Genomic DNA, 57,671 nt, shown 5'->3' with positions numbered 1-57,671 from the left:
TTTCTATTATCTCGGCTCCAGCATCGTGGGCTGGCTGTGCGGCGTGCTGTGGGAACACGGCGGCTGGGGCGGCGTCGTGGCGCTGCTGGGCGTGCTGCTGGGCGCCGCCGTGCTGATCGCGCTGCGCCTGCGCCGGCTGGAACCGGTCGGGCAGGCGCTGGCGCCGGCGTGACGATCCGCCCCTGCCCCGGCCGGGCGGATGGCGCCGGGCTGGTACGATGGCGAACCGTCACCCTGGAACGCTACCGTCATGTTCACCCGCATCCACCACGCCGCGATCATCTGCGCGGACTACGCACGATCCCGCCACTTCTACGTGGAGGTGCTGGGCTTGCGCATCGTCGCCGAAAACTACCGCGCGCAACGCGACTCCTGGAAGCTGGACCTGGCGCTGCCGGACGGCTCGCAGGTCGAGTTGTTCTCGTTCCCGAACGCGCCCGCACGCCCGTCGTATCCGGAAGCGTGCGGCCTGCGGCACCTCGCGTTCGCGGTCGACGACCTGGAGGCCTGCAAGCAGCATCTCGAAGCGCACGACGTCGCCGTGGAACCGGTACGCACGGACGAATTCACGGGCAGGCGCTATACCTTCTTCGCCGACCCGGACGGCCTGCCGCTGGAGCTGTACGAGACCTGATCCCGGCCCGCGCAGCTACAGGTAATGCGCCCCGCCCTGCCAGACCAGCTGGAGTCCGGTCACGAGCAGGCAGGCCTGCGAAATCCGGTAGAACCACACGAGGTTGATCCGGCCCTGCAGCCAGATGCCCAGCTTCACGCCCAGCGGCACGAGCGGCGCCAGGACGAAGCTGGTGCCGAGGTTGTCGAGCGACAGCTGGCCCAGCCATGCGTACGGGACCAGCTTGACCGCGTTGACGACCGCGAAGAACACGCTGATGGTGGCGACGTAGCGCACCTTGTCCATCCGCTGCGGCAGCAGGTAGACCATGGCGGGCGGTCCGCCGGCATGGGCGAGGAAGCTGGTCAGGCCCGAGACCGCGGACCAGAAGGTGCCTTTCGCCACCGAGGGTCCGGCCTGGCGCTGGTGCGCGGCCAGGCCCAGCACGTTGTTGACGGTGAAGGCCACCGCGATGGCCCCGATCAGGATGCGGATGACGTCCTCGCCCAGCATGCCGAACGTGAGGAAGCCCGCGACGATACCGAACAAGGCGCCGGGCAGCATGATGCGCAGCGTCGGCTTGTCCCACTTGCCGAAATAGGCCCCCAGGCCGACGAGATCCATCAGGCACAGCACCGGCAGCAGGATCGCGGCCGCCTGGACGGGCGAGATCGCCAGCGCCATCAGCGGCACGCCCACGCCGCCCAACACGCCGCCGAAGCCTCCTTTCGAGATGCCGGTCAGCAGGACGGCCGGCACGGCGACGGCATAGAACAAGGGGTCGGCGATCAGCATGGCGACGTTCGTGTGGTTGCGGGACGTGCACGATACCACCTCGGCCGGCTGGACTGTGGACGTGGCGATATGTCAAGCCTCATTTTGTTAGCTATGTATTAACTGCCCGACACTCCGACCAAAAGCTTGAGATTGATCATATTCTTTTGTTAATTCGAATTGATCGCCATCGGAGGCAAACCCATGACCAGGCTGTTTCGCATCGCGTGCGCTGTCGCTGTCCTCGCCGGCGCGTCAGGATGTTCGGGCGTTCGTGTGTACGATGGCCCACAGGAGAACAATGCCATCACGGGCATTCCGTTCTACATCAAGAAGCCCGTGCAGGTGCAGGAGACGACGCGCGTGGAAACGGACTGGAAGATCCGGTTCTCCATTGCACTCAACGACAACCCCAAATCGACGCTCGACTATCCGCCCGATGGCGACGTTCTCGTTCACTGCGTCGACCGCGATCGCCTGAAAAAGGCCGTACGGGAGATCGTCGACGAGGTGCAGAAGGAAACGACACTGGAAGGAACGCGCCTGGCCATCGCGAGCAGGACCAGCCGGCTCGAGAAGCTCGACCCCGTCATCCCGTGCGACAAAGTGGTCGCCAATACGGTAAAAACCGAGATGCGCGTGGACAGAAAAGCGCACTACATCAAGAACGTCATTCCACTGTTAGGTTCCGGCAGTGCCACCTTCAAGTTCAACGCGGATGGCACGCTCACCGAGGCGACGAACTCGATCACCGACAACACGGGATCGACGCTGCTCGGACTGCTTCCAATAAAAGAGAAACTCATCTCGCAATGGAAGGTCAATACCACGCCTGCCGACGCTGCATTCGTCAAGGAATTGCGGAACAAGAAGAAGGCGGAAGTCCTAATAAGCGTGATCGTCACGCTCACACCCAGCCAGACGGTTTATGTGCTGCACTCCGACACCGCGGCCCCCGACGCGCTTCCGACATCATTCGCTCCGCTGTCGCTCGCCGATGCGAGAGCGGGCCTCAATGGCGTCCAACTGATATCGTCTGGAGAGCCGACCGACAAGCCGGCCGAAAAAGCCGATACGAAATCGTTCAAGATCCAGGGTTCGATTACGCCGCCCGACACCACGGCAGAATAGGTTGATGGTCATGCCGGCAGCGCCGCCACCAGCTGCCGGATCAGGTTCTTCACGGCGGGCGCCCCTTCGCTGCGGCGGAAGATGGCGGCCAGTTCCGACGTGACGGGTTCGCCGGCCAGCGGCTTGTAGACCACGTCCGGCAGCACCAGCGTCGTGGCCACCACGTCGGGGACGACCGCGACACCCTTGCGCAACGATACCTCGGTCAGCACCGTCAGCAGATTGCCCGGCGCCGAGACGATGCGCGGCTCGAAGCGTCCGCGCCGTCCCACTTCGCGCGTACCGAGGTCCTGTTCGGGCACGACGAAATCGTCGTCCTCCAGCGCCTGCGCGTCGACCGCGGCGGCGCCGGCCAGGCGGTGGCTGGCCGGCAGCGCGATGCAGAAGCGGTTGCGCTGCAGGACGTGCACGCGCAATTCGTCCGGGAGCGCCATCGGCAGGCGCACGAATCCGATATCGACATGGCCCTCCGCGACGAGGCCCGGCAGCCGCCCCATCGGCTGTTCGTTCGCCTGCAGCTGGACATCGGGCCACTCGGTGCGAAAGCGCCGCATTTGCCGTTGCAGGATGCCGGCCAGGGCGGCGGAGCCCACATAGCCGATCACGATCCTGCCGAGCTCGCCGCGACCGGCGCGGCGGCCGACACCGACGGCCTGGTCGAACCGCAGCAGGCTGGCGCGCGCCTGCTCGAGGAACAGCTCGCCGGCCGCGGTCAGGCCCACGCTGCGCTTGGTCCGCTGCAGCAGCCGCGCCTGGAGCGCCCGCTCGATTTCCTGGATCTGCACGGTCAGCGTGGACGGGGCGATGCCCAGCCGTTCGGCGGCGCGCGCGAAATGCAATTCTTCGGCCACCGCCACGAAATAGCGGAAATGTCGCAGCTCCATCCGTCTCCAGGCATGAGTATTCGATGAAAGCGAATTATTTCACGTTTTGCCGTTAATGAACGAAATTACCGGCTGCGGTGTAATGCAGTTTTCACCGACCTCAGGAGCCCCAGCGATGCCCGCCGATTCCCCGCCACGCCCCTCGTCGATGCCCCTGCTGCTGACGGCCTCGCTGGGCTGCGCCGTCACGGTCCTCGACACGAACGTGGTCGGGATCGTCCTGCCGACCATCGCGCGCGAGCTCGCCGCGACGTTCGCCGACATCGAATGGGTCGTCAGCGCCTACCTGCTGTGCTTCGCGGCCCTGCTCCTGCCCGCTGGCGCCATCGCCGACCGGGCCGGGCGCAAGCGCGTGCTGCTGCTGGGCCTCGCCATCTTCGCCGCGGCCTCCCTCGCGTGCGGCGCCGCCCCCGGCGCGCGGACGCTCTACCTCGCCCGCGCCGCCCAGGGCGTCGGCGCGGCCTTCCTGCTGGCGCCGTCGCTGGCCGTGATCGGCCATGCGTTCCACGGCGAGCGGGAGCGCGCCCGCGTGTGGGCATTCTGGGGCACGATCATGGGCCTGACGATGGTGTGTTCGCCGCTGATCGGCGGCGTCATCAGCCGCTGGCTCGGCTGGCGCTGGGCGTTTTTCGTCAACCTGCCCGTGTGTGCCGGGCTGGCGCTCGCCGTCCTGCGCCACGTGCCGGAGTCGCGCGGCGCGGCGCAGCGGACGCTCGACGTGCCGGGCATCGTCCTGTTCGCGGCGGCCATGTTCGCCTTCACGTGGACCCTGATCTCCGGCCCCGCCGAGGGCTGGACCAGCCTGGCCGTGCTGGCGCGCGCCGCGGCCGCGCTGGCCCTGTTCGCGCTGTTCGTCGCCACCGAGCGCCGGGGACGCGCGCCGATGCTCGACCTGTCCCTGTTCGCGCAGCGGCGGTTCGTCGGCGCCGTCGCGGCCATGCTGGCCTACGCGTCCTGCGCCCAGGTGATGGCCTCCCTGCTGCCGCTCTACCTGCAGAATGCGCGCGGCGCCACGGCGCTGGAAGCCGGCGTCGGCATGCTCCCCTTCGCCCTCGCGATGCTGCTGCTGCCGATGGCCGGACGGCGCCTGGCCGCATTCATGCCGGGCTACCGGATCCTCACGCTCGGCCTGATGGTCGTCGCGGCCGGAAACCTCGTCATGATGTGGGCGGCGCAGATGCCGGGCAACCGGCTGCTGGACGGTATCGGCATGGCGATCCTCGGCGCGGGCGGGGGCCTGCTGAACGGCGAGACGCAGAAGGCGATCATGGGCACCGTCCCGCCGGAACGGGCCGGCATGGCCTCCGGCATCAGCACCACGTCACGCTTCTGCGGCATCCTGCTGGGCTTCGCCGGCATCGGCGCCGTGCTGGCGAGCGGCACGCGCGCGGCCCTGCTGGCCGGCGTGTCGCAAGCCGGCGCGACGATCGCACCGGACCTGGTCGAACGGGTGATCGCGGGCGACGCGGGGGCCCTGCCGGCCGGGCTGGCCGGGCTGCTGCGGCGCAGTGTCGAATCCGGGTTTGCGCATGGCTTCCTGGCGGCCGGGGCCGCGGCGGCGCTGGCGAGCGCGGTCGTCGTGCGCTGCATGCGCGCGCCGACGCCGCGCTGACGTCAGTCCCGGCGCCCGCTTGCGGCCGCGTAGGGACCGACCACGACGCCCACGAAGCCGCCCGCCTTCTGCGTCGACAGGAAGCGGATATCGAGCTTGTCGGCGAGGGTCGTCGTCGTATCCCCGTCGCGGTAGCGGTAGCTGGCCTCGCCGCCGTTCATGTCCATGACGAGTCCGACCCGCTTGGACGCGACCGGCTTGCTGGCGACCAGCGTCTCCTTGCCGCCCTCCGTCTTGTACAGGGCCACCACGTTCTTGCCGGCGCTGCGCGTCAGGCCGAGGAACACGTGGTTGTCGTCGTTCTGCATGGCGACGAGGCCGGCACGGTCGCCATCGTGTTGCGGCACGAAGTCGACGACGGTCGATACGGTGGCGACGTGGTGCTGCTGGCGCCGGCCGACAAAGGCGGGCACGCCGCGCAGGTCGCCCAGCGGCGCGCCGGCACGCAGCGCCAGTGCGCCGCGTTCGACGGTGTACAGCGGCGCACGCGGAATGCGGATGCCGATCCAGGCGGACGACAGCGGGCCGTCGAATTCGTCCACGTACGCGAAGTTGCCGCTGGTGGGCACCGGCGCGGGCGGTTGCGCCGGCAAGGCGGGCTTCGCAACGGCATACGGTACCGTCTTGCCCTGCTCCAGGATCAGCGGCCAGCCATCCTTCCAGTCGACCGGCAGCATGAAGGTTTCGCGCCCGATGTTAAAGAAATTGCCCGGATAAGGCCGCGTCGCCAGGAAGACGGCCCACCACTGCCCGTTCTGCGTCTGGACGAAATCGGCGTGGCCGGCCGTGGTGACGGGATGCGGACGCTTCGGATCCAGGTCGCGCTGCGTCAGGATCGGATTGACGGGCCCCGGCGCATAGGGCCCCGTGACGGCGTCGGACCGGAGCACGACTTCGGAGTGGTTGTCGGCCGTTCCGCCTTCGGCGCAGATGAGGTAGTAGTGGCCGTCCTTCTTGAAGATGTGCGGGCCCTCGATCCAGATCGGCCGTTTGTCGGGCGCCACGCCGCCGTCGACGAGGACCTTCGGCTTGCCGGCGAATTGCAGCGTGCGCGGGTCCAGCTCCGCGAGCCAGATCGCCCGATGGCCGTCGTAGCGCGGCTGGCCTTCCGGGGCATTGTTGTACACGACATAGAGCTTGCCGTCATCCCAGACGAGGGATGGATCGATGCCTTGCAAGCCCCGGATCGTGACCGGCTGCGACCACGGACCGGCCGGATCCTTCGCCGTGATGACGAAGTTCCCCGTGCCGCCCGGGCAGCTCGAACACGTGGTGACGATATAGAACGTGCCGTCGTGGTAAGAGATGTCCGGAGCATAAATGCCCTGCGACGCGCGCACGCCGGTGAAATCGACCTGACCGGGGCGGTCGAGCGCGTTGCCGACCTGCGTCCAGTTGACGAGATCCTTGGAGCGGAAGACGGGGAGTCCCGGGAAATTCGTGAACGAGGAATTCACCAGGTAATAATCGTCGCCCACGCGCGTGATCGACGGGTCGGGGTAATAGCCGCTCAAGATCGGGTTGACGAACTCGCCGGCACGCGGTTGGACGTTTTCCTGGGCCCGGCCCTGGTAGGAAAAACGCTCGAAGCGCGCGACGGGCGCGTCTGCTGCAACTGCCGGCGCCATGGAAGAGGCGGCACCCAGGGCCAGTGCGCCCAGGAGGAACATGGCCCGTGCGGAATATTTTTTCATGTGGATCGAGCTCCCGATGGTGGACCAGCCTGGTGCGCTGTTCCGGTTCTTGCGTGGGGGCCACTCTATGTCAACTAATTATCCAAAACCAATGCTTTGTTTGGATCGATTAATACATAAACGGTATTGATCCGACAGCCTGACGGCCTACGGCGTCCGCTGGCCGCTCTGCCGAGCCGATGTCATGATGGCGCTCGCGCTGCGTGTGGCACGGGGACTACGCATCGGCTTGCTCGGTCGGACCGGAGGCAGGCCGGAGACCGCATAACATGTATGCGTTATACTTGTCTGGATCATGCGCCTGACATCCTTCACCGACTATACGTTGCGTACGCTGCTTCATCTCGGTGGCCACCGGGACCGACTCGTCACCATCCAGGAAATCGCCGACCTGCACGGCATATCGCGGAACCACCTGATGAAAGTCGTGTTCGAACTGGGCCGCAGCGGCGTCATCGAGACCGTCCGTGGGCGCCACGGTGGTTTTCGCCTGGCGCATGCGCCGCAGGACATCAACCTCGGCGACGTCATCCGCAATAGCGAAACCGACTTCTACATGGCCGAATGTTTCGATCCGGTCGGCGTGCCCTGCGGACTGACCGGCGCCTGCCGCCTGAAGGGCGTCCTGCAGGATGCGACGGCCGCGTATCTCGCCACGCTCGACCGCCATACGCTGGCCGACCTCCTGCCGGAACCGCCGCCGCGCGAGACCCCGATCAAGGTGCACCGTAAAAAGACCGTCCGCTGACGGCGCGCCGGTATCGACGCCGCGACGAAGATACCAGACGGCGTAGAGCCCGACATTCATCGCCGGGTCAGCATGCAGGATCTGGAGGCCGTATTTGCCGGGCTTACGCAGGCGGATGGGCGGCCTCGATCGCCGGATAGAACTCGGTGTCTTCGCGCTTCATGCGTTCGAACAGCGCGCGCAGGACGCGGTTCGCGTCGGCACGGAAGCCTTCGGGATTGGCTTCGACACGGTCCGCGAGATTCCACCGGTTAGCGAACTCGAAATAGGCGCCGGCGATGCCGTCCATCTCGCGCTGGTAGCGTTCCCCCAGTCTGGCGAGCCTGGGATTCGCGTCGCTCGCGAGCCCCGGATAGAGCACACTGTCTTCGACCTTGAGGTGGAGCTTCACAGTGCCGCTCAGCTTGATGATGTGCGCGGCGATGTGCGCGGCGTTCTCCACGATCCCGCCTTGCGTCGCCTCGCGCAGGCGAGCGATGCCGTCAAGGATGGCGATGTGCTGGGCTTTGAATTTGTCGATGTTCATGACCGGTCGAGGTAGTCGGAATAGCTCAAGTTTAAGGCGTTTCCTCTAAACATGCAAATGATATACATCTTTAACACCAACGTCGATCCGGCGATTGTTTCTTCATGACTCCATTCTCTCAACAATAGAGCCTCTACAAAAAACCGGGGCGTTCATTCGCCGATGTTCGTCATCCCGAAGATCGATCGCATCTTCATCGATGGGATTTCCGAAGACAGGAAACTCGCCGGAACGCTGGAGGCCATTGTGCAGTTAGCCAGAAAAATGCACTTGAGCACTGTGCCGAAGAGATTGAAACGAAAGCGCAGCTGGATTTTGTTCAGAGCCTCGGTTGTAACGTCGGTCAGGGATTTTATTTTAGCGCCGCAATGAGAAATATCGATGCCGCACAAGAAGCGTCGAGCGCACAAAGGTGAGTAACGAGGCGCTGCTTGTCGCAGCCTGAAGGCCTTTTTCCTGTCCACCCATTCATCCCGGTTACGCTTATTAGTTTGCCAGGCGCTTCGAGTGCCTGATTGCACCCTCATGTTCTTTCGGAGGCATGCGCGTTCAATCGTCGAAACCGCGAATCCACAGAGTCACCTTGCAGACAATTGGACCAACATATTTTTGGAAACAATAATTAAAAAGAAATTCATTGGGAGGGCCTTGTCCGGTTTGTGCGCTGCGCACGCGTTTGCGGAATCGTCGACTACATTTTTCGGCGCGATCGATATGGCGATTCGCCATATTCAATATTCCCAGCGGGGCGGCTCAGCCACGTCTGGCGGCAGCAGCACCGGCGAGGAAATCGGCATTCGTCATAACTTTTTTGTTGAGATTGGCCGTCCATTCAAAACCCCGGGCCGAGGCGAGGATATCGCCTCCAATCGGTTTATACCGGCGGCTCCAATCTCAAACACTCTATAACATTTCCCCCGCAAGCTAACAATCATCCCGGATCAAAACGCACAGTTCAATCTACGATTGGTATCCATGCGATTCAATATATGTATTGATTCGAGATCATCTCCTGTAAGAGTGTGGGAATTCGCTGACACATCGCAATGACGAGTGTTGCATGTTAGCGCACAACATTTTTTGATAGCGAGCACCCTTCTCGCGTCCTTACAGGGCGTTACGCCTGCGGATTCAAATATTGTATTGACTGAATCAAAATTGGGATTGGCATTTTATTAAGGCGAAAAGATACCGTTATATGGCGCCGGCGCGAACACGCTCTATTCCGCCGGAACAAAAAATATTCAATAAACGGAGATAAACTTGAAAAACCATAAGACACCATGCCATTCCCGCCGTCGAGCCGGATCCAGCGTTTTTACGCTCACGATGCTGGCGGCACTCATTTCAAACGCCTACGCACAATCCGCGTACGAATCGGATAAAACCGCCGGCAAGGAGAATGTCGAGAAAGTCACCGTGACGGGTTATCGCAGTTCGCTGGCCCTGTCCGCGAACGAAAAGCGCGAAAACATCGGCCTGAGCGATACCGTGTTTTCGGAAGACATGGGCAAGTTCCCCGATCCGAACATCGCAGACGCGTTGTCGCGCGTACCCGGTGTGACGGTCACGCGGGCGTCGATCGATGGCGAGGGCATGAACGTCTCGATCCGCGGCATGGGCCCGGCCTTTACCCGGGTGCTGCTGAACGGTGCGCCGATGGCGTCCGCGTCGGCGGGCAGCTGGGGCGGCAATATCAGCGCCAACCGCGAAGTCGACATGGACTTTCTTCCGTCGGAGCTGTTCCGCAGCGCGACGGTGTACAAGAGCCAGCAAGCCAGCGTCATCGAGGGCGGCATCGCCGGCACCGTGGACATGCGCAGCGTCCGGCCATTCGATAAAGCCGGCTTCCGGTCGGCCTTTACGCTCAGCGGCAACTACCGCGACAGGGACAAGAAACCGGGTACGACGGGTTCGGCCCTGATCAGCAATACGTGGAACACCAGCAGGTTCGGCAAATTCGGGATCCTGGGCGGCGTGGCCTGGGGCATGACGAAGTACCGTACCGACGCATTTGACACGGTCGACATGCGGAATCTCCAGTTGAAATCGTTCCAGGCCAATGCCTCGGACAATCCGAACAGCACGGGGGGCGGATCGCAATCGACACCGGACAAGGTGCCGGCAGGCCTGCCTTTGAACCTGTTGCCGAATTACGCCCGTTCAGTCCTCGTCCCTGGCGCGACGATCGACCGGGCGATGTTATTGGCACTCAACCCGGGTGCGACCATCCAGCAGATCGACAATGGACTGATGGGCCGCCTGGGCCGGCACCAGGTATTCGAAGGCCAACGCCGCCGCGCGGGCGAAGTGATCAGCGTTCAATGGCAGCCGAACGAAGACTGGAACCTTTACTTCGACACGGTATTCGCGCAGAAGCGGAATGAGATGGAATGGCAGGCAATGAACGTAGGTACCCGCGCAAACACGCCTATTCCCATCGGCATGGAATTCGACCGCAGCGATTGCACGATCGGTTGCGTCATTACGAAAGCGACCCTGGCCAACACGTTCTGGGGACTGGAATACCGTCCGGATATCGACAAGACCAAGTTCCGTAGCCTTAACCCCGGCTTCGAATGGCGCCCGAGCGACAAGTGGACGATCGACGGCGCATTCAACTACACGCTGAGCAAGTTTTCCCGTGACATGCCGCAGGTTAAGGTTGCGACGATGGCCGCACCGTCCGTCATTACCTACGACAACACGACACCGGGTCAGCCGCCTACGTTCACGGGCAACCTGAATCCCAACGACCCAAGCAACTTCGGCTGGTACCAGGCCGGCCAGGGCATGTCGGGCCTGGTCATGGATTTGTACGAACGCAGCAATTCGACCCGCGGCACGCGCCTGAACGTCAAATGGGGCGACGACGACTTCAGTATCAAGGTCGGCGGCACGTATGACGATATCGAGCGGCGTTACCGCAGCTATACGGTCGCCGATGCGTGGGCCAACGTTACTTGCGGCAACAACCTCAACTATACGTTCTTCGGTCCCAACACCCAGATTCAGAACCCCGGTTGCGACGGACGGTATGCCCCTGGGCCGATGACGAATGCCGCCACCGCGTATCCGGGCTACGGTACGGGTTCTTCAGCCGGCCAGACCACGCCGCTGGCGTACCTCGGCTCCCTCGTCCCGAATGGTGCACTTGCAAATTACCTGCAGCCGACGGACCATGGTTTCATCACCCTGGACTGGAACAAGTTCGCCAAAGACACCAATTACCAATATTTCCGCGACAATATTTACAAGGGTTTCTTTAGCGGCAGTGGCGGCTACATCCGTGAAGCGGTGGGTGGCGCCTATGCCGAAACGAATGGCCGACTGAACGTGTATGGTCGTACCCTGCGCTTCAACGCCGGCGTCCGCTATGCCCGAACGAGACAAACGATCGGCGACCTCGCGGCCACTGCCGATCCTCGCAACGCGACGCTGCAAAACGGCGGCCTCTATCCATCCGTTGCAACCTGGTCGTACGAAACCGTGACTTACCACAACCTGCTGCCGTCGGCGACGCTCGCCTATAACATCACGCCGAAGATGATTGCCCGGATCGCGGCGTCGAAATCGATGACGCGGGCGAATCCCGCCGACCTGCGCCAGACCAGGCTCTCCATCGGCGACCAGGGGGCGCGCCAGGGCAGCATCACCAACCCGGATCTCAAACCGTTCCAGGCCAACAACCTGGATCTGGGTCTGGAATACTATATGTCGCGCGACTCCTATGTTGCCTTGGGCGCGTTTGCGAAGGACATCGTCGACCGTCCCGGTACGCATATCGTGCAGTACTCGCTCGCCCAGCTGAACCAGATCTATGGCACGGTCGGCCTGACGGCAGCGCAACAGCAATCCGTCGATGCGAGCGGTGGTCCGGACAAGCATCTGGTCGAGATCACCGAGCCCTACAACATCGCGACGAAGCTGAAGATTCGGGGTCTCGAACTCACCTGGCAGCAGGCACTGGATATGTTGCCGGTGAAAGGCTTCGGCTTCACCGGTAACTTTACCTACACCAAGCAGAAAGACGAGACCCCGAATGCGCCGCCCGTCTCTGGTGTGCCGCCACGCACCAACAACCTGACCGTGTATTACGAACGTAACGGTGTGAACATGCGCGTGACGCGCCAGTACCAGGCATCGACGGTCGTCAACGTCAACACCGGCCTGACGGTACCGGGAGGCGCCTATGCCTACAGTACGGGGCGCCAACAAGTGGACTTGTCTGCGGGCATGAACCTGCAGAAGGTATTTGGTTTCGGTTACAACACCGACGTGACGTTGAGTGTATGGAACGTGAACAACGCGATCAGCCAGACCTACACGCAATTCAACGGCGCCGTGTTCAACCAGAATATCCCTGGCCGCAGCTATACGCTGTCACTGCGTAGTACCTTCTAACATGTTCTACCGCCCCGCAGTCGCGGGGCGGCGTCCGACTGTCTCCGCACGATGTCAAGGCTCATACTGGATCGCTCTACACCCGGAGCCCGTCCCTCGCGCACCGCCCGCACGTGCCGAAGAAGCGCATGTATCGCCAGGCCCGCCATGTCGGCAATTGGATATGCTAGCGTCGTCAGTTCGGGCCAGTTCGATGTGGCGATCGTGGTGTTACCAAAACCCGTAACAGTCAGATCGCTGGGGACATTCAAGCCGCGACGAAACGCGAGCGCGACTGCCGCAGCAGCCATGTTGTCGCTGCTCGCGAAAATCGCCGTTGGACGTTCCGATAAATCGAGTAATCGTTGTGCCGCATCCAGGCCTGATCGGTAAGTGAAGTCACCGGACACAACCAGATGATCCGACACATCCGCCCCGTTTTCGCTGATGGCACGACGATATCCTTCCAGGCGACGTATGCCGACAATATTATCCCTGGGTCCGGATATGAAGCCGATACGATGATGGCCGAGACGAATCAGGTGGCTTGTCATTTTGTATGCCGCCTCGCGATCGTCGCCATAAAAGGCGCTGACATGCTCGTCGGTCAATGCGGAGCCAACCACTACGGAAGGAATATCCAATTCGCGGAAGGCACTTGTTACCATATCTTCCGTGTAGGGTGATGGCAAGAAGATCATTCCGTCGACCCGTATGTCTTTGGTGACGACCAGATTCACATTATTGACGACAGATTGATCAAGGAGATTCAGCAGAAATTCGCTCAGGAAACGGGAATCCTGGTTGTGAACGATACAGATCCGGACAGTTCTGGAACCGGCCAGAATGCGCGCCTGATCATTCGGCGCGTAGTGCAGTGCCTCGATCGCAGCGACGACCTTGCGCCGCGTACGCTCACTCACTGCCGACTCCCCGTTCATGGTTCTCCATACGCTCATGACAGAGACGCCAGCGAATCTCGCGACGTCGGCAAGCGTGGGAATTCCGCCGCGTTCAAAACTTCGGCACGTATCGTCGATCCGATATTTCTTCATGGTTTCGAACCCAGGGACGTTTCGTGGGGATCTGCGCGCTACCACAAGCAACGATATGTCAAAAAAATGCCCTGTCTGCCTTTCAGCGAACAGGGCATTCATACCCGATTCCGGGCGAGAGGAGACGAGAAACTGAGTTACCAAACCATATTACAGCAACGCACCGAATAACCTGATTCAAATCGTATTCTTGTCGATACAACGAATGAATGGAGTGAAATCCCGTATTGGACTGTTCAATGGACACGTCGGGGGCGGCGCAGTACCTTGCAGAAAATCTGCACAAAAAATACCATTATTGTATTTCACAATACAATAAATGCATGGATTAGTATTGATAACTGCACTACCCTAATTATGATCGGACCAAACGCCCCCCCTGGCCCGATCTGTTTTTTTAATACGCCAACCGGTACACCGTGCTCGCGTACGGCAGGCCTTTCTTGGAGGAACCAAAATAGACAAGCTTGCCAATCTTCATGTCGGCTGACTCATGATTTAAGGAATAAATCGATGTTCGAATTAAGTCAGCTCCGTTGCTTCGTTGCCGTGGCCGAGGAATTACATTTCAGCCGTGCCGCGGAAAGGTTGAATATGACTCAACCTCCCCTCAGTCGCCAAATCAGGCTTTTGGAACACCACGTTGGCGCGCAACTTCTCGAACGAAATAGCAGAGTAGTACGCCTTACCGCCGCCGGAAAAGCGTTTTTACCCGAGGCAACGCAGATTTTGCGCTTCTCGGAGCAGGCCTCTCTTAAAGCGCGTCGTGTCGCAAAGGGCGAGCAAGGGGCGCTGACGATCGGATTCACGTCCGCTTCCGGATATAGCCTGCTTCCTGAAGTGGTACGCCGATTACGGAGTTTCCGTCCCGGCATTGCACTTTCGCTCAAAGAACTGGTCAGTACAAGCCAGGTCGAAGCGTTGAATGCCAGACAATTGGACATTGGCCTGATGCGCCCTCACCTTTTGAATAACGAGCTTGAAAGCAAGGTGCTACTCAGCGAACGTCTCATGCTGGCCGTGCCTGCGGAAACCATTGATGAATGGCCAAAAGAGCCGACCCTCGATTGCATTCACGGAAAACCTTTCGTCATGTATTCACCACAGGAAGCCAGGCCGTTTTATCACATGCTCAACGCCCGCTTTCAAAAAGCAGGCGTGATTCCGGACATCGTCGAGCATGTCGGCCAGGTCCACACGATGCTGGCGCTCGTGCGAGCCGGACTTGGCGCCGCATTGATTGCCGAAAGTGCAACGAGCCTGCAATTCAATAACGTTGCTTTTCTTCCGATACAAACGGAGCCTGTCGAAACGATCGGCGTCTGGCGGCGGGACAACGACAATCCCGCGCTTAGTCTTTTCCTGGAAGAAGTCTTGCCATCGTTTGGCTCGAACGAATAGCCGAGGCCAACATTCAATTAGTGGATCAATCGAGTCATTGATTGATTTGGACAGAATAAGCTAGAAGGATAAGATCGTTTCAGTTTGTCAATGCCATCGATCACTTCCAGCTTACTCATGAATAGTGCCGTCAAGAATGCTCCCGTCGTAACCGATCTGCGCGTCGTACCTGTTGCCGGCCAGGACAGTATGTTGCTGAACCTGAGCGGCGCCCATGGCCCCTGGTTCACACGCAACGTCATTATCCTGACCGACAGCAGCGGCAACACGGGCCTCGGCGAGGTACCTGGCGGCGAGAGCATCCGCCGCACGATCGACGATGCGCGCGCGCTCGTCGTCGGTAAATCGCTTGGCGAGTACAACAGCGTGCTGGGCGCCATGCGGACAGCGTTCGCGGACCGCGACGCCGGCGGCCGGGGCACGCAGACCTATGATCTGCGTACGGCCATCCACGCGGTAACCGGCGTCGAATCGGCGTTATTGGACTTGCTGGGCCAGTTTCTGGGCGTTCCGGTAGCGGCCCTGCTGGGAGACGGCATTCAACGCGACGCCGTCGACATGCTCGGCTACCTGTTTTATATCGGCGACCGTGACCGGACAACGCTGGGTTACCGCTCGGAGCCCGCGGGCGAGGATGCCTGGCTGCGTCTCCGTAACCAGCCGGCCCTGACCCCCGACGCGGTCGTGAAGCTTGCGGAGGCGGCCCATGCGCGCTATGGCTTCAACGATTTCAAGCTCAAGGGCGGTGTGTTTTCCGCCAACGAAGAGATGGACGCCGCGATCGCCTTGCATGAGCGGTTTCCCGATGCCCGCGTCACGCTCGATCCAAACGGGGCATGGTCGCTGAGCGAGGCCATTCGGGTCTGCCGCGACCGGGGCAACGTGCTCGCGTATGCCGAGGATCCTTGCGGCGCCGAGAACGGCTTTTCGGGACGCGAAGTCATGGCGGAGTTCCGGCGCGCGACGGGTCTGCCGACCGCCACCAACATGATCGCGACCGATTTCCGCCAGATGGCGCATTCGATCCAGCTGCAGTCCGTCGATATCCCGCTGGCGGATCCCCATTTCTGGACGATGCAGGGATCCGTTCGTGTCGCGCAGCTGTGCGAGATGTTCGGCCTGACCTGGGGATCGCACTCGAACAATCATTTCGATATTTCGCTCGCCATGTTCACCCATGTGGGAGCGGCCGCGCCTGGCCGGGTCACCGCGATCGACACGCACTGGATCTGGCAGGACGGCCAACGCCTGACGAAGGAACCCCTGAAGATCGAGGGAGGCGCGGTACGGCTGCCGCAAAAACCGGGGCTCGGCATCGACATCGATATGGTCGAGCTCGAAAAAGCCCATCAGGATTACAAGAACCTGGGGACGGGGGTCCGCGACGACGCGGCCGCAATGCAATTCCTGATCCCCGGCTGGCAATTCGATAACAAGCGCCCCTGCATGTTGCGTTGATTCAGCAAGCGCCGGCGCAATGCATTGAACCCTTCCGGCCTTTTCCGCATGCCGCGAATCGAACGGTTGCGTTATCACGCGTCGCCGCCAGCATTTGTATTTTTTATTCGTTCATAAAAATAAACTTTGGAGACTCTATGAACAGCAGCAAGAATCGTTCACGACACAACGCCCGTACGGGCACCCGCATCCTGCAACTCACCATCCTGGCAAGCATGGTGTCCACCGCCTATGCCCAGGAAGCGGCGCCGATGGCCCCGCAGACGGTGACCGTGACGGGTTACCGCGCCTCGCTGGCCTCCTCCGCGCGCGACAAGCGCGAAGCCACCGGCTTCCAGGACTCGATCTTCGCCGAAGACATCGGCAAGTTCCCGGATACGAATATCGCCGAATCGCTGAATCGCATCCCGGGCGTCCAGGTATCGCGTGAAATCACGGGCGAAGGCGTCAACGTCCAGATCCGCGGTCTCGGTACGAGCTTCACGAAAGTGCTGTTGAACGGCGCGCCCGTCGCCGTGGCGTCGACCGGCACGACCGACGCCCAGAGTTCGAACCGCGAGGTCGACCTCGACCTGCTGCCGACTGACCTGTTCACGAAACTGACGGTCAGCAAGAGCCCGACGGCGTCGATGCTGGAAGGCGGCGCTGCCGGCGTCGTCGACATGCGCAGCGCGCGCCCATTCGACCACAAGGGCGACTTCAATTCGTTCAACGTCGTCGGCACGCGCAGCCAGGTGGCGGGTAAATGGGGTAACCGGGGCTCGCTGGTATCGAGCCGCACCTGGAACAATACCTGGGGCCTGCTGGGCGGCATTGCGTGGGGCAGCACCAAGGTCCATACGACCGGCTACGAGACGATCGGCTACACGAACCCGAATCTCTCGGCCGCACAAAACAACAGCCCGACGCGCAACAATACCGGCGGCGGCAACTTCACGATTCCGGCCACCGTCCCGTCCAATGCGGGCAACGGACTGACGCCGGGCGCCCCCATCGACCAGGCGTTCCTGCTCGCCCATAACCCGGGCCTGACCATCCAGCAAATCGATAACGCCCTGATTCCGCGCCTGGGACGCAGCATGGCCGAGTACGGCGACAAGGGCAAGATCACCGCCGTCCTGTCCGGAGAGTATCGCCCGAGCGACAGCCTGCACTTCTATGTCGACTCGATGTTCAGCGAAAAACACAATACGCTGGAGCGCACGGACACCTCCTGGGTCGGCCGCAACGGTGCCGTCATTCCGCTCAACATGAAAGTATCGGGTGGCGACTGCGCCAATGGCTGCGTGGTGGAAAGCGGCACGTTCGCCAATGCCCAGTACTTCCTCGAGTATCGTCCCTATAACGAACGTGTACGCCTGATCGGCGTGAACCCCGGCTTCGAATGGAAACTGTCCGACAAACTGAAGATGGACGGCCAGGTCAACTACACGCGCTCGACCTTCACGCGCCAGTCGCCCACTGTCGGTCCCGTCACGGCACAGAATTCGGGCACGACCATCGATTATCAGAACGGCGCGCTCCCGAGCATCACGAGCAACGTCGACACCTATGATCCTGCCAGCTGGGTCCTCAATACCTCGCAAGGCGGTCGCGTCAGCATCAATGCCGAAGAGCGCATGACCAAGACGCAAGGCGTGCGGTCGTCCCTGACGTGGGGCGACAAGGCGTTGAGCATCAAGGGCGGCTTCGCGTATGACGACATCATGCGCCGCATTACCGCACGCGACAACACGACGGCATGGCAGAACCTGGTCTGCGCCAACTCGGCCAATTGCCAGGGCCCCGGCTCGCTCGGCCTGGGCATTGCCAACTACCTGGTCCAGGGTCCGGACAACCTGCTGTCGGTCGACTTCAACCGCTTTGCGGCCGCCACCGGTTACGATGCCCTGCTGCAGTCCGCGCCGGTCGCGGGCTCCTCCAACACGGGTGCCAGCACGGGCTATATCGACGAAAAGACCACCGGCCTGTTCCTCCAGGTCGACGGTACGGTGCCGGTATTCGACCGTTCGCTGCGTTACGACGCGGGTGTACGCTACGTGCGTACCAAGCAGAATGTCGGCGCCTACAACTCCACGGTGGATCCGCGCAACGCGACCCTGCCCGCGGGCAGCACGCCGTTCCCGAACATCAGCCAATGGGTCTATATCGACAAGACCTACAACAATACGCTGCCCTCGGCCAGCCTGGCCTACGACCTCGCCAAGAACCTGGTGTTGCGCGCGTCGGTATCGCGCAGCATGACCCGTGCGAACCCGGATGCGCTGCGCCCCGGCATCAACTTCTCCTCGCCGTCGGCCGATACCGCGACGCTGGGCAGCCCGGATCTGAAACCGTACATCTCGGATAACTTCGATGTCGGCGTCGAGTATTACATGGGGCGCGAGGGCTATCTGTCGGCCACGGTCTTCCAGAAGAACCTGAACGGGTTCACGTTGAACCAGAACGTGACGGTGCCGTTCAGTGCCCTGGCCGCCTACGGCATCACCTACAACAACCTGACGCCGACCCAGCAGGGCTCGCTCGATGCGCGTGGGGGCGAGAACGCCGCGACGATCGTCACGACGTCGCAGCGTAACGCCTCGGGCCTGTTGAAGGTGCAGGGGCTCGAGCTGGGCTGGGTCCAGCCGCTCGACAAGCTGCTGCCGTGGCGCGGTTTCGGCTTCTCGGAAACGCTCACCATGATCAACCAGAAGGCGAGCGGCGAAGGCTCCGCGGGCTTCGTCGCACTGGGTGTGCCGAAGAAGAGCAACAACTTCCAGGTCTACTACGAAAACCACGGTTTGCTGGCCCGCCTGTCGCACACGTATTCGCAGGGCAGCCAGAATTCCGGCCCGAACCAGAACGGCATCACGAATGCCGCATTGTTCGGCGATGATTTCAAACAGCTCGACTTCTCGTCGCAGGTCGACCTGGCGGAAATCATGGACCGCGACAACTATCCCACGCTGACGCTCGACGTCGTGAACCTGACGAACACGACGCGCCGTGCCTACTTCCAGTACCCGAACGCGACGTACACCAGCTACAAGCCGGGACGTACGCTGGCCGTCGGATTGCGCATGAAGTTCTGATGACCATGCCGTCGCGGTGGCCTGGCAGTACCACCGCGACAAGACCGTGCATTGCTCCCTCCTGGCTCTCGGGAGTTTGATCGCTCTGCTCACGCGGAGCGATTTTTTTCAATGTGCGAACGCGATGCATCAGTGTTTTTGATAGAGGGAATCATGCAACACATGTTCGTATTGAAGCGGCGGTTTGCCACGTTCTGGCAAATCGCCTTCGTTCTTGTCATGTCGCTGGGGACGCCATGGGCCTTCGCGGCGCCGAGTCTCGGTCTCGGCGTCCAGCTCGTTTCTGCAACCCCGAGCACAAACAGTATCCCGCTCGTGAGTGACGGCAATGCCGCCCCGCTGTATGTGGACAAGGCGGACCACTGGGGCGTCATGCGCGCGGCAACCGACCTGCAAGGCGACATCGACAAGGTCACGGGCACGAAGCCGGCGCTGCAGACCTCGGCCGCCAATACACGCACCGCCGTCATCATCGGGACACTGGGCCACAGCGCGCTCGTCGATGCATTGGTCAGTGCCGGCAAACTCGACGTGAAAGCGATACGCGGCAAGTGGGAATCCTTCGTGATTGCCAACGTCGCGAATCCGATGCCCGGCGTCGAGCGTGCGCTCGTCATTGCGGGCAGCGACAAACGGGGGACGATCTACGGCATTTACGAGATCTCGGAACAAATCGGTGTGTCACCGTGGTACTGGTGGGCCGACGTCCCCGCGAAGAAGGCCAGCGCGCTGTTCGTACGCGCGGGTGCATGGGTCCAGGGGCCGCCGGCCGTGAAATACCGCGGCATCTTCATCAATGACGAGGAGCCTGCGCTGGGCAAGTGGTCGCGCGAAAAATTTGGCGGCGGGAATTCGAAGATGTACACGCACATGTTCGAACTGCTGCTGCGCCTGCGCGCCAATTACCTGTGGCCCGCCATGTGGACGAATGCCTTCAACGAGGACGATCCGGACAATCCCCGCCTTGCCGACGCCTACGGTATCGTGATGGGCACGAGCCACCACGAACCGATGGTGCGCTCCCACCACGAATGGCTCGCGCACCGCCGTGACTATGGCAATGGCGAATGGAACTATGCGACGAACGAAGACGGCCTCAAACGCTTCTTCCGCGACGGCATCCGGCGCAACAAGGCCTACGAAAGCATCGTGACCGTGGGCATGCGCGGCGATGGCGATACGGCGATGCCGGATGCGGGCGGTCTCGAGGCCAACAAGAAGCTCATCGAGAAAATCATCCACGACCAGCAGCAGATCCTCAGCGCGGAAATGGGCGTCGACCAGCGCCAGGTGCCTCAGCTGTGGGCGCTGTTCACCGAGGTCCAGAAGTATTACGACGCGGGGCTCAAGGTCCCCGACAACGTCACCCTGCTGTTCACGGACGACAACGTGGGCAACCTGCGCCGACTGCCGACGCCGGCGGAGCGCAAGCGCAGCGGCGGTTCGGGCATTTACTTTCACATGGACATGAACGGCGGCCCGTTCTCGTACAAGTGGATCAACAGCAATCCGCTGCCCAAGATCTGGGAGCAAATGAATCTCGCCCAAGAATACGGCGCGAACCGGATCTGGATCGCCAATGTCGGCGACCTCAAGCCGCTGGAGGTGCCGATCGAGTTCTTCCTCCGGCTTGCGTGGAGTCCCAAAGGCATGGGCAAGGACGACATCGCCGGGTGGACGCAACGCTGGGCCGAACGCGAATTCGGGCCGCAGCACGCCGCGGAAATCGCCGACCTGGTCGCGAAATACGCGAAATACAATGCCTGGCGCAAACCGGAACTGGTGCGGCCCGATACGTTCAGCCTGGTCAATTACCGCGAGGCCGAACGGGTGTCCGAAGCGTGGAACGCGCTGGCGAAACGCGCCACGCTGCTGAAAACCTCGATTCCCGCGGACCAGCAGGACGCATATTACGAACTCGTGCTGCACCCTATCCTGGCGCTCTCGAATTACATCGATCTCCAGATCGCTGCAGGCCGCAACCATCTGTACGCCAAACAGGGACGCTACGCCGCGAACACGCAGGCCGAGCGCGTCCGCGCTCTGTTCAAGCGCGACCAGGACCTGTCCGATTTTTATAACACGCAAGTGGCGGGCGGCAAATGGAATCACATGATGGACCAGACCCACATCGGCTACCGCGACTGGCGTTCTCCACCCGAAAACATCATGCCGGCGACCTCCTCCGTCCCTGCCGGCGCCGCGGGCGAATTCGGCGTCGCCGTCGACGGTTCGGACCAGGCCTGGCCGGGCGGCGAGAACACGCCGACCCTGCCCTCTTTCGATTCCATCAACAAGCAGCGCTCGTACATCGACGTGTTCTCGAAAGACGGGCGCCCGCCCCGCTTCACCGCCCTCGCCGACAAACCATGGGTCAAGCTGTCCCAGGCGCCCGCGCCCGACGGGAGCAACGACCAGCGCATCTGGGTCGATATCGACTGGAGCCGCGTTCCGGTCGGTTCCGCACAACTGGGACAGATCACGATCAGCGAAGGCAACCAGCGCGTCGTCGTGCGGTCGTATGCGACCATCGCCGTCGGCGACGAAACCAAGGCCGCGGCCGGCGCGTTCGGCGGCCAGACGGGCACCATCGCGTTCGACGCCCAGGATGCCGTGCGCAACATCCCCGGCAAATATGCCCGCTGGGAATGGTTGCCCGACTATGGACGGGGCCCGGGCGCGATGACCGTGTTTCCGGTCACGGCGCGCAGCGCACCGTTTGCCGACTCGCCGCGTCTCGAATACCCCGTCTATTTTGCGTCGGCAGGCACCTGGCAGGTCGATCTGGTGACGGCGCCCACGCTGGACAATTATCCGGGACGCGAGCTGGCCGTCGCCGTCGCCCTCGACGACGCCACGCCGCAGGTCGTTCGGGTATTTCCACCGGCAACGCGAGCCGACCAGACGTTCCTTGGAAAATATCACTTCAAGAATACGTCCGAGAATGCACGCACCATGCGCTTCACGGTGAAGGTGCACGGTCCCGGCAAATACGACCTGAAGATCATCATGGTCGACCCGACGATCGTCGTACAGAAAATCGTCCTGTCCGACAGTCCTTTGCCCGACAGTTATTTCGGGCCGCCGTCGACCCCGCGCAATCCGCCTGCGCGCTGAGAGATTCGCACCGAGCGATTCATCCCCCACCGATGAGGAACTGACATGAACCTGCGTTGCATTGCCGTCGCCGTCGCCGTCGCCGTTAGCTGGGGAGCCTGCCTCCCGGCGTTGGCCGAGAATCCGATTATCCAGACCAATTTCACGGCAGACCCCGCACCGCTGGTGCACGGGGACACGGTGTATCTCTACACCTCGCACGACCAAGACGATGCGCAAGGGTTCAAGATGCGCGACTGGAAGTTGTACACGTCGAAAGACATGGTCAACTGGACCGATCGCGGGACGGTCGCCGATCTCTCGATCTTCGCCTGGGCCAACCAGGACAACGATGCCTGGGCGCCGCAAGTCGTCGAACGCAACGGCAAGTTCTACCTGTACGCGCCGGTCACGGTCGGCGGCTCGCCCCGCAACGTGATCGGCGTGGCCGTCGCCGACAGCCCGCTGGGCCCGTTCAAGGACCCGTTGGGGCGTCCGCTGATCGATCGCGGTGAAGGCTATTTCGATCCGACCGTGCTGATCGACGACGACGGGCAAGCCTACCTGTACTGGGGAAATCCGAACCTCTGGTACGTCAGGCTCGACAGGGACATGATCTCCTATTCGGGCAAGATCGAACGGATCGATGCGAAGCCCAAAAACTACCAGGAAGGCCCGTGGGTCTACAAACGGAACGGCAAGTACTACCTGGCCTATGCATCCACGTGCTGTTCGGAAGGCATCGGCTACGCGATGAGCGACACGCCGACCGGACCATGGGAATACAAGGGCCAGATCATGGACCCGACCACCGAGTCGACGGGCAACCATCCCGGCATCGTCGATTTCAAGGGCAAGTCCTACGTCTTCGGCTTCAGCTACCGGCTGAATTTCGCGGAGACGCCGTTGCACCGGGAGCGACGCTCCGTCTCGGTCACCGATTTCAGCTATCGGCCGGACGGTACGATTCCGACGCAGCCGTTCTGGAACACGGCGGGCGTCAAGCAGGTCCGGCCCCTGTCTCCGTATGAGCGGGTCGAAGCCGAGACCATCGCATGGGAATCGCGGGTGAAGCGCGACTGGGACCGTCCTTTCGACTGGGTGGCCGGGGTCAGGACCGCGAAGAATCCGCGTGGCGGGATGGTCGTGTATCCGGTCGGCCCGCGTGCTTACGTGAAAGTGGCCGGGGTCGATTTCGGCGCACGCGGGCCGCGCACGTTCAAGGCGAGCGTGGCGAGTGCCGGCCCGGGTGGCCACATCGACGTCCGGGCCGGTTCCCCGCAGGGCACGCTGGTCGCAAGCGTGGACGTCCCCGCCACCGGCGGCCCGGACGCATGGAAGGAACTGGCCGTGCCGGCATCCGGCGTCACCGGCGTGCAGGATCTGTACGTCGTCTTCAATGCCAACGGACGGCACGTCGTCTTCAACGTCGATTACTGGCAGTTCGAATAAGCACCGTGCCCGGGCAACCTTCCATTGCCCGGGCACCTGTCACGCTTACTTGCCCTGATAATACGGGCTTTCCCGCGGACCGAGATAACTCTGCCGCATCCCGCCCGCGTCGAGCACCAGCCTTTGCAGGACGAGTCCCGGATCGAGCGCCCAGAACTTCACGGTATGCCGTCCGGGGGACGCGATGCGGTGCGTGGTCACGAAGTCCACGGCGTTGTTCGAGACCGCGCGGCTCCAGAACCCCTCGGACTGGTCGGCATGCACGTTGACCTCTTGCGGCGCTTCGTCATCGATCGACACCGCGTAACGGAAGCCGCTTCCTGGCTGGAACTTCAGCGTCGGTCCGAGGACCGCATGCAGTTTCACTTCGCCGGCCGAGAACACGTTCACCGTGTAGTCCAGATGCATGCCATCCTTGACGGCGAGTGCCGGTGCCGCGCCGGGTGTCGTGGTCATGCCGGACAGCGTGCGGCCATAGCCGGGAATCTTCAGCCACTGCCGTCCCGGCGGTGCGTAGGAGGCCGTATAGTGTTCGGCCTCGATGGCGACGACGCCCTGGCTCTCGACGTGGCCTTGGGCCGAGGCTGGCGTCAGGTCCGCAGGCTTGTGCACGGGCACCCTGACCAGGACCTCCGCGGTGTCGGGCCCCTTGATCGTCAATGTCGCCTGCGTGGTACCGGTGGGAACCGCATTCCAGTCGACGTCCACCATGATGCGCTGGTCCTTCGCGACCCGTCCGCCCGTGTGGCTGAGACGTAGCCACGGATGGCTCGCCGTGATCGAGTAGTCGAACGGCGCACTGCTGCGGTTGAACACCTCGACGTAGCGCGGCAGCTTCTCGAACACGCTGAGCGCCGGCAGCACCAGCGGCTTGGGCGGGAAGACGGGCCATGCCGTCGGCTCGCCCTGGATCGCCACGCCCATGTGGTCCGACCTGTGGATGCCGTTCGGCGCCGCCAGCTGGCCGGGCTCGGGCACGCGCAATTCCGACACGGCCGGCATCACGTCGCGATAGGGCTGGTCCCAGGTCGTATAGCCGAAGTGGGTCTGCGACATCATGTGGTTCCACTTGCCGCCGCTGATGCCCTGCTGGTACTGCTTGACGAGATCGGCATCGCGCTGGAACAGCCGGCGCACCCGCGCGGCCATGTCGTTGGTGGTCACCCTGCCCTGGCGGGCGTACAGGCGGTTCCTGCCGGCCGAGACGAGCATGTCGACGGCATTGGCGGAGGCGAGGACCGGATATTCGACGAGCTGGAAATAGGCGTCGCGCATGGTCTTCGGCAGCGACTGCCCGACGCGTTTCGCCTCGTCCGCCAGCTGGTTGTAGTCCGCCACGACACGCTCCGCCTCGTCGTAGGCGGTCAGGCTGTACGTGTCGGGATCGATCTGCTCCGGATGGCGGCGCGCGTTGTAGCGTGTGTATTTGTCGACGATGGACGCGATCTCGTTCGCGTGCTGCGCGCCGAATTCACGCGCAGCCCATTCGCGCAGGAATTCGGGCAGGCGCTCGGCCGGCCATGCCTGCGGGTTCCACCCGTAGGCGAGGAAGAACTCGGTCGGGATTTCCATCGGCTTCAGGTCGCCCACGTTGACGATCCACAGCCGGTTCGCGCCATACTCGTTGGCCAGGTTCATCTGCTCCCACACCTTCGGGATCTGCGTGACGTTCAGCCACTTATAGGAGCGGGGAACGCCGACATAGTCGAAGTGGTAGTAGATGCCGGCACCGCCGCTGCGCTTGCGTTCTTCGGCGGTGGGCAGGCGCCGGATATTGCCCCAGTTGTCGTCGCACCAGAGCAGCAGCATGTCGTCGGGAACGCGCATGCCCTTCTCGTAGTAGTCCTGCACTTCCTTGTACAGCGCCCACAGCTGCGGCACCTGTTCCGGCGGCTTGCCCAGTTCCTTGCGGATGATGGCGCGCTGGTCGCGGACGATGTTCTGCAGCAGTTCGACATTGGCGTCCTGCGACATCGGCTCGTCGCCGTCGCCGCGCATGGCCATCGTGATCACCTTGTCGTAGTTGCCGGCATTGCGCAGGCCCTGCGCCCAGAATTCGCGCAGCACCTCGCCGTTGCGGTGATAGTCCCACGGTCCCTTGCCGTAGCGGTGCCACTCCTTCTGCGCCCGCATCATCGGCTCGTGGTGCGACGTGCCCATGACGATGCCCATCCGGTCGGCCAGCGGCCAGTTTTCCTTGTCGTCGTCGAAGAACGACGAATTCCACATGGCCGGCCACAGGTAGTTGGCGCGCATCCTCAGCATCAGTTCGAACAGCTTTTCATAGAACTTGTGATTGAAGCCGCCAAACCGTTCCTTCGCCCAGTTCGACAGGGCGGGCGCCTCGTCGTTCAGGAAGATGCCGCGGTACTGGACCGCCGGCTTTTCCGCGATGCGCGTTCCCGCCGGGACGGTGAGCGCCTTGTGACGGACCACCGGGACGTCCGCCCACCAGTACCAGGGCGACACGCCGATCTGCTCGGAGACGGCATAGGTGCCGAATATCGTGCCGCGCTTGTCGCTGCCCACGACGACCAGCGCGCGCTGCACGCCGGGCATGGGGTTGTCGACGGCCTGGATGACGAAGCCTTCCCACTGCCCCGCGAGCTCGCGGACATCGAGCTTGCCTTGCTGCGCCAGGCGGTCGATCAGCGGATTCCTGCCGAGCGTCCCGATGATGATCGCGTCGCGCGCGGTGCCCGGATCGCCCTCGATCCACTGCGGCGTCTTGCCGGTGATGCTGCCGATGTCGCGCTGCAGGTCGCGCGCCGCGCGCACCACGCCCGGGAAATCGTCCTTGGCGACGAGGATGGGCGCCACGCGCCCGCTCCCGGCCAGCACGACGCCGGCGCCGGCCTTGTCGTCGAGATCGACGAACTGTTTGATACCGAGCGCCTGCGCCTGCGGCGGGACCGTTCCCAGGACGGCCGCGATGGCGAGGGCAAGCGCGCTCACGACCCGCCTGTTCAACTTGTGCTTCATGTTTCTTGACTCCTTTGTTAACAAGAGGCGGGCACCACGAGGGAACGTGGTGCCCGCCCATGGACCGCTCACGCGATCCGGCCAGCCTTAGAACGACGTGCGCGCGGACAGCGTATAGCTGCGGCCGGGCTTGTACTGGTCATAGATGGCGTTCGGGAACTGGACATAACTCTGGCTGACGGCGTTATTCAGGTTCCAGGCACTCAATGTCACGTCCAGGTTGTTCTTCATGTCGAACAGTTGTTTCAGGTTGGCACCCAGCGACAGATCGATCGACTGGCGACCGGACTGGTACGCATATGCCGTCGCGCCATCCGGTGGGCTGATACCCGTGTTCGTCTGCGTGACCATGGAGGACTGATATTGGCGCGAGACGCGGACGTTGAAGCCCCTGCCCTCGTAATAGAGGGTCAGGTTGTTCGTGCGCTCGGGGACGCCTGCCACGGGCGGTGCCCCCGCCGTGGAGTCCTTTTGGTGAACGAACGTCATATTGCCCGTGAAGCCGAAGCCCTTGATCGGCAGCATGTCGAGCGGCTGCTGCCAGGTCAGCTCCAGGCCCCGTACCTTCAGCTTGGTGGCAATGTTCACCGGCTCGGACACCGTGACGATATGGTTGTCCGGACCGCCGTCGTTGTCCACCACCGTCTGCTGCGTCGTCGTCAGGGCGACCGCGTAGCCATACTTCTGCTGGTATTGCGACAGCGACATCACGTTGCTCATCGTAACCGGACGATCGATCAGGTCCTTGGCAAAGCCCGCCACCGCGACATAGGCTTCCTTCGTGTAGTACCACTCGAGACCGACATCCAGGTTGTTTGACTTGAACGGCTTCAGGTTCGGATTCGTCACCGTGATCTTGGCTAGGCTGATGTCCGACGTATCGTAGCGGGTCTGCTTCAGCGAATTCGGATCGGGCCGGGTCATCGACCGCGACGCCGCGATGCGCAGGAGCAGGTCGTTGCGCAGGTTGTACACGAGGGCGCCGGCCGGCAGGACGTTGTTGTAGTACCTCGTCTCGTACTCGAACGCGATCTTGTTCGGATACAGGCCGCCGTTCGCCAGCGTCGCATTCCGTGGATCCGTCACGACGTTCGATGCGCCGATCGTCTGCCTCGTCCGCACATAGCGCACGCCGGCGTCGTAGCGCAGGGCATGGCCGAACAGATTCACGCGACCGTCGAACTGCACATAGGCCGCTCCCACGGTCTCGCGGAGATAGCCGCCGACATTGCTGGCGGTGCTGCCGGCGGCTGCGCTGTTGACGACCTGGTTCGCCATGTTCTCGAAGTACTGGTAATTCGTGTCCTTGGCGAACTTCGCCCAGTCCAGCGTGACGAAGCCGTGGTTGGTCGCTCGCAGATAATTGGCCACGGCGGCATTCGGCACGACCGAACCCTGGTAGGCCAGCGGCTGCGCACCATTGGCCGACGACCCCGTGCCATAGCCGGGATAGGCCGTGGCCGCAACGGGGCCGGGCGCGACGCGCCCGTCGCACGTGCCCTGCATCCCGGTATTCGGCGGCAGGAACGTGGCGTTCATGTTGTTCCCGCACGTGAGGTTCTGCCAGCCGTTCGCCGGCTGCTGGTCGTAGCTGAACGACCGGCGCGCAATGTCGTCGTAGCTGACGCCGGTCTTGACGGTAAAGTCGCTGTCGCCCCAGGCGACGTTGAACCGCGAACCGCGCGTGGTGTTATACCGCTGGTACAGGTTCAGGCGCAGGCCGGACGTGCTGTTGCCGGCCTGGTACCAGCCGAAGCCGGCATTCGGGTCGTTGACGTCGATATTGCCCGTGTAGGTCGGCGGCTGGTCCGGCGTCGTGTTGTCGTAGCTGATGACCGATGGTGCGGACTGCGTCGCCACCAGCACGCCCGGCGTGATCCGGTAGAAGGAGCTGCGCGTGTAGTTGACGTTGCCGTCGATCGTCAGCTTGTCGGTGGGACGCCATTCGAAGCCCGGGTTGGCGCTCTGGAAGTGCGTGTTTTCCTTGATGGGGTGGTATTCCAGGCCCCAGAACGTGTTGGCGAAGATGCCCTTCGTAATCGTGCAGCCGGTGGTGCAGTCGCTCCGGTCGAACTCCAGCCCGATCGGAATCGGCGTCGAAGCGCGCGTACCCACGTTCATCTCCTGCTGGACGACGTTGCTGCCCTTCTGGGCAAACATGGTGTCCAGGTAGAGCATCCAGTCCTGGTTCGGCTGCCATTGCGCGCTGAGCACCTCGCCCTTGCGATGGCGATCGCCGGAGTTCAGCATATGGCGCCCCAGGCGTCCCATCAGGCCGTTGTCGATCTGCTGGATCGTCGCACCGGGGTTCAGGGCGAGCAACATGGCCCGGTCGATCGGCTTGCCGGGAACAAGTACGGCGCGGGCATAATCGGGCAGCAAATTCAGCGGCAGGCCGGCGGGCACGGTGGCCGGCGTCGATTGCGAGCCACCGCTGGTGGGATTCGCCTTTTCGCCCGGGCCGACCTGGCTGGACGTCAGCTGGAAATTGCGCATGTCGACCGACTGGAACGCGTCCGTCGAAAACTTGGTATTCCCGAAGGCGAATCCGCCCAGCAGGCCGACCTTGCCGAAGCGCGTCTTCCAGGTATTGCTGATCACGCCGGACCCCGTGTTGCCGGGCTTTTTGTCGCGGTCGCGATAATTGCCGCTGAGTGTGAATGCCGACCGGAAGCCGCTCTTGTCGAACGGACGCACGCTGCGCATGTCGACGACGCCGGCAATGCCGCCCTCGATCATGCTCGCCGTCGAACTCTTGTACACCGTGGCGCGGCGGAACAGTTCGGACGGCAGGAAATCCATGTCGACTTCACGATTGGCGCTCGGCGTGTTCCCGTAACCGCCACCGGAGGCCGACGCCATCGGTGCACCGTTGAGGATCACCCGGGTGAACGACGCCCCCATGCCGCGGATCGAGATGTTCGTTCCCTCGCCGTCGAGCGTACTGCGGGTGACCGTCACGCCCGGGACGCGTGCGAGCGCGTCGGCAATGTTCGGGTCGGGGAATTTACCCAGATCTTCGGAAAATACCGAGTCGCTCAATCCGATATTGTCGCGCTTTTCCAGCGCCGACATGGCCAGCGACGAGCGAATGCCCTTCACCTCGACCTTGTTCGCGACGGGCACCACGTCGCCCTGTACCGGTGCCTGATCGCTCTGTGCCGGCGCCGTCTGCGCATAAGCGCTCGAGATCAGCCCCGCCAGGACAGTCATGGCAAACAGGTCGCGGCCTCCGGAAAGACAGCGCCGCGTATAAAATTTCGAATAGTTATTCATTGGTTTTTCAAGTCTCCACTATTTCCTTTCCATGTTTAAAACGTGCAAACATGGAAGACTATTTATTAGCATTTCTGCTCTGCTAATTTACGTTAGCCAATATATAAGAACCAATCTTTTGTTTATATCGACCAATACAACTTCCGCATCTACGGGAAGTTTTTGAAATAGGAAATCGTGTGAGCTCGAAGGATCGCGGAGAAGCCAACCGGACGAATATTCAAACAGTGGAAAATCACGCCGGTATCGCGGGAAGCGACGATCCGGCGTGCGTATTGCTAGACCAGCTTGTAATACTGTTCCCACTCCTTGCGTGGCGGCATACCGGCCAGCAGGGCGTTTGCCAGCTTGTGGTTGGTGATCTGTTTCGTCGCGGGGTCGAAGGCGAGCCTGGCGTTGACCCGCTGGGCGATCACGCCGAGCCCCATCGTCTGGCACAGGGGTCCCGCGACGGCAAAGCGCGAGCGGCAGGTTTCCTCGCCCATGCAGGCCTTGAGGAAGTTGGCGAAGTGGTTCGACGGACTCCTCGGCACGGCGGGCAGCGCGATATCCCGCGCGGCGTCGCCGAGGACCTGGAGCTCCGAGCCATGCGAACCGCCCTTGAAGGTCAGGCCGTCGCCGTAGATGACCTTCCCGGGCGGAAGCACGGCGCCGGTGGCGCTGCCTTTCGATGGCGGCGGCACGCTCGGATCGACGACGCCGGCCCCGAAGTTCTTCGGCAGCGGCGGCAGATTGTTCACGCCGTCGTACCAGGTCAGTTCCAGCGGCGGCAGCGCACCGCGTTGCGGGAACCGGAACGCCAGCGTCGAGGCCTGCGGGAAGATGAAGGGGCTGTGCCCTTCCAGCCGCACGGCTTCGACTTCGGTCGGCAGGCCAAGCTGCAGGAACTCGTGCGCGGTATCGAAGATATGCGCGCCCCAGTCGCCCAGCGCGCCGTTGCCGTAGTCGAACCAGGAACGCCAGTCGCCGTTGACGTATCCGCGATTGAAATCATGGTAAGGGCCGGTCGCGGTCCAGACGTCCCAGTCCAGCGTTTCCGGTACCGGTTGCCGCGGCAGATATCCGGACACCGCCATGCCGTGCCAGCGGCGCGGATTGTTCATGAACGCCGTGATGGCGCGCACGTTCTTGATGATGCCGGCGTCGACCCACGACTTGAACTGGAAATAATTGGCCTCCGAATGGCCCTGGTTGCCCATCTGGGCGGCCACCTTGTACTTGCGCTCGGCCGCCATCATCATGTCGATTTCGCGGAAGCTTTGCCCCATCGGTTTCTCGCAATAGACATGTTTTCCCTGCGACATGGCGAGCATCGCGATCGGGAAATGCGAGAAATCGGGCGTGCCGACGCTGACCGCCTCGAATTCCTTGCCCATCCTGTCGAACATGCGGCGAAAATCCTGGAAGCGCGGCACGTTGGGGAACATATTGATGATCTCGACGGTATGCGGCGCGCCCATGTCGACGTCGCACAAGGCCACGACGTTCGCGAGCCCCGTTGCGTGCAGCGCCTTGATGACCTGGGCTGCGCGATTGCCGATGCCGACGCAGGCCAGGTTGACTTTGCCATTGGATGCCTTCGCCTGTGCCAGCATCGGCGTGGCCATCGCGGCCAGGGCGCCCTTGACGATCGTACGGCGACGGGTAGAGAAAAGCGGCTGCGACATGGTGTCTCCTTGTAGTAGTCGGTTGTCGTTATTGATAGCTGCCGGGCCAGGCGATCTCGCGGCCCTCGTCCATTGCCGCCTGTCCCATCAGCGCGGCGATCCCGGAACGGTAGGCGTGCTCGATCATGTGCGGCATCCGCTGGCCCAGGCGGATCGCGTTGGCGAAGGCGGCCATCGACAGCTCGGTGCCATCGCCGCCGCCCAGTTCTTGCCGCAGTTGTTGTCCGACCTCGCCGGACTTCGCTTCCGGCTTCCAGCTCGGCGCACCGATAGCGACCGTTTCGGCCCTGCCCTGCCCGATTTGCCTGACGAGTGCCGCGACGGCGGGCGCCGGGGGCGGCTCCTCCGTGTAAAACCTGCCGCTCTCGCCTTCGATCGTTCCCCTGGGCCCCATGATCTGGATTTCCAGCCCGTGGTGACGGTTGCTGGTGAGCGAGTCGTAGACGAGGGTCACGCCGTCGCGATAGCGGAACAGCACATTGACGTTGTCGTACACGTCGCGCCCGTCCTTCCAGTGATTGACGCTGCCGTAGCCGACACAGGACAGCGGCGCCGCGTCGAGATACCAGTTGGCGACCTGCAGGTGATGCGACGCCAGCTCCGTCAGCAGGCCGCCCGAGCTGGCGCGGTACAGCCGCCAGTTCAGCTTGCGCTCCAGGCGCGGGTCCGAGACCGGACGGCGCCAGTCGTTGTTGCGGTGCCAGCTGGCGCGGATCTGCGTGATCGGCCCGATGCGCCCGGCGCGCACCAGCTCGTGCGCGTGCAGGAAGGTGGCGCTGAACAGCCGCTGGTGACCGACCTGGAACACCCGCGGGCTGGCGTTCGCCGCCCGCGCGATCGCCTTGCATTCGTCGACCGTGAGCGCCAGGCTCTTTTCGCAAAACACGTGCTTGTCGGCCGCGAACGCGGCGAGGCAGATCGGCGCGTGCTGATGCAGCGGCGTGGCAATCACCACGCCGTCGATCCCCGGCATCGCCAGCAGCTTACGGTAATCGCTGAACGCCTTCGGCTTGCCGCCTGCCGCCGCCATGGCGTCGGCCAGGTGCGGCGGGTAATCGTCGCACAGTGCCGCGACTTCGACGCCTGGGGTCCGCAGCAGGTACTGCAGCAGCAGGCTGCCACGCGATCCGGTGCCGATCACGCCGATGCGCACCCGGTCCGAGGGCGCGTCGCCTGCCGGCTGGGCGCGGAGCGGCGCCATCCACGGCAGCCCGCTCAGCAACGACGAGCCTGCCACCACGCCCGCCACGCGCGCCAGGAAACGTCGCCGTTCCCGCGCCTCATGGCGCATGTCGTCCAAAGATTTACTGCGCATATCGCCACTCCTTTTCTACGCGCCAGGTCCCGCCCTCCAGGCCATAGTCGAACGCCACGGCCTGCGCGCCCCGATAGCGACGCAACACCTCCGCACGGCGCCGTGCCGGCAGCACGAACAGGGCAGTCGACAACGCCTCGGCGTCCGCGGCGCCGGCACAGGCGACGGACACGGTCCTGCAGCCGGTCACCGCCTGGCCATTCGCCGGATCGATGATGTGGGTCTCGCCGGGACGATTGCCCGACGTGGACATCGCGCCGTCGCGCAGGTCGAAGCGGTGCAACGACGTCCCGGGTTCGAACATGTGCTCGACGCCGACCTGCCAGCAGACGCCCGCGGGATGGCTGCCGATCACGGCCACCGAACTTTCCCCGAAACTGAGAAAGGCCTGCCCGACGTGTCGCTCGAGCAGGATCTGCCTGATGAGGTCGAGTGCGATTCCCTTGCCGATACCGCCCAGGTCGAGTTGCACCCCCGGCTCGGTGAAGCGCACGGTCTGCGCACCGGGATCGAGGTCCAGCAGGTGCATGCCATGGCCGGGGCGGCCCGCGCCCTGGGCGACGTCGAATGCGCCCCCGGTCAGGCGGTGATGCCGCATGCAGGCGTCCAGGACCGTCCACAAGGCATCGTTCACCGGGACGGCCCCGCGGGCGGCGTGCCGGTTGAGCACCGCCAGGTCGCCATCGGGCGAGAAGCGGCTCATGATCGATTCCTGTTCGCGCAGCAGTCGCTGCACCTCGTCCGCAAGCCGCGCGCCGGCCTGGTCTGCCGTGGACGGCAAGACCATGCTCAGCCGCGTGTTCATCGACGCGAAGGTCCGGTGAAACATCGGGTCGCTTATTTCCCGTGGAGGTCGCGGATCAGGATATTGCGGAACACAACCTCGTCGCCGTGATCCTGCAGGAGGATGTGCCCGTCGGCCCATTCGCCGAACCCGGGGATGTCGCGAAACTTGCTGGCCGCGACGGCTTCGCGAAAGGCGGCCGAGCCGCGCTCGAATTCCACGGTCTTCCTGCCGTTCAGCCAGAACGTGACGGTCTTCCCTTGCGACAGTATCCGCACGTGATTCCATTGGCCGATCGGCGCAGGGACCTTGTCCTTTGCGGCCGGAATGAGGTCGTACAGCGAACCGATGGTCCGGTTGCCGTTGCGTCCCAATTTGGCGTCGGGATGACGCTCATCGTCCAGCAACTGGAACTCGAGGCCGATCGCCGAACCCACCGCGGCCGGCTTGCCCGTCACTTTGTCGATCGGTGCCAGATTCGGCTGGGTGAAGATCTTGACCCCGCTGTTCGCGCCGGGCGTGAGCCGCGCATCCAGCGTGAGCTCGAAATCGGCATAGCGCTTGCGGGTGATGATGTCGCCGCCGCCGCGCGATTCCTCGCCACCTTTCCCCGCCATCGTCAGCAGGCCGTCGCAGGTCCGCCATCCATGTTCCGGGAACCTGTCCGATTTCACGCTGCGCCAGGCGTCGGTGGAGGTGCCGTCCCATAACACGGTCCAGCCTTCCGCTTTTTGCTGGGGCGTCAGCGCCATGGCCGCCTTGGTGGCAGCACATGGCCCGGGTTGCGCCCGAGCGAAAGGCGAGGCGGAAAACATCGTGGCGGCGAGAATGGCCGCGAACATTCGGTAGCGAGGCATTACAGTCTCCATGTGTACGAAACGCTGAACAGCAGGCCGCAAGCACAACATGTGGAAACCCGCAATCGATTCCCTACCCGGATAACGGAATAAATGACAAGACGCTATCCACGGGCGCATTTGTCAATACCAAGGATTCGATGTAATCCCGAGTTAATGCACCACGATGCTGACCGGCACTCATTCATTCACTCTATTTCAATAAAATAGTTAGAACCAATGTTTTGTGTATATCGATTGGTTCAAAAAAGGTATTGGTGATGACCTTTTAATGACAAATGAGTCGAATTCGGCTGCCGCGAATTACGGCGTCCGGAAACAGCGGCAGCGGCCCTGCTGATCAATCACTTGGCAGGCATGATCGGCCTGGTCGCCTTCCCGTCTGCTGGACCTCGAGCAGGCCGGGCTGACCGTGACAAATATCACGCTGACATGCACTTGCTCGACTTGATACAAGAAAAAGTGTGCGCAGGATCAGGCTGCGCGGCCGGAACGCTCCGGCCGAACTGCGTGCTCGGGAGGGAGCGGTTCAGACGGGTGTTTCTGCCCCGGCGTTGTCGGCAGGCTGTTCCTGCTCCGGCTGCTGGGCGGCGAGCATCCGGAATGACTTCGGCGTACAGCCGAATTCTTCCTTGAACAGCTTGTTGAAATATGGAACATTCGAGTAGCCAACCAAATACGCGATTTCCGACACGGCGGCGCTGCTTTTCTGAGTCAGCAGCCTGGATGCCTCAGTCAGCCGCAGTTTATTCACGTAAGCGGTGAAGGTCATGCCAAGTTCGGATTTCAGCACTTCATTGATTTTGTAGCGGTTCGCGCCGGTCCCTGCCGCCACGGCTTCGAGATCCAGTTTGGGGTCGGTATAAGTGCTGGCGATATACCGCAAGACCGATGCTTTTTCCTTGTCCTTGTACGGTTCCAGGGTTAGCTGGCGATAGGCGACCAGGGGCAGATTGGTCTTCATTTTCGTATCCACGCTGGCCAGCAGCGCGCGCGAATGGGCCAGGAAAAACCACACGCCGAATGCCACCCAGCCACCCAGGACAATGACCGCCAGCGCGGCCAGGTAGCGGTAATCCCGGCCATGCAATACCAGTTCGCTGATCTCGAGATACCCGTCGACATTGCGTGGCGTGGCCATGCTGGTGCCGAACAGGATTTTCGGGACCTTGTCCAGTTTATAGCCCTGGCGCGCCAGGTCCAGCTTCATCGCAGGAAACCACCATTCGGGAATCAGCAGCCGGGCCAGGTCGAGCGTCACCGGCATGCCCTGTTCATTGCATGAAAAATACGTTCTGGGTGGACGGTAGGTTGCGAACTGGCCCGGCTTGGAGATTTTTTCATCGAAGGTGGACACCTCGAACGTCATCGACGTGGCCGGCGCACATTTGGCAACGAAGGTAATGGTGCGGAACCTCGACCAATCCTTGTGAATCGGCCGTCCTTTGTCGTCGTTGAAGGTCAGGTCGGCGGCAACAAAAGGAAATGGGGCAACATCCTTGAGCTTGAAGTCAAAGCGCAGCCGGTCGCGCGAGGCGTCGTGCAGCCGTACTGACGACGCTCCGCCCGTTGCCACATCGGAATACGTTCCGTAATGCCAGCGGGAGCTACCATTTTGCGCCGGTAACAGCGTCTGAGTCGGATACGTCCGGTAAACAAAAACCACCGCCACCAGCGCGTCCACGAGAAGCAGGACAATCAGCGCCAGCAGCGCGTTCTTATAGAACTCTTGCATATAGTAGGGACCTAAGCTTTCTCGGCGCCACACGTATTGACGGCTACGGTCCCGGCATCATAACAGGCGGCATATCGATGGTCCCAGCAATTTTTGCGGCACCGGCTCGGCCTTCATGTCCTCGACCCACTCAAGAAATCGATCGTCCCCGGCGCTACCTCACGGCGCGGACGGCACGAACGTGACGATGACGCGTCCGTAACGGGTCAGCGCCGGACTGCCCTTGTCGATCACCTTGACGATGAAGTGGGCGGTCTCCGTCTTGCTGACCACTGGCGCCTGCCCCCAGACGGTATGATGGTTTTCCGCATACCCCAGCTTGATCTCGGCCCGGTAGCTGCCCGCTTCGGGATACTGGAACCACAGGTAGCTCAAGCTGTCTCCATCGGGGTCGGTGCTGCCGGCGGCGCTCAGCATGAAGCCTTCGCCGGATTTGACGGTCAGCCGAGCCCCAGGGCTGAGCTTGACGATTGGCGGATGATTCGCCCCCTTGTATGGCCTGGTGCTCCACGCCATTCGCGCTGCGAAATCGTTCTGGAAATCCTTGCGCCAGCGCCAGATGGTGGTCCTGTACCCGGTGGAGACCTTGTCGTGGGGGTGCACGGTGCGGCCGAAGTCGCTGTGGACCATCGGCCGGTAACTGTCCACGGCATTGGTCCAGATGGCATGAGGCTCTTGCAATACAGGTACGTTGCCAGTGAAGCCTTCCGGATTGGTATCTTTCAACGCAGGCGTGTAGAACTCGTAGCGCCCGCCCCAGCCGCCCCAGTCCGGATGCTCGGGTGCGTTCAGGCCGTTCGGTATCAAGGACAGGAAGGATGGCGTATCGCCCTCGACGCCAAAAGAGACATCCGGATACACCGCACCCAGCGGCCCATGCCCCTGTTGAATATGCGTGGCGATCCAGTCGTTGCTTATTTCCGTGCTGTCGAAGCCGGGCTCGGTCGAGTGCATGCCGGTCCAGGTGCCATTGCCATACCCGCCCGGGCTGACGATGTAAAACAGATCGGGAAACTGGGTGCGTATCCAGAAACCGGAATCGTCCTGATCGGAGATCGTGTAGACGCGCAACTTCTTCACCAGGCGAGCCACCTGCTCCGGTGTCCTGTCGTGGCGAATCCGATACAACGCTTGCGCAAGCGTATTGGCGCCGCCCCAGACAGCAACCCATAGGGGCCGCGTATCATTTTTCTCCAGGGCCTTGATGATGGCGTCCGATCCCGGCGAGTCCTTGCCGTCGCCGACACCTTGCATGCCGTAGACTGGCGAGCCGGAGCGCACCACGGCGTTGAGTGCCTGCGCTTTCGGAAACCCCGGTTCGTGCTTCAACAGGTTGGGTTGTACCCGGCCGTAGGCGTCGATGATCGCATGGACGGATTCCGGGGCGATGCGCGACTTCTGATGCGTCGAGGTCGTGGCGACGATGCCTTCGATATCGATCTGGTTCGCGTATAGAAGCAAGCGCACGAGCGACTGGCTGTCATCGGGATCGGCCTCGATATCGGTGAGGACAATCAGGCGTTGTCTGGGTTCGGCAGCGCCAAGGGCAGGCACGCAAACCAGGAAGGCCGTCAGCATCGCTGTCATTGAAAGTAATCGCATCATCTCTGTTTTGCTCTGTATTGAATCGGGGCCTGTCTCGCTGGCCGGGCTGTGTGCAGGACCGGAACTGAACCCGCCCAAACGAAACGGCCCGGCGAAGAACGCGCCGAGCCGGACCGCATCCGCTACAAGCCACTCACGTCATGCGGATGTGCGTGTGGCAGCTTACCGGTTTGCGCCCTTCACCAGCGCATCGAGCAGGTCCGGGTCGAGGACTGCGTTATTGCGGCCCCGATCGATCAGGCCGCCCACATCCCAATAGAACGGTAACAAGCCATGGCCCGCTGCCGACCTGGTGACGTAGTTGATATAGTAGACGCGCGACTTCTTATGCAGGGCCAGTGCATCGCCCGTCAGATTGGTGCGCAGCATTGCGGCATACTCGCCGAGCACGACCGGAATGCCCTTGTCGACAAACTGCTGCCTGATCTTCGAGAACTGGTCATCGACATAAGCCTCTTCCATCTGGTCGGCATTGTGGGCGGTGTCCGTGGTCGAATGATTGTCCTTGCCCCAGTAATAGAATGCATGGCCCCACCATTCATCTTTTTCCATTAAAGTAAATTGCCACGGGTAGAAATGTACCTCATACATCAGCTTATTGCTGACAGTGTCGGTCGGCATGGCGGTCCACATCGTCGCTGATTTATCGATGTCCACGGCCGGTCCCTGCACCACCAGGACACGGTAGGCATTCTTGCCGCCCGTGGCGCGCACCGCATCGATGAAGGTCTGGTGGTAGGACATGAGCACCGGCATCTGGTTGGGCGTATCGACAGCCGGCTCGTTGGCGCCGGCAAATATCAAATGCTCGTCGAAGTCGCGCATTTGCGTGGCAATCTGGGTCCAGAACGCCTTTTGTTTCTCGTTGACGGCCACTTGCTTGTCGGGCTGAACATTTCTTTCGAGCCAACCGCCATCCCAATGGATGTTCATGAGCACATACATCTGGTTATCGACGCAATATTTGACGACTTGCTTGACGCGGTCCATCCAGGCCTGGTCGATCTTGCCGGTCTGTTGGTTGGCGTACTGGTCCCAGGCAACCGGGAGCCGGATGGCGTTGAATCCGTCCGCCTTGGCCGCCTTGATCAGCGCCTCGGTGACCGGGGGATTGCCCCAGGCGGTTTCTCCGCCGGTCGCCTCCATCGTGTTGCCAATATTTAACCCCAAACGAATCTTGCTGGCAAGCTGGACAGCGGTGCTGCCCATGCCGCTAGCATCGGGCGCGATCGGATTCTGGTTGTAATCGGGAAAGAGACCCGCGGCCGGCGTTGTTGGAGCCGGCGTTGTTGGAGCCGGCGTTGTCGGAACCGGCGTCGGCTGGGCTGGCGTGGTTGGCGCTGGCGTCGTTGCGGTTGGCGTCGTCGGCGCCGACGCCGCAGGCTTCGTGCTGGCCGCGCCGCCGCCACAGCCAACGTTTAATGACAGGATTCCAACTAATATCAGTAGACGGCTGAGCTTCAAAATAACCTCGAAATATTCATGCTGACAAATTACCCGTTGGCCTCGAATATTTTTCCGGCCAAGCGTCAACATACCGAGGTCCGCGCCACGGCCGTTATCGCTTCCCCCGAAATTGCTAGCAAAAAGCGAAAAATTGCACAACTTGGGGATTTACAGCTACGGCTTGGGCGAGCGGATCGTCATGCTGCGTAAGTCCGATAACAGGACGCTGTCGACGTCGCGTGCCCGCGCAAGCCGCCGCCGCCGCAGGGCGAATGCAAGGAAGTGCAGTATCAATGCGATTTTCTGCACCTTGTAAATGTCTTCACCGCTAGCGTAATTTCGGTCCTTACTCTTCCCGACCCCCTGGGATAGACTTCGCCGGTTTGCTGGACCGGCGCGCCAGCTGTGGCGCCGGTGGACGCATGCGTCATGGCGGCCTTCTTCAGCACTGATGCATCGACGCGCCAAAAAACATACGACTTTCATGGATACCACTGAGTGAACATCATCAAACATAGCCTCGCCGTTCTCGGCCTGATCGCGGCACCGGCTTTTGCCGCCAACCAAGTCAGCATCAGCATCGACGCCAGTCGACCCGGCCCTGTCATCAGCAAGAACGTCTACGGCCAGTTCGCCGAGCAGCTCGGCACTGGCATCTACGGAGGCATGTGGGTCGGCACGAAGTCGAACATCCCCAACACCCGTGGCTGGCGCAATGACGTCGTCGGCGCGCTCAAGGCGTTGCATGTGCCGCTGGTGCGCTGGCCGGGCGGCTGCTTCGCCGACACCTACCATTGGCGCGATGGCGTCGGTCCGCAGGACAAGCGCCCGAGCAACATCAGCGATGGGCGCGTAGAGGAGATCAACGCCGTCGGCACCCACGAATTCTTCGACCTGATCGACATGCTGGGCGCCGACGCCTACATCAACGGCAACGTCGGTACCGGCAGCGTGCAGGAGATGGCCGATTGGGTCGAGTACATGACGGCGGACGGCGGCTCGCCCCTGGCCAGGCTGCGCGCCCGGAACGGGCATGCAAAGCCGTTCAAAGTCGCCTACTTCGGTATCGGCAATGAGTTGTGGGGCTGCGGCGGCAACTTGAAGCCCGACTACTACGCGAACCTGTACAGTAATTACGAGAATTTCCTGAGGGCGCCCGGAAATTCGAGGCCGAAGATGATTGCCAGCGGCGGCAGTGGTTTCGACACCGCCTGGACCGACGTCCTGAGCAAGGAACTGAAAGGCCGAACGGTGGGGATCAGCGTCCACCAGTACACCATCGCGGGCACCACCTGGGAGGGCAAGGGCAAGGACCTCGGCTTCAAGGAAGACGAGTGGATCTCGACCCTCGCCAATACCTTGAAAATGGATCAGCTTATCAAGGATCACGTGGCCGTACTGGACAAGCACGATCCCGAGAAGAAGATCGGGCTGATGATCGACGAGTGGGGCACCTGGTATGACGAAGCGGGTGCCAGAAGCGCCTTGTTCCAGCAGAATTCCCTGCGCGACGCGCTCGTGGCGGCGCTCAACTTCCACATCTTCCATGCTCACGCGGAGCGGGTCCCCATGACCACGATCGCCCAAATGGTCAATGTCCTGCAGGCGATGATCCTGACTGACAAGGAGAAGATGGTCCTGACCCCGACCTACTACACGTTCCAGATGTATGTGCCGTTCCAGGATGCCAGGTCGCTGCCGCTGGCAATCAAGGACAACACGAGCTACACCATGGGCGCAACGACCATTCCGGGGGTGAGCGCATCGGCGTCGCTTGCCAAGGACGGCAAGGTGTATCTGGCACTGGTCAACACCGATCCGCACAAGGCGGTCGATGTCGCCGTCGACGTCGCCGGCGCGAAGGTAAATGCTGCGGCCGGCAAGGTACTGACCTCGGCCGCGATGGATGCGCACAACACGTTCCAGAATCCGCAGGTCATCAAGCCGGCAGCGTTCAGCGCGCGTGCCGCGGGCGGCAAACTATCGATCAAGGTGCCCGCAAAGGCCGTGATCGTGGTCGCGCTGGAGGAGTAGACGCCGCGCGCGCAAGGGCATGGTCGCCCATCCCGAACAGGAGCGGCGGCAGCTCGCCGCTCCCGCAACGGACGCCGCAAGGGCGTCAAACGTCAATCAATCGACCTTGTATTCGGAAACGTATGCGTTCAACACCGGAATCCAGTTTGCCCCCGCCCGCAACCGAAGGGCAGCCGTCGTTGCGGCCCGAGAAACGGCGCTATGCGTTGGGTGTCGTGCTGCTCATCCATCTTGCCTTGCTGATCGCCATGCTGCTGTCGCCCGCGCGCCGCCCCGCGCCTCCACCGCCGCGCGCCCTGGAAACGGCCCTGATCGAAGAGAAAGTACCGGAAGAAAAAATTCCCGAACCTGCGCCCGCCAATATCGCCCCACCCACCCTCGCGCCGCCGCCCCTTCTCGTCCCGCCGCCGCTGCCAGTGCCCGACGTCGTGCCCGACGCTGTCCGGGCTCCGGCTCCGGTTCCCGCTCCCGCTCCCGCTCCGGTGCCTGCTCCGGCCCCGGCGCCGGCCGCGCCCCCCGCCCCGGCCCCACTCGCGAAGGAGGTCGTAGCCAGCGCGCCTCCCAAGCTGTTCGAGGAATGCGCCGAAGCGTCGGATCGGCATATTGTCGCCGACGTATATCGCCTCGCTGCCGGCAACCAATCGGTGTACGACATGCGCGGGCGTAAGCCGATCAAGCGCGTTTGCCTGGCCCAACTCGATATCGTGCCGCGCTCCTTCCGCGAAGGCTTTCCCGGTATGGGCTCGACGATCGAATGGTTCGGCCTGGATATTCGCTTTACCGTCAATATCGCCGAAACCGCCACCTGGGAGCTGATGCTGCTGGCCGACGATGGTGCCGTTCTCAGCATCGACGATGAAAACGTGATCGACAACGACGGCATCCACGCCCCGACACCCGTGGCGACCAGGATCAAGCTGGAGAAAGGCTTGCACAATTTCCGCCTGCGCTACTTCCAGGGCCCGGGCCCGGATCTTGCGCTGATGCTTGCGTGGAAAAAGCCCGGCGCGGCCGAATACAGCTATTTGCCGCGCAGCCTGATAGGGCGGCCGCCAGCCGGCACGCTGCCGCCGATCCGCCCGAAGGAATAATCAGGGCAGCGCCACGTTCCATACCTCACTTCCGACATTCATGAAAAAGACACACCGCCCCGCTCTCGTTCTCTTGTCCGTACTGGCGTCGCTGCCCGCGGCGTCATTCGCGCACAACCCGATTATTCAAACGATGTATACGGCCGATCCGGCACCCATGGTCCATCAGGGCACGCTCTACCTGTTTTCCAGCCACGACCAGGATGTCGGCGAAAAAAACAACTTCAACATGAAGGACTGGGTGCTCGCCACGACGACGGACATGGTGAACTGGACCCAGCATGGCGCGATCGCCTCCCTGCGGGATTTCGCCTGGGCCGCCAAGGAGATTTCCGGCTGGGACGGTTTTGATAATGGCGCCTGGGCGCCCCAGGTGATCGAGAGGGATGGCAAATGGTATCTCTACGCCCCGGTGCAAGGCCGGGGCATCGGCGTGCTGGTGGCCGACAATCCCCTCGGCCCGTACACCGATCCCATCAAGAAACCACTGATCGCCGGCCACGCCGGCGGCCTGTACGACAGCATCGATCCGACCGTCTACATCGACGACAAAGGCCAGGCCTATCTCGCCTGGGGCAATCCGAATCTGTGGTCGGTGAAGCTGAACAAGGACATGATTTCCTACGACACGAGCGTCGGGGAGAATGGCATCATTCGCCATCCGATGACCGTCAAGGCGCTGGGCGAGCGCAATCCTCCGGACACACAAGGCACGACGCTTCCGAAGCACGCCTTGCGCGGCACGTCCTACGAAGAAGGTCCCTGGCTCTATCAGCGCAAGAATCTCGCCTACCTGTTTTTTGCAGGTGGTCCCATCCCCGAGCATCTCGCCTACGCCACCGGCCCCACACCGGAAGGCCCGTGGACCTACGGCGGCGTCGTCATGACCCCGCAAAGTGCGTTCACCAACCACCCGGGCGTGGTCGATTTCAAGGGCAAGACCTATCTCTTCTACCACAACGCCGCGCTTCCGGGAGGCGACGGTTTCAAGCGTTCCGTGGCCGTCGATGAGTTGAAGTTCAACCCGGACGGCTCGGTCCCGATGGTGCAACCGACCAGGGAAGGCCCGGCACCGGTCGCCACCCTCGATCCCTACCAGCGCGTCGAAGCCGAGACCATTGCGTGGTCGTCCGGTGTCAAGATCGAACCCAGCAGCGCCGGCGGCCAGAATGTACGAAACATCCACGACGGGGCCTACATCCAGGTGCGCAATGTCGATTTCGGCGCGCCCGGCGCGCGCGCCTTCATGGCCAGCCTCTCCAGCACGGCCAAGCCGAAGCAGGCCACCGGGGCGACGATCGAGATTCGTTTGGGCAAGCTCGACGGCCAGCTGATCGGCACGCTGCCGGTCTCGGGAACCGGCGGCCAATGGAAGCGACAGTCCACCCGGATCTCGGGCGCCTCCGGCGTCCAGGATGTCTTCTTCGTGTTCCGCGGTGCGGCCGGCGAAGAACTGTTCAAGTTCGATTACTGGCAATTCGCGCACCACGACCTGCCCGCGGACCGCGCCTCCGGCGCGTCCCGGCCCGGCCCGGCGGCAAAGGCGGATCGTGCCCATAATCCCGTGATCTGGGCCGACGTTCCGGACATCGCAGTCATCCGGGTCGGCAAAACCTACTACATGAGCAGCACGACGATGCACATGAGCCCGGGCCTCCCGATCATGAAATCGACGGACCTGGTCAACTGGAGCATGGCCTCGTACGCCTATGACACCCTGGCCGACAACGAAGCCTTCCGCCTCGAAAACGGCAAGAACGCCTACGGTGAGGGCTCCTGGGCCAGCAGCCTGCGTTACCACGACGGCATGTTCTATGCCTCGACTTTCTCCGCCACCGCCGGAGGACGCACCCACATCTTCGCCACGCGCGATCCCGGGCGCGGCCCGTGGAAAGAGACGAGTTTCGAGCCCGCGCTGGGTGACCACAGCCTGTTTTTCGACGACGACGGTCGTGTCTACATGGTGTTCGGGGGCGGCCGCATCTCGCTCAGGGAGCTGAAACCCGATCTGTCCGGATTCAAGCCCGGCGGCGTGAACAAGGTCATCATCGAAAACGTCAACGCCCTCTTCGGCGCCGACCAGGGCGGGCTCAAAGCCGAGGGCTCGCAGCTTTCCAAGATCAACGGCCGCTACTACCTCTTCAACATCGCCTCGCCCAAGACCCGCTGGGCACGCACCGTCATCGTCCACCGCGCCGACAAGATCGACGGTCCCTACGAGGGCCGCATCGCGCTCGATGATCGCGGTATCGCCCAGGGCGGCCTCATCGACACCCCGGAAGGCAAATGGTATGCCTATCTTTTCAAGGACAACGGCGCCGTCGGTCGCGTCCCCTACCTCGTGCCCGTGACCTGGCAGGACGGCTGGCCCGTGCTCGGCCAGGACGGCGAGGTGCCCATGACGCTCGACATCCCCGCCGGCCGACAGGGCCGCTCGGGCGCATCCGGCATCGTCGCCTCCGACGAATTCGACCGCTCGCCCGGCGCCCCCGCCCTGCCCCTCACCTGGCAATGGAATCACAATCCCGAGCCGCGTAACTGGTCGCTCACCAAGCGCCCCGGCTACCTGAGCTTCGTCACCAGCCGGGTCGATTCCAGCCTGCCCGAGGCCAGGAATACCCTCACCCAGCGCACCTTTGGCCCTGACAGTTTCGCCACCACCAGCATCGACGTGAGCGGCATGAAAGACGGCGACTGGACCGGCCTTGCCGCCTTTCAGAAAAAATACGGCTTTGTTGGCGTAAAGATGAGCGACGGCGCCAGGTCGCTCGTCATGGTGAGCGCCGACTCCGGCCAGCCCGAGGAGGTCGCCTCCATTCCCCTTTCCGGCAAAACCGTTCACCTCAAGGTCGAATGCGAATTCCAGTCCGCGCCTGACGATGCCCGTTTCGGCGTCGACGAGAATGGCGCCCAGAGCTATGGCATACCGGGGGCGCCTGAAGTCGCCCGCTTCTCCTACAGCCTCGACGGCAAATCCTGGACCCCGATCGGGCGTCCCTCGCGCCTTACCTACACCTTCCCGCACTTCATGGGTTACCGCTACGCGCTCTTCTATTATTCGACGCAGACCGCCGGCGGCCGCGTCGACTTCGACTACTACCGGATCGGTCAAAGCGGGGGCTCCCGCTGACCGCGTCCGGCGGAAGGCATTATCGCGCCGGCTCGCGCGCGTCCTTTTTGCATGCATCCCGGAATGCCTTCGGGGTGCATTGGTATTCTTGCTTGAAGAGCTTGATGAAATACGAGGAGTTTCGGTAGCCGACCGAATAGGCAATTTCTGCAATACTGGCACCGGTGTTTTCCACCAACAGGCGCGCTGCTTCGGTCAATCTGAGCTTGTTCACGTAACCGATGAAGGTGTAGCCTGTTTCCGCCTTTAATATGTCGTTGACCTTATTGCGGTTGACACCGGTTTCCGCCACCACGGTCTCCAGGTCCAGTCCTGGATCCGCATAACGCGTCGCCAGCAATCGCAGAATGGCGGATTTTCCTTTTTCCCGGTGTGTCTCCAGCGCCAGCTGCTGGTACGCCACCAGCGGCACGTCCTTCTGCATCCGCGCATGAAGGTCATTGGCCAACACCACGGCGTACTGCCTGACGAACCAGAACCCGAAACCAGCCCAGGCGACCGTCAGGAATGCGGCGAGAAAATACAGGTAGCCATATTTCCGCTCGTGCAATTCGATGTTCGCGATTTCGATACGCGACGGGATGCCGACGCCGCTGGCGGTGCTGGTGCCCACTTCGATCTGCGCAACCTTGGCCAGCGAGTAGCCCAGGTCGGATGGGTTGAGCTTGTTCGAGTCGACCCACCATTGCGGAACAGTCAAATGCGCCAGATCGAGTTCGGCATGAGCCCCGTCCTGATCGCAGTTAATGTATGCCGACGGCGAACGGTAGGTCATCAGATCATCCACTCTGGACAGCTTGTCATCGAAGGTGGCCAGGCTGATCCGGATGGTACCGGCGGGGAGGCAGCGTGCCTCGACACTGATCTTGTCGAATCTGGACCAGTCGAGCAATGCCGGTTTACCGTTGCTGTCTCTGAAGAGCAGGCCGCTCGATACATAGGGTCTGGAGCTGCTGCCTGACAGGACGAACTCCATGATCAGGCGCGCGGCATCGACTCGCGCATCCAGGCTGGTTGTCGCGTCGTTGCCTTTGTGCGTTCGCAACTGCCAGGAAAAATCTGCCTGCCCAAACAACGGGACGCGGTGATGGCTGCGGCTGACGCAAACATACCCGGCCAGTGTACTGATACCGAGAAGCAGGACCAGCCGGACCAATGCTTTTGAATATAGCGGGTGCATGTCAATGAAGGTGGCAGGCCCGACAGTGGCGAACCGGTGGCCTGGCGGTCAAGCCGCATACAAGCGAATAAAGCCGGTCCGCACCGGGCCCGGCTTGTCGACGCGGAGGCAGGGGCGGCCCCGCAGGCGGGGCCGCCTTTTCCTTTAGTACGTGTAACGCAGGCTCAGGCGGAAGCTGCGGCCCGGCTCGAACCAGGCGCGGGGCATGTTGCCGATGCCTTGCTGCTGCGTCTGGCGCACGACCATGTCCGTCAGGTTGCTCGCCGAGAAGTTGCCCGAGATGTGCTCGTTGAACCTGTAGTCCACGCCAAAGTCCAGCTGGCCCGTCGCTTCCTGCCAGGTCGGCAGGCCGTAGCCCACGTCCGTCGGCGCCGTGCCGCCGTTCGCGGCGGCGCGGTCCGGATCGGCACTCGTGGCGTTGTCACCGCCCGTGCCGTTCGCACCCACGCCCTGCAGGAACCGGCTGCGCCAGCTATAGGCCAGACGTGCCGACAGCGGACCGCGGTCATACAGGAACATGAGGTTGTACGCGTTCTTCGACAGGTACAGGATCGGCAACGACGTGAACGGCAGGCCGTTGGTGTCGCAGCCGTACAGGCTCAGCGAGCTGTTGTTGAACGATCCGTTCGCCGGGCAATACTTCTGGGTGAACGGATGGTACAGGTCCTGCTTGCTGTCGATGTACGTGTAGTTCGCCGAGATGCCGAAGCCCTTGGCCCAGTCCGGCAGTATGCGGTCCAGCCCCGGCACATTGTTGAAGTAGGTCTGGCCCGCCAGTTCCAGGCCCGTCACCGAACCCTTTGCGACGTTGTCCGGCCCCGTGATCAGGAACGCCTGGTCGTTGCCCGCCAGGCTCTTGTAGGTCCTGGTGAATGCCGTGTTCAAGATGATGTCACGCACATTCTTGCGGAACACGGCCATGGTCAGCGACGAACCGTTGCCCGGATACCATTCGAGCGTCCAGTCGAAGTTGCTGGAGCGGACCGGCTTCAGCTTGGCGTTACCCCGGTCGTTGCCCGTGTAGCTGATGCTCTTGATGGTGCCGGCCTCGGCGCCGGTGCCCGACGTGATGTTCTGGTTCAGGTTGATGTACTCGTTCAGGTTGTCGAACGGCGGACGGTACATCGACTTGGCGAACGCGAAACGGGTTTGCAGCTTGTCCGTCAGGTCGGCCTTCAGGTTCAGGCTGGGCAGCACGTCGACGTACTGCTGCGACGCATTCACCGGATCCTTGATCGCGGCGAAGCGCGGGATCACATCCGACGCGTTCGAGCCATACGTCGGATTGAAGATCGTGAAGCCGTGGGACTCGCTGCGCGTGTGGATCACACGCACGCCGAGGTTGCCCTCGACGGGGAAACGCAAGTTGTCGAAGCCGAAACGCAGTTGGCCGTAGGCGGCTTCGGTGCGTTCCTGCTGGCTGCTGGTCTGGGCCGGATCGTCGTTGTAGGCCAGCGGTTTCCAGCCGCCATCCGCGGTCGAGCAATCATTGTTGGTGCCATAGTATGCGTTGCCGTCCTGGCACTGCATCTGCAGGGCCGGGATGAGTTTCGCATTATTGGCCAGGTTCCGGACGAAGGCCGGGTCCGGAACGACCATCATTGGCACCTGGGGAATCTTGCCATTGAAGAAAGTCGGGAACGTATACGAGGACGTTTGCACCAGGTTGCCGTAGCGCGGATCGCTGAAGTAACTGACGTTGGGGCGTGCTTGCCAACCCTTGTCCGCGAGCAGAGGCAGAGTGCCCGGCACCTTTGTCGCGTTGACGGACCATGGCTCGGCAATGCTCTTCCAGCCGCCGATGCCACCGGAGGCGTCGGAGCGGACCGCCGTACGCTTGGTGAGGCGCACGCCAAAGCGCAGGTCGCGCAGCACGTCGTCGTCGAAGTGGAAACGCGCGTCCGTCTTCCAGGCATACAGGTCGCCCCTGGCCTTGGTCATCGACGGCATCATGAAGCTCATGTAGTAGTTGTCGCGATTCGCCAGGAAGGCGCGGTCATTGTCGTCGAACGTCACCTTCGGCAGACTGCCCGACAAGTCGATGCCCAGGTTCGGCACGAACGTGCCCAAGGTCATGACGTTGCCCTCGCCGCTGTTCGTCGCATGCACCCACTGCAAGTCGCTCTGGATGGCCCAGCGGTCGTTGATGTTCCACTTGAAGTTCCAGGCGATCTCGCGCGTCTGCGATTTGCTGGTGTCGAAGCCGGTGTCGGACTGGTAACCCAGGCCACCGGCCGCGAAGCTGTTCGCGCCCACGCCGCCGATCGGGTAAGTGTAGAGGCCTTTCTGCAAGATGCCGTTCTGGTTGAAAACCGGATCGAGCGGCTTGACCAGGTACGGCGACTCGACGGCCGTAAACGTGGCGTTCTCGGTGTTGGCCGACCTGTAACCGGTATGGAAGTACGTCAGTGCCGATTCCATGCCGTTGTTCTTCCACTGCAGCGCGCCATAGACACCGGCACGGTCGACCTGGCTCGTATTGGTGCGGAAAGACGCGGACTTCGGGATCCAGACGGTCTGGCTGTCAACGATGTCGGTGCGTGGGAAATACGCATCCACCTGAACCGTATCGTTGTGGGAATTGGTGCGGTTGGCAGACAGGTCGATCAACGCGCCCCATTGCCCGGTGCGGGTATTCCACCGCTTCGACACCAGGGCCGACAGGCCCGGCGACTTCTTGCTGCCCAGGGCGTTGTAGTTGCCGTTCACCGACAGGGCGACCTTGCCGTCCTTGTAGTCGAATGGCAGCGCGGTACGCAGATCCACCTGACCGCTGACGCCGCCTTCGACCAGCTCGGCGGGCGGATTCTTGTGCACGACCACTGCGGACATGAGTTCCGGCGGGATGTCGCCCCAGCTCAGCTCACGGCCCGGATAGCCGGCCGAGAACGATTCGCGGCCGTTCAGCGTGGACGAACCCCAGGTCAGGCCACGCACCGAAATGCCCGAACCTTCGACCGAGAAGTGTTCCGGGTCGCCGCGCGAACGGTTGCGGTCGATCGTCACGCCCGCGACGCGCTGCAGCACTTCGGTGATCGACTTGTCCGGCAGTTTGCCGGCCTCTTCCGCAACGACGGCATCGACGACTTCCTCGGCGTTCTGCTTGAGTTTTTGCGCCGACTGCATGGCGGCGCGCTGGCCGCTCACGACCACCGTCTGCGTAGGCGGGTCGCCGGCCGGCGCCGTTTGCGCATGCGCCGCGCCGCCCCAGGCCAGTGCGGCCTGCGCCACCGCCAACGACAGCGCGGTCATCTTGATCGGTTTCCTCACGATCTTCGTCTCAATTCTTGTCATTATTTATATCCTTTTATTAAATACCTTGGTCGCCGTCCGCGGTCATTGGAAGGTGATGGGGCCGGTCAGCGTGAGTTGGGTCGAGTAGGTCAGCTTGTCCGTACCCGCGGTCGCCATCGAGGCGTTCGCGCTCACTGCGGAGAATTCGACTTGCGCGATCGGGTAATCCTGCAACTCGGTCCAGAGGTCGAGTCCCGTCAGGCCGCACGATTCCGCAATCGTGAACTTGTCCTTGAGATCGACGCTGTAGCTCGTGGCGGCTGCAGCGGTCGGCATTACCGTCGCGTGCAGCTTCACGTTGCAGGCCTTGCCGTCCTTGACGGCGAAGTGGCCGAGGTACAGGTTGATATCGACCCCGTTGTTGCCGTTGCCGAACCATTCAGGGTTCTGCGCGAGCTTGAACTTCAGGGCCGTCTGGGCATCGATCCGTGCGCCAGCGGGCGTGTCGCCGTTCTCGACGAGCTTCGCCAGGCCACCCGCGAGCAGCTTGACGCCCATGTAGCCACCCAGTCCATTGCCGGAATCCGGCTGGATGTTGTAGTACCAGGTGAAGCTGCTGCCGTCGGTGGGCACGGTGCGGCCGCACCAGTTCGTGGCACACCACCAACCGTCCGCGCTGCTGCCGGCGTAGGTCTCGATGCTGCCCGACTCATTGGTCTGGTCGGTGCTCTTGTAGCCGCTCAGGAACGTCAGCGCATCCGCTTGCGCGGTGCCGATCGGGATGCTCCGGACAACCGTGCCGGGGGCATAGATATCATCGACGACCTGCGCCGTGATCTTGCACAGCCCGTTGTCGACCTTGGTCATCGTGTTGCCGCTGACCGTGCAGACCGTGGGCGTGCTGGACGTAAAGGTAACGGCTTTGCCGGCAATGCTGGTCGTGGCGACCAGCGGAACCGGCGTCGAATCCAGCGGTAGCGCCCCTGGATTGCGGAAGATCACCGTCTGCGACCGTTTGGGGATGCCGAAAATCTGGTTTTCCGAGGCGGGGGTGTAGCCGTTGCCACCCGCCTGGTTTGCGGTCACCGAGCACTCGCCCGCTTTGATCAGCGACAGCGTAGCGCCGTTGACGGTGCAGATATCCGGCGTATTCGACGTGAAGGTCACCTCGCCACCTCCGCTCGCCGTCGCCGTCAGCTGGACGGTCGCGACCTCGGGCGGGGCGGCGAGCGTCGGTCCGCCCACGAATGGGAACGAAATGGATTGCGCCTTCGCGCCGTCGCTCGAACCGCCGCCGCCGCTGCAGCCGGCCAACAACATGCCGCAGGCCAGTCCGACTGCCGTCAGCTGGAATCTCATGGTTTGTCTCCTCATTGGAATCTTCCTTTCTTTTTTGTTTGCTGAAGTTGCTCGGCACCGGCTGCGCCGATGACAAGAAAAGATTGCTCCCTGCCCGCTTCGCTCGACATTCGCGGCAGGGAGGTTGGTACTGGTCAAGGATGAACGGACTGGCAGAGCGTCGCCGGCGTTATGAAATCGTTTTCAAAAACGCGAAAAAAAACAGCGCGCCATGATGTACGCCGGGACGGCGAAAGGTTTGCGGACCGGTTGCTGCTGCATGCAATGAGCCTGAGGTGCACGTCTTGTCTCCCTGCTTTTATTATCGATACCGGTCAACCAGCTGCTTCGATGGCGCCGTATCGACATATCTTGATCTTTATATATTTGAAACAATTGCCCCCGTGCTGGGCCGCTCCGAAAAAAGGGGCAGCCAAAGCTGCCCCATAAAACCGCTGCGGAAACCCGCCACGGAGGAGAGCGAACGTGTGTGAAGCCCAGGATCGTCTGCGGCCGGGAGGCGGTTGCGGAGCCCAACCCATGTGTGAAGCATAGGCCGTCCCTCATGGGCAACGATATCGCCGGTAATCGAATTTCTTGCACTCCGCAGAAATTGCAAGGAATGTCAGCTAGAGTAAAAATCGGCCGTGACGGGTGGCGTCGGTCAGGCAAGCGGGCCGGAAGAATTGGCTGCCACGCCACAGGCCGCTCGTGGAACCAGGGAGCGGATGACCGGCGCGCCCCGCATCGACTTTGTTGCATTTAAGAAATATCGCGTGGATGCGGTGGACTGGAGCGCCGACCACCTGCCTGCCCGGGATGCCCGGCTCGAAGAAATACATTGCCTGCCGCTGCTCCAAAAGCTGCCACGCAGGCATGCGCGCGAGGGGGGACGATCTGGATCGACTGGACCGGCCAGCATAAGCCGGGGCCATGCTCGACACGGCAGCGACTTCATCACGTGCAAGATGGCGAAGGGACTCGATGCACGCGGCCTGACGACACCGGCGCTCCGGTTGCAAGCTGCGGTTCAGATCGAAAGACCGCTGCGGCACGTTTGCGGTGCCGCAGCGGTCATTGGCGGCGTCTGGGACGTATGACTCAGTTGGTGTAGATCAGACCGCGGCCGGCGCCACTGAAGTAGACGCGCCCGTAGGTGTTCCAGTCGCCCGCCATCGCGCCGATGCCGCCGTACTGGTGCGCATCATCGTTGAAGCGCGCCCAGGTCGCACCACCATCGTCGGAGTGGTACAAGCCCCATACGCCATTCATCGTACCCACGACGTAGATCGCGGCCGAGTACGGGCTGCCCGCCTGTGCCTTGCCCAGGGCGATCACGCTGGCGCCATGCAGTTGGCCCCGCGCGCCGTCGTCACCGACCGTCGCGAAGCCGTTCAGCCTGGTCCAGGTCGACCCCGAATTGGTCGAGTGGTATACGGCGTTGCCGTCGGCCAGCCAGAGGTCACCCTCGACGTTCGGGTTGACCACCATCGACGTGAGATCAAAGGCGTTGTGATACAGGTTCGCCGACACCGAGCCCTGGCTCAGCGTGAAGCTGTGGCCGCCATCGGTCGCGACGTAGACCTTGCCCGCCGGCCCCCAGAATGCGCCCCCCGAATCGTAGGCATAGACCTTTTTCGGATTCTTCCGGTCGACGACCAGGCGATAGCCGTTAGCCCAGCCGCCGGGGTTTGCCGGCGCCGGCAGGTTGGTCGCGGTCCAGCTCGCGCCATTGTTCGTGGTATAGGATGGCACCGAGCCGGACGGCGCCCAGATCACGTTGTTGCGCGACGTGGTCACGATACTCCCGTTGTCGGAATCGTTCGCTGCCGCGCCCGCAGGCAGGGTCGCGAAGTTCGACCACGAGTTGCCGGCGTCGCCGGACCAGAAGCCGAAGACGCTTTTTGGTTGAGTTGCGTTGTTGAGGCCGGCACCGACGATGTAATTCGGATCAGACCACAGCACGTCCGCGTAGTTGCCGTTGTTCCAATCAGCGAGAGGGCCCCTGGTCGGCGTCGTCGCGAGGTCGGTCTGGACCCATGTCCCGATGTCGCCTGCGCTGTTGACGAACTTGTACGGCGCGCCGGCCGGCGGCGTGACGACGGCCAGGGTGGCGGTCTCCTCGAGGTTGTTGTTCGGGAAATCCCAGCTCGGCGTGGCCGACGACGCGTTCCAGGTTTCCCAGACGCCGCCGCCGGTGACGTGCATGATGTGGTCGCGGTTGGCTGGATCGATCTCGATGTCGTCGATCCAGCCCCAGAACTGTCCGCCGTAATGCAGCATGCCGCCCGCGATTTCGCGCCAGGTGCTGCCGCCGTTGTCGGACAGCTGGACGACAGGACCGGCGGCGCTCCAGGTCCCGGTCACGGCCAGCGCGATACGGGCCGTCGAGCCGGTGCCGTACACGGACACACCGCCGTAGCCGCCGCCGGTCGTGATGCTGGAGAGCTGGTTCCAGGACTCATTGCCGGCCACGCCACCGAACTTGTAGAGGTAGCCGGGACCGCCGGCGCCCTCGCCGGCGTTCTGGTTGAATACCACATAGTACATGCCGTCGCTGGCACGCACCATGTGCGGGACGTAGTAACCGGACACGTTCGACGGGACCGACACCGGCGTCCACGAAAAGCCGCCGTTGACGGACTTGTACAGGGTCGAGGTCAGGCCCGCCACCTGGCCGTAGTCCGGCGCGACGGCGGCATACATGATCCAGGTCGTCTGGCCGCCACCCACGTTCGAGTTGTCGAACATGATCTGCTCGACGCCCTTCACGGCGCCGATCGCCTGGATCTGGGCGCCCGTGAGCACGGTGCTCGACAGAGCCGTCTGGGTCCACGTCTGACCCGAGTTCGTGCTTTTCCACAGGCCGGCCGTGCGCGAGGCGTAGAACATCGTCGACGGATTGGTGGGATCGAGCTTCAGCCGTTCGCCGATGGCCCGGCCGCCTTCATTGCCACCCACCGGGAAAGGCAGGTCGTAGTGCGTCCAGGTGAGGCCGCGGTTGCTAGAGGCATAGATACGGCCGTTGGTCGGGTTGCCGCCGCCGTCTTTCGTATACACGCCGGTCACCAGATAGACGAGCTGGTCGTTGGCCGGATCGAGGGCAATGCTTTCGACGCCGTGAAACTCGCTCTCGCCCCCGCTGAAACCGATACCGTCGGTGATGGGCGTCCACGACCCGTTTGAATCATTCCAGCGGTAGGCGCCGCCGATGTCGGTGCGTGCGTACATGAGGCCCGCGGTCGTCGGATGGTAGACGAGACCGGTGACGTAGCCGCCACCGGCCCACTTCACGCTCGTATAACTGGTGGCCGAGCCGGTGGTGGCGGCGAGGGCCGGTGCGGTGCCGGACGCGCCGGGGGTCGTGCTGCCCCCGCTGCAACCGGCAAGAAGCGCCGCGACCAGCGTCGGGACGATGAAATTATGCTTCCGAAACATATTGTCTCCTCAAACAGGATTGGCTTGACGTTTTCCGGTAGCGAACGTAGCTCCGCCGCGCTGGCCGGCGCCACAATCGTTGCGGAAGTCAGCTTCAAAAAACGCCCGGTTCAACGCACTTACTGGATAGACGTAACGCCGCTGTTCAGCGCCACGTCGGCCTTGCTGCAATCCCCGCTATCCAGGCCGGCCCGGGCGGCACTGAGCCTGAAGCTCAGGATCACGTCGTGCACGCTGCATCCCAGCTCCTGGCGAAACACGGCGTCGAGCGTAGAACGCGACACGCCCACGTATTGGGCCACCTGTTCGGTCCTGATGCCCTGGCACGCATACTGGCGGATGAAGTGGCGCGCGCGCATCACGTTCGGATGCTTGATCAGCTGGTACTGGCTGGACGCGTGCACGTTGATGCCGGCCGGCGGCACCACGATCGGCGTCTGCGGCGGGCACACCCCGTGCAGCATCTGCCCGATCAGACGGGCGGCCGCGCGCCCGATATCCTGCGCGCCCTGGATCACGGAACTGAGCGGTATGCGGGTGAGCCTGCGCACCAGCGGGTCGTTGTCGATGCCGATGATCGCCACCTGTTCCGGCACTTCGATGTTGGCGATAATGCAGGCCTGTATGAGCTGGCGTGCACGCGCGTCCGTGACGGCGATGATGCCAACCGGTTTGGGCAAGCGGCGCAACCAGTCAATCTGCCCCTGGACCGCCTCGTCCCACGAATGGACGCTGGTTTCGCAGCCGCGGAATATCTCCGCTTCAAGGCGGTCGCCCTGCATCAGGCTGCGGAAGGCATTCTCGCGCTCCTGCGCCCAGCGGCTTTCCGCGGTGGCGGGAACGCTGAACATGGCGAAACGCTGCAGGCCGACATCGATCAGATGCTGATGTGCCAGTTCGATCAGCTTGATATTGTCGGTCGCGACGTAGGGCACACCGGCCGGGTAATTGGACGGGTCGCCATAGGAACCGCCAATTGCGACCACCGGTACGCTACAGCGCGACAACGCTTCTGCCACGGCTGGATCGTCAAAGTTGGCGATAACGCCGTCGCCCTGCCAGTGCTCGATGCCCGCAAGGCGCAATCGGAAATCTTCTTCCAGGAAGATATCCCAGGCCGCCCCCGTACTTCCAAAATAGGCGGCAATGCCGGCAATGACTTCGTAATCGAATATCTTGTTCGCGTTGAATAACAGTGCGATCCGCTGTACTTTCGTCGTGTCCATTTTATTTGTGTGTTTGGAAAGCATTTCCGAAACCTCAGCGGGCCGATTCCCAGCACCGGCTGGGTGCCGGGTTCGGGCACCGTGGCGAACGGAAGACGGTCGCGGAATCGGGGCCGTGTGTGAAACATAGGCCGTTCCGCATGGGCACCGATATCGCTGTCAAGCGAATCTCTTGCAAACCGCAGAAATTGCAAGCGATGTCAGCCACAGTAGAAATCGGCCGTGGCGGCCGGCGACATGGAGACTGGCAGGGGTGGGATGACCGCGCCTCGCGGTCCAGGATGGCAGCGGTTCAGCCGCCATGTTCAGGCGCGTGGTTGCGACGGAGCGCTATCGGCGGGCTGTTCCTGCTACGGCTGCTGGGATCCAGCTGCCTCGACCAATTTTCACTGTGGTCAAGATTGCTTGCAATTTCTGCGGATTGCTAGAAATTCGATTGCCGCCGATATCGTTGTCCACGACGGATTGCCTATGCTTCAGGCCCAGGCCAGGTTCCGCTACCGCCCACGGCCCCGGACGCAAAATAGGCGGCCAATGCCCGACCTTGCAATTGCGGCGGTCACGGCAAGCGTGCTGGCCGCCCACACGAACGCAAACTTTCAAACATCCGCATAATGATAGGAATCAAGATGAACACCAAACGCACGGCGCAGCTCGTGTTAGGCGTCTTGCTGGGTGCCGCCGCCTACGGCACTAGCTGGGCTCAAAAGGCCGAGGGCCTGGCCAGCACCCCGCAAATGGGCTGGAACAGCTGGAACAAATTCGCCTGCGAAATCGACGAGCGCCTGATCCGCGAGACCGCCGACGCCATGGTCAAGCAGGGCTTGAAGGACGCCGGCTTCCAGTACGTGAACATCGACGATTGCTGGCAAGGCCAGCGTGACACCGACGGCAATATCCAGCCCGACCCCAAGCGCTTCCCATCCGGCATGAAGGCGCTGGCGGACTATGTACATGGCAAGGGACTCAAGCTGGGCATCTACTCGGACGCCGGCGCGACCACCTGCGGCGGCCGTCCCGGCAGCCGCGGCCACGAGTATCAGGATGCGCGGACCTATGCCAGCTGGGACATCGATTACGTCAAGTACGATTGGTGCAACACCCCGAGCATGAACGCTGAAGCGGCCTACACCACGATGCGCGACGCGATCGCCAAGGCGGGCCGTCCGATGCTCTTCAGCTTGTGCGAATGGGGCATGAGCAAGCCCTGGGAGTGGGCCGGCCAGGTCGGCCATTCGTGGCGCACCACACCCGATATCTATAATTGCTTCGACTGCGAATTCAGTCCCGGCCTCTCGACCGGTCTGGGCGTGCTGCGCATCCTCGACAAGCAAGCAGGCCTGCGCAAGTTCGCAGGGCCCGGCCACTGGAACGATATGGACATGCTCGAAGTGGGCAACGGCATGAGCGAGGATGAAGACCGCGCCCATCT

35 protein-coding genes and 1 pseudogene (1 of these 36 running past the window's edge) are annotated in these 57,671 nt (G+C 62.5%); 17 read left to right on the top strand and 19 right to left on the bottom strand.

Going from position 1 to position 57,671, the window contains the following annotated elements; translation table 11 throughout:
- Both QPK29_RS22670 and gloA2 read left to right on the top strand, forming a co-directional pair.
- Positions 1 to 172, top strand: partial view of an MFS transporter gene (locus QPK29_RS22670; RefSeq protein ID WP_371771200.1) — the 3' portion only. The gene continues 1,007 nt to the left of window position 1, outside the view; the window shows 172 of its 1,179 coding nt (coding positions 1,008–1,179); the start codon falls outside the window, past its left edge; it ends in the stop codon at positions 170 to 172.
- A gap of 78 nt (positions 173 to 250) precedes the next feature.
- Positions 251 to 634, top strand: coding sequence for an SMU1112c/YaeR family gloxylase I-like metalloprotein (gloA2, locus tag QPK29_RS22665; protein WP_371771199.1), 384 nt, complete (start codon positions 251 to 253; stop codon positions 632 to 634).
- 15 nt (positions 635 to 649) lie between these two features.
- Here gloA2 and QPK29_RS22660 read toward each other — a convergent pair whose 3' ends face one another.
- Positions 650 to 1,408, bottom strand: coding sequence for a sulfite exporter TauE/SafE family protein (locus tag QPK29_RS22660; protein WP_371771198.1), 759 nt, complete (start codon positions 1,406 to 1,408; stop codon positions 650 to 652).
- Between the two features lie 183 nt (positions 1,409 to 1,591).
- On the opposite strand from QPK29_RS22660, the gene QPK29_RS22655 reads away from it, so the two are divergent.
- Positions 1,592 to 2,518 carry a hypothetical protein gene (locus QPK29_RS22655; protein ID WP_371771197.1) on the top strand — a complete coding sequence of 309 codons (927 nt, stop codon included), beginning with the start codon at positions 1,592 to 1,594 and terminating at the stop codon, positions 2,516 to 2,518.
- A gap of 8 nt (positions 2,519 to 2,526) precedes the next feature.
- On the opposite strand, the gene QPK29_RS22650 is transcribed toward QPK29_RS22655, so the two are convergent.
- A complete protein-coding gene (locus QPK29_RS22650) occupies positions 2,527 to 3,402 on the bottom strand; it encodes a LysR substrate-binding domain-containing protein (protein WP_371771196.1) in 876 nt (291 codons plus the stop codon).
- Between the two features lie 115 nt (positions 3,403 to 3,517).
- Here QPK29_RS22650 and QPK29_RS22645 point away from each other — a divergent pair, with 115 nt between their 5' ends.
- Entirely contained in the window at positions 3,518 to 5,014 is a 1,497-nt protein-coding gene (locus QPK29_RS22645; protein WP_371771195.1) for an MFS transporter, read from the top strand.
- A gap of 2 nt (positions 5,015 to 5,016) precedes the next feature.
- Here QPK29_RS22645 and QPK29_RS22640 read toward each other — a convergent pair whose 3' ends face one another.
- Positions 5,017 to 6,708 carry a glycoside hydrolase family 43 protein gene (locus QPK29_RS22640; RefSeq protein WP_371771194.1) on the bottom strand — a complete coding sequence of 564 codons (1,692 nt, stop codon included), beginning with the start codon at positions 6,706 to 6,708 and terminating at the stop codon, positions 5,017 to 5,019.
- Positions 6,709 to 7,003: 295 nt separating this feature from the next.
- On the opposite strand from QPK29_RS22640, the gene QPK29_RS22635 reads away from it, so the two are divergent.
- The gene (locus QPK29_RS22635) at positions 7,004 to 7,456 is read left to right on the top strand and encodes an RrF2 family transcriptional regulator (RefSeq protein ID WP_371771193.1); all 453 of its coding nucleotides are present in this window, start codon (positions 7,004 to 7,006) and stop codon (positions 7,454 to 7,456) included.
- 103 nt (positions 7,457 to 7,559) lie between these two features.
- Here QPK29_RS22635 and QPK29_RS22630 read toward each other — a convergent pair whose 3' ends face one another.
- On the bottom strand, positions 7,560 to 7,982 hold the full coding sequence (locus QPK29_RS22630; RefSeq protein WP_371771192.1) for a hemerythrin domain-containing protein: 423 nt from the start codon (positions 7,980 to 7,982) through the stop codon (positions 7,560 to 7,562).
- A 284-nt stretch (positions 7,983 to 8,266) separates the two neighbouring features.
- On the opposite strand from QPK29_RS22630, the pseudogene QPK29_RS22625 reads away from it, so the two are divergent.
- A pseudogene (locus QPK29_RS22625) lies at positions 8,267 to 8,398 on the top strand (hypothetical protein); the annotation flags it as partial.
- A gap of 847 nt (positions 8,399 to 9,245) precedes the next feature.
- A complete protein-coding gene (locus QPK29_RS22620) occupies positions 9,246 to 12,386 on the top strand; it encodes a TonB-dependent receptor (RefSeq protein ID WP_371771191.1) in 3,141 nt (1,046 codons plus the stop codon).
- Here QPK29_RS22620 and QPK29_RS22615 read toward each other — a convergent pair.
- Entirely contained in the window at positions 12,383 to 13,522 is a 1,140-nt protein-coding gene (locus QPK29_RS22615; RefSeq protein ID WP_371771190.1) for a LacI family DNA-binding transcriptional regulator, read from the bottom strand. The two genes, QPK29_RS22620 and QPK29_RS22615, sit on opposite strands and share 4 nt — an antisense overlap.
- A gap of 411 nt (positions 13,523 to 13,933) precedes the next feature.
- Between QPK29_RS22615 and QPK29_RS22610 the strand changes: the two genes are divergently transcribed.
- From QPK29_RS22610 to QPK29_RS22590, 5 genes are all read left to right on the top strand, one after another.
- Complete coding sequence (locus tag QPK29_RS22610; RefSeq protein ID WP_371771189.1) at positions 13,934 to 14,821, top strand: LysR family transcriptional regulator; 888 nt, start codon at positions 13,934 to 13,936, stop codon at positions 14,819 to 14,821.
- A 117-nt stretch (positions 14,822 to 14,938) separates the two neighbouring features.
- Positions 14,939 to 16,279 carry an enolase C-terminal domain-like protein gene (locus QPK29_RS22605; protein ID WP_371771188.1) on the top strand — a complete coding sequence of 447 codons (1,341 nt, stop codon included), beginning with the start codon at positions 14,939 to 14,941 and terminating at the stop codon, positions 16,277 to 16,279.
- Between the two features lie 137 nt (positions 16,280 to 16,416).
- Positions 16,417 to 19,353, top strand: a complete 2,937-nt coding sequence (locus QPK29_RS22600; protein WP_371771187.1) for a TonB-dependent receptor — start codon at positions 16,417 to 16,419, stop codon at positions 19,351 to 19,353.
- A 153-nt stretch (positions 19,354 to 19,506) separates the two neighbouring features.
- Complete coding sequence (locus QPK29_RS22595) at positions 19,507 to 22,470, top strand: glycosyl hydrolase 115 family protein (protein WP_371771186.1); 2,964 nt, start codon at positions 19,507 to 19,509, stop codon at positions 22,468 to 22,470.
- Between the two features lie 45 nt (positions 22,471 to 22,515).
- Positions 22,516 to 23,901 (top strand): glycoside hydrolase family 43 protein, encoded by a 1,386-nt coding sequence (locus tag QPK29_RS22590; protein ID WP_371771185.1) that lies wholly within the window; start codon positions 22,516 to 22,518, stop codon positions 23,899 to 23,901.
- A gap of 45 nt (positions 23,902 to 23,946) precedes the next feature.
- Here the strand turns inward: QPK29_RS22590 and QPK29_RS22585 are convergent, their stop codons facing one another.
- The 9 genes from QPK29_RS22585 to QPK29_RS22545 all read right to left on the bottom strand — a co-directional run bounded on the left by QPK29_RS22585 (position 23,947) and on the right by QPK29_RS22545 (position 39,658).
- Positions 23,947 to 26,883 (bottom strand): glycosyl hydrolase 115 family protein, encoded by a 2,937-nt coding sequence (locus QPK29_RS22585; RefSeq protein ID WP_371771184.1) that lies wholly within the window; start codon positions 26,881 to 26,883, stop codon positions 23,947 to 23,949.
- A gap of 87 nt (positions 26,884 to 26,970) precedes the next feature.
- A complete protein-coding gene (locus QPK29_RS22580; protein WP_371771183.1) occupies positions 26,971 to 30,096 on the bottom strand; it encodes a TonB-dependent receptor in 3,126 nt (1,041 codons plus the stop codon).
- A 341-nt stretch (positions 30,097 to 30,437) separates the two neighbouring features.
- Complete coding sequence (locus QPK29_RS22575; protein ID WP_371771182.1) at positions 30,438 to 31,826, bottom strand: Gfo/Idh/MocA family protein; 1,389 nt, start codon at positions 31,824 to 31,826, stop codon at positions 30,438 to 30,440.
- Between the two features lie 28 nt (positions 31,827 to 31,854).
- Positions 31,855 to 33,141, bottom strand: a complete 1,287-nt coding sequence (locus QPK29_RS22570; protein WP_371771181.1) for a Gfo/Idh/MocA family protein — start codon at positions 33,139 to 33,141, stop codon at positions 31,855 to 31,857.
- On the bottom strand, positions 33,131 to 33,946 hold the full coding sequence (locus tag QPK29_RS22565) for an FAD:protein FMN transferase (protein ID WP_400189833.1): 816 nt from the start codon (positions 33,944 to 33,946) through the stop codon (positions 33,131 to 33,133). The genes QPK29_RS22570 and QPK29_RS22565 overlap by 11 nt, the downstream gene beginning before the upstream one ends.
- A gap of 32 nt (positions 33,947 to 33,978) precedes the next feature.
- Positions 33,979 to 34,767: a 3-keto-disaccharide hydrolase gene (locus QPK29_RS22560; protein ID WP_371771179.1), complete on the bottom strand. Its 789-nt coding sequence runs from the start codon at positions 34,765 to 34,767 to the stop codon at positions 33,979 to 33,981.
- 544 nt (positions 34,768 to 35,311) lie between these two features.
- Positions 35,312 to 36,517 (bottom strand): helix-turn-helix domain-containing protein, encoded by a 1,206-nt coding sequence (locus QPK29_RS22555; RefSeq protein ID WP_371771178.1) that lies wholly within the window; start codon positions 36,515 to 36,517, stop codon positions 35,312 to 35,314.
- A gap of 159 nt (positions 36,518 to 36,676) precedes the next feature.
- On the bottom strand, positions 36,677 to 38,095 hold the full coding sequence (locus tag QPK29_RS22550; protein ID WP_371771177.1) for a nucleoside hydrolase-like domain-containing protein: 1,419 nt from the start codon (positions 38,093 to 38,095) through the stop codon (positions 36,677 to 36,679).
- A gap of 189 nt (positions 38,096 to 38,284) precedes the next feature.
- The gene (locus QPK29_RS22545) at positions 38,285 to 39,658 is read right to left on the bottom strand and encodes a glycoside hydrolase family 5 protein (RefSeq protein ID WP_371771176.1); all 1,374 of its coding nucleotides are present in this window, start codon (positions 39,656 to 39,658) and stop codon (positions 38,285 to 38,287) included.
- Between the two features lie 408 nt (positions 39,659 to 40,066).
- Between QPK29_RS22545 and QPK29_RS22540 the strand changes: the two genes are divergently transcribed.
- From QPK29_RS22540 to QPK29_RS22530, 3 genes are all read left to right on the top strand, one after another.
- Positions 40,067 to 41,602: an alpha-N-arabinofuranosidase gene (locus QPK29_RS22540; RefSeq protein WP_371771175.1), complete on the top strand. Its 1,536-nt coding sequence runs from the start codon at positions 40,067 to 40,069 to the stop codon at positions 41,600 to 41,602.
- 122 nt (positions 41,603 to 41,724) lie between these two features.
- Positions 41,725 to 42,693: a PA14 domain-containing protein gene (locus QPK29_RS22535; protein WP_371771174.1), complete on the top strand. Its 969-nt coding sequence runs from the start codon at positions 41,725 to 41,727 to the stop codon at positions 42,691 to 42,693.
- Positions 42,694 to 42,733: 40 nt separating this feature from the next.
- Positions 42,734 to 45,823 carry a family 43 glycosylhydrolase gene (locus QPK29_RS22530; RefSeq protein WP_371771173.1) on the top strand — a complete coding sequence of 1,030 codons (3,090 nt, stop codon included), beginning with the start codon at positions 42,734 to 42,736 and terminating at the stop codon, positions 45,821 to 45,823.
- A gap of 19 nt (positions 45,824 to 45,842) precedes the next feature.
- Here the strand turns inward: QPK29_RS22530 and QPK29_RS22525 are convergent, their stop codons facing one another.
- The 3 genes from QPK29_RS22525 to QPK29_RS22515 all read right to left on the bottom strand — a co-directional run bounded on the left by QPK29_RS22525 (position 45,843) and on the right by QPK29_RS22515 (position 51,596).
- Positions 45,843 to 47,003 carry a helix-turn-helix domain-containing protein gene (locus tag QPK29_RS22525; RefSeq protein WP_371771172.1) on the bottom strand — a complete coding sequence of 387 codons (1,161 nt, stop codon included), beginning with the start codon at positions 47,001 to 47,003 and terminating at the stop codon, positions 45,843 to 45,845.
- A gap of 144 nt (positions 47,004 to 47,147) precedes the next feature.
- Positions 47,148 to 50,297 carry a TonB-dependent receptor gene (locus QPK29_RS22520; protein WP_160408911.1) on the bottom strand — a complete coding sequence of 1,050 codons (3,150 nt, stop codon included), beginning with the start codon at positions 50,295 to 50,297 and terminating at the stop codon, positions 47,148 to 47,150.
- Between the two features lie 42 nt (positions 50,298 to 50,339).
- Complete coding sequence (locus tag QPK29_RS22515) at positions 50,340 to 51,596, bottom strand: hypothetical protein (RefSeq protein WP_056125668.1); 1,257 nt, start codon at positions 51,594 to 51,596, stop codon at positions 50,340 to 50,342.
- Between the two features lie 707 nt (positions 51,597 to 52,303).
- Between QPK29_RS22515 and QPK29_RS22510 the strand changes: the two genes are divergently transcribed.
- Positions 52,304 to 52,675 (top strand): hypothetical protein, encoded by a 372-nt coding sequence (locus QPK29_RS22510; RefSeq protein ID WP_160408907.1) that lies wholly within the window; start codon positions 52,304 to 52,306, stop codon positions 52,673 to 52,675.
- A 1-nt stretch (position 52,676) separates the two neighbouring features.
- Here QPK29_RS22510 and QPK29_RS22505 read toward each other — a convergent pair whose 3' ends face one another.
- Together QPK29_RS22505 and QPK29_RS22500 are read right to left on the bottom strand one after the other, a co-directional pair.
- Positions 52,677 to 55,013, bottom strand: coding sequence for a dockerin (locus tag QPK29_RS22505; protein WP_371771171.1), 2,337 nt, complete (start codon positions 55,011 to 55,013; stop codon positions 52,677 to 52,679).
- 119 nt (positions 55,014 to 55,132) lie between these two features.
- On the bottom strand, positions 55,133 to 56,239 hold the full coding sequence (locus QPK29_RS22500; RefSeq protein WP_400189832.1) for a substrate-binding domain-containing protein: 1,107 nt from the start codon (positions 56,237 to 56,239) through the stop codon (positions 55,133 to 55,135).
- 629 nt (positions 56,240 to 56,868) lie between these two features.
- On the opposite strand from QPK29_RS22500, the gene QPK29_RS22495 reads away from it, so the two are divergent.
- On the top strand, positions 56,869 to 57,671 hold an 803-nt coding region (locus tag QPK29_RS22495; protein ID WP_400189831.1), incomplete at its 3' end, for a glycoside hydrolase family 27 protein.

The sequence above is a fragment of the Massilia orientalis genome (genome assembly GCF_030411975.2).
In the GTDB taxonomy this organism is placed as follows: domain Bacteria; phylum Pseudomonadota; class Gammaproteobacteria; order Burkholderiales; family Burkholderiaceae_D; genus Telluria; species Telluria orientalis.
This window is presented reverse-complemented; position numbering and strand designations above follow the sequence as displayed.

What these genes read in the sequence shown, in the direction of transcription:
- gloA2 (WP_371771199.1), top strand. Translation starts at nt 251, where the DNA reads ATGTTCACCCGCATCCACCACGCCGCGATCATCTGCGCGGACTACGCA.
- QPK29_RS22660 (WP_371771198.1), bottom strand. Translation starts at nt 1,408, where the DNA reads ATGCTGATCGCCGACCCCTTGTTCTATGCCGTCGCCGTGCCGGCCGTC.
- QPK29_RS22655 (WP_371771197.1), top strand. Translation starts at nt 1,592, where the DNA reads ATGACCAGGCTGTTTCGCATCGCGTGCGCTGTCGCTGTCCTCGCCGGC.
- QPK29_RS22650 (WP_371771196.1), bottom strand. Translation starts at nt 3,402, where the DNA reads ATGGAGCTGCGACATTTCCGCTATTTCGTGGCGGTGGCCGAAGAATTG.
- QPK29_RS22645 (WP_371771195.1), top strand. Translation starts at nt 3,518, where the DNA reads ATGCCCGCCGATTCCCCGCCACGCCCCTCGTCGATGCCCCTGCTGCTG.
- QPK29_RS22640 (WP_371771194.1), bottom strand. Translation starts at nt 6,708, where the DNA reads ATGAAAAAATATTCCGCACGGGCCATGTTCCTCCTGGGCGCACTGGCC.
- QPK29_RS22635 (WP_371771193.1), top strand. Translation starts at nt 7,004, where the DNA reads ATGCGCCTGACATCCTTCACCGACTATACGTTGCGTACGCTGCTTCAT.
- QPK29_RS22630 (WP_371771192.1), bottom strand. Translation starts at nt 7,982, where the DNA reads ATGAACATCGACAAATTCAAAGCCCAGCACATCGCCATCCTTGACGGC.
- QPK29_RS22615 (WP_371771190.1), bottom strand. Translation starts at nt 13,522, where the DNA reads ATGAATGCCCTGTTCGCTGAAAGGCAGACAGGGCATTTTTTTGACATA.
- QPK29_RS22610 (WP_371771189.1), top strand. Translation starts at nt 13,934, where the DNA reads ATGTTCGAATTAAGTCAGCTCCGTTGCTTCGTTGCCGTGGCCGAGGAA.
- QPK29_RS22605 (WP_371771188.1), top strand. Translation starts at nt 14,939, where the DNA reads ATGAATAGTGCCGTCAAGAATGCTCCCGTCGTAACCGATCTGCGCGTC.
- QPK29_RS22600 (WP_371771187.1), top strand. Translation starts at nt 16,417, where the DNA reads ATGAACAGCAGCAAGAATCGTTCACGACACAACGCCCGTACGGGCACC.
- QPK29_RS22595 (WP_371771186.1), top strand. Translation starts at nt 19,507, where the DNA reads ATGCAACACATGTTCGTATTGAAGCGGCGGTTTGCCACGTTCTGGCAA.
- QPK29_RS22590 (WP_371771185.1), top strand. Translation starts at nt 22,516, where the DNA reads ATGAACCTGCGTTGCATTGCCGTCGCCGTCGCCGTCGCCGTTAGCTGG.
- QPK29_RS22585 (WP_371771184.1), bottom strand. Translation starts at nt 26,883, where the DNA reads ATGAAGCACAAGTTGAACAGGCGGGTCGTGAGCGCGCTTGCCCTCGCC.
- QPK29_RS22580 (WP_371771183.1), bottom strand. Translation starts at nt 30,096, where the DNA reads ATGACTGTCCTGGCGGGGCTGATCTCGAGCGCTTATGCGCAGACGGCG.
- QPK29_RS22575 (WP_371771182.1), bottom strand. Translation starts at nt 31,826, where the DNA reads ATGTCGCAGCCGCTTTTCTCTACCCGTCGCCGTACGATCGTCAAGGGC.
- QPK29_RS22570 (WP_371771181.1), bottom strand. Translation starts at nt 33,141, where the DNA reads ATGCGCAGTAAATCTTTGGACGACATGCGCCATGAGGCGCGGGAACGG.
- QPK29_RS22565 (WP_400189833.1), bottom strand. Translation starts at nt 33,946, where the DNA reads ATGAACACGCGGCTGAGCATGGTCTTGCCGTCCACGGCAGACCAGGCC.
- QPK29_RS22560 (WP_371771179.1), bottom strand. Translation starts at nt 34,767, where the DNA reads ATGTTCGCGGCCATTCTCGCCGCCACGATGTTTTCCGCCTCGCCTTTC.
- QPK29_RS22555 (WP_371771178.1), bottom strand. Translation starts at nt 36,517, where the DNA reads ATGCAAGAGTTCTATAAGAACGCGCTGCTGGCGCTGATTGTCCTGCTT.
- QPK29_RS22550 (WP_371771177.1), bottom strand. Translation starts at nt 38,095, where the DNA reads ATGCTGACGGCCTTCCTGGTTTGCGTGCCTGCCCTTGGCGCTGCCGAA.
- QPK29_RS22545 (WP_371771176.1), bottom strand. Translation starts at nt 39,658, where the DNA reads ATGTTGACGCTTGGCCGGAAAAATATTCGAGGCCAACGGGTAATTTGT.
- QPK29_RS22535 (WP_371771174.1), top strand. Translation starts at nt 41,725, where the DNA reads ATGCGTTCAACACCGGAATCCAGTTTGCCCCCGCCCGCAACCGAAGGG.
- QPK29_RS22530 (WP_371771173.1), top strand. Translation starts at nt 42,734, where the DNA reads ATGAAAAAGACACACCGCCCCGCTCTCGTTCTCTTGTCCGTACTGGCG.
- QPK29_RS22525 (WP_371771172.1), bottom strand. Translation starts at nt 47,003, where the DNA reads ATGCACCCGCTATATTCAAAAGCATTGGTCCGGCTGGTCCTGCTTCTC.
- QPK29_RS22520 (WP_160408911.1), bottom strand. Translation starts at nt 50,297, where the DNA reads ATGACAAGAATTGAGACGAAGATCGTGAGGAAACCGATCAAGATGACC.
- QPK29_RS22515 (WP_056125668.1), bottom strand. Translation starts at nt 51,596, where the DNA reads ATGAGATTCCAGCTGACGGCAGTCGGACTGGCCTGCGGCATGTTGTTG.
- QPK29_RS22510 (WP_160408907.1), top strand. Translation starts at nt 52,304, where the DNA reads ATGACCGGCGCGCCCCGCATCGACTTTGTTGCATTTAAGAAATATCGC.
- QPK29_RS22505 (WP_371771171.1), bottom strand. Translation starts at nt 55,013, where the DNA reads ATGTTTCGGAAGCATAATTTCATCGTCCCGACGCTGGTCGCGGCGCTT.
- QPK29_RS22500 (WP_400189832.1), bottom strand. Translation starts at nt 56,239, where the DNA reads ATGGACACGACGAAAGTACAGCGGATCGCACTGTTATTCAACGCGAAC.